Below are 53,371 nucleotides of genomic sequence, written 5' to 3' on the forward strand. Positions count from 1 at the left end.
ATGACCACTTCCATAGGCGCCGTGCTGCGTAGCACCGGCCTCGCCACGATCGACCGCGCCTTGCTTGCGCGTGCCGAAAAACCGCGCGTCAAAGTCTGGGCCGGCAGCATCGCCGTAGGCCACGAAAAGCGGGCCAAGGCTTACACACCGATCCGCAATGCTCGCCAGATGCGCGAGATGATCGAAGCCGCAAAGCTCTACGAGCGGCAAACGCTCGCGCAGCGGCGGACAACCACACCGCGCATTCGCAACGGAGCTATCGGACAGGCCGGCATCCAGATCATCGAGTTCCTGGCCCGCGTCATCGACTATAGCACTGGCGCGCTGTTCCCCAGTCTTCACACGATCATGGATGGAACCGGCCTCAGCAAGAATTGCGTCGTTCAGGCGCTTTCGCGTCTCAAAGACGCGCGAATTATCGACTGGTTCAGGCGCTACGAGCCGGTTCCCGACCACGAAGCGCAAGGCGCTGGCCCGCGCATCAAGCAGGCCACGAACGCCTATCGCTTCCTCTTCCCCGCCTTCCTCTCGAAAATCTTCGCTGCTCGCCGCCGTCGCGGCGTCGCGGCCGATCCAGCCCCCGCTTGCGAACAATATCGCCAGATCGAGGCGGCGCGCGACATGGAGCGCATGAGGGATCAGCTGCCCCTATGGGAGCTAACCCGCGAAGAGCGGGACAAGCGCGAGCTGGCGGACATTCTCGCCAGCCTGGGCCAAGCGATTGAGGCGAAAGAACGTGAGTCATCCGCAAGTGAAGATAACCAGCGGAGATATTTATATTGAATGGCCCTGGTCGGGCCATACGCGATATTGACATATATCCCGACCGTTTGCCCGCCTCCGTGAAATGTGTATAAATCCCAATGTCGGGATACCGTTGACGAAAGAAGTTCGATGCAGATGGACGTCGAAGCACGCGCACGTCAGATCGTAGCGGATATGGGCGGCCACTGGCGCGGCTCATATGGCATGGTTTGCTGCCCAGCCCACAACGACCGCAATCCGTCGCTCCAAGTCACCCCCGGCAAGAAGGCCGTCCTGTTCAAATGTTGGGCCGGTTGCAGCCAGGAAGCCGTATGGTCCGCGCTCAACAGCCGCAAAATCAATCGCCACACCAGCGGCGAGACGGTCGATCGCGCGCCCGAACCCTCGCGCCGGAAGCTTGCCCTGCAACTTTGGGATTCCGCCGTGCCGATCGCGAACACCCCAGCTGAACGCTATCTCCGTTCGCGCGCGATCGACCCCACCGGCCTCAAGGTTCGCTTCGCTCCGCGCTGCATCGTTGGTCCGCCCGATGCCCGCGAAGAGCATCCTGCCCTTCTCGTGCCGTTCGAGGCCGACGAAGGCATCATTGCCGTGCAGCGGATCTTGCTCGATCCAGCAACCGGCGAGAAACGCTACCATGCCGCGCTGCGCGAGGCGAAATTGACGCTCGGCCTGGTCCGACACGCCGCCATGCGGATCGGCGGCCAGCCAACCGGCGATGTTCTGCGCCTCGCGGAAGGCTTCGAGGAAGCCGTTTCCGTCACCCAGCTTAGTGACGGGAAATTCAAGGTGTGGGGCGCGGGCGGCATTCGCCGCTATGGCCTGATCGCGATCCCCGAACGCATCCGCAAAATCGTCATCTACTCGCAACACGGCCAGGAAGCGGCACAGGCCATAGAGGACGCGCGCGACCACCTCACCGCCAACGACCGCGAACTGAAAATCATCCTCCCGCCAGCCCCGGCGCCGATGGACTGGAACGACATTCTTCAGGAGAGAGCCAGGTGCTGATCCGAGGTTTCAAAAAATGGCCGCGAAATCAGCAAATCGCGTTGCCAATTCTCTCTGTTTTCGCCTTCGGTGCGCTGTTCAATCAGATGCACGCAAGGAATAGCGAGCCAGTTTCGATCCACGTCGAGAACCCGCGCATAATCGACGGCGATACGCTCGAAACGCTCGAAAAAAAGCGCGTGCGGTTGTCGGGAATTGATGCGCCGGATGAGGACGGCAAGGGCAATGTGCCCAAGATCGCAGCGCAGCTCTATCTGGAGGAGCTGGTGAAGCAAAATGGCGGCATGGATTGCACGAGCGATTTTCAGGACGAAAAGCTGACGGTCGAGCCGATATGCAACACGCGGCGGACAAGCTGGGGCCGGTCTAACCTGTCGTGCCGGTTTCGGTCGAATGGGGCATCTGTTTCGGCAACAATGGTGCGCCATGGATATGCCGTTGATTACAGGCAACATTCAGGGCTGGCCTACGCCCGTTTCATGAAAGACGCAGCCGATGAGCGGCGAGGGCTTTGGGGTGTCGATTACGAGGCGATGCGGAATCTGGCGATCGAGAGGGGCCAGCTGCCGAACAAGTGCAAGTGATCGGAGCCGGGAACCTGCCCTACTCCACCACACGGCTACGCCGCGCGGCTCCACGGAGCCAGCAAAGCCGTCTCCGCCCATTCGGGTGACGGTCAGGGCTGGAAGGGAAGATCAGCATGACTGATGCGACGCGAACGACGATGCAGGCCGCGCCCAGGCAAAGGGCATCGCCGCGCGCCGAGGCAATCGCGGCGTGGCTGATCGCCGCGCTCATTCTCGCAGGCGGCGGTATCGTCGCGCGCCTGATCGTCGATTATCCGCAGTTCCTACCGAACAGCTATATCGGCTTCCTGATCTACCGGGCCGGTCCCACCGCCACCTTGCTATGGGCCTGTGCCGGCGCGACCATCACCCTCAGTGCAGCGCCGAGACGTGTCGTTCTCCTGATCGCCCTGGTTGGCTCGATAGCCGCGGGATTCGCGCTCTCCGGGTTTTGATCTCGCACCCTCATGCTTTGCGTTGACAATTCAGTCATTAACCTTGGAACACCACCATCCATTATCCATTCAAGCGCACAGCGATTTCATGAGCAGGTCCCCTCACGATTATCATAGACGCTTGCGGGCGATTGATGAACGAGCCGCAGCTCTCCGCGCCGAATCGGAACGCTGGCAAGCCTTATGGAATGAAGCTGGCGCAGATAATGTCGATCCCCCCATTGTCGCAAAGCCCCTACGCCGCCGCTGGTTCTCCTTCTTAAAGCGAACGCGATAGTTTGAGCGGCCCAGGGCCGCGCGTTGCCAGAGTGGTGGCAGCTGCCACCGGGGGGAACACCAAGGGCACCCGCCCTTTCGTTCCCGAAGCATAATCGACAGGACCGGGTTGCACGCCAAGTTCGGCCAGTCCCGGCGCGCTCGCGCGCCGGGGCCTCCCTAGCCGTGCCGCCCGCACCACTCCCATCGATTTTGCTTCCCCCTCCCCATCCCGCGCTTCGCCAGCGGGTCAGAGCCGCAGGCCGCAGGCAGCGGCTTCGCCTAAAGGAGTGAAAAATGACCATCCAGACCATCCAACTGAACAAGCTGGCGCTTTCCGATCTCAACGTGCGGAAGGTGAAGCCCAAGGAAATCGAAGCCCTCGCAGCCGACATTCAGGCGCGGGGCGTGCTGCAAAACCTGATCGGCTATGACGAAGACGGCAAGATCAGGATTTGCGCCGGAGGGCGGCGCTACCGGGCCTTGAAGCTGTTGCAGAAGGCAAAGGCCATCCCCGGCACTTTCGAGGTTCCCGTTGAAATCCGCAGCAAGGACGAGGCGCTGGAAATCTCGCTTGCCGAGAACGCGCAGCGCGAGGACATGCACCCCGCAGATGCCATCGCAGCCTATCGGGCGATTATCGACAGCGGCAAGGACGTTGACGATGTTGCAGCATCGTTCGGCGTTTCCCCCGCCTATGTCCGCCGCGTGTTGAAGCTGGCGGCGCTGCACCCGACCATTCTCAAAGCCTTCCAGAAAGACGAAATCGGCATGGGCGCGGCGCAGGCTTTCGCGCTGACCGACGATCAGGACCGCCAACTTGAGGTTTTCAAGCGCACCGGCGACAACGCCCACCAAATCCGCGCCATGCTCACCCAGGAGAAGGTTGCCGATACCGACAAGCATTTTCGCATTGTAGGCGAGGAAGCCTATTGCGCCGCAGGCGGCACCTTCACGACCGATCTTTTCGGAGAACGTCGCTACTGCGATGATGCGGGCCTTGTCATGGACCTTGTGCAAGATCGGCTCGACGCCATCGCCAAGGCGGCGCGCGAAGATGGCTGGCGCGATGCGGAAGGGCAGCTCTACCGGCCTGATTCCTACTGGATGCGCGGCCATCTGGAACCCGCTGGCGAGCGCGATCCGACCGAGGAAGAAACCGCGCAGCTGGTCGAGATCGAGGCGGCAATCGCCAAGCGGGAAAGCGAGGTGGACGAGGACGAGCACGACTATGACGACGAGTTGCGCGCCCTGACCCGCAAGCAGGACGCTATCATATCGGCTTGCCGCGTTTTCACTGCCGAGCAGAAGGCCGAGCACTCCCTAATCGTCTTCATCGGCCATGACGGTATCGAACAGGTTGCGTTCACCCGCAACGCCAAGGGCACCGCCGATGGCCCCAAGCCTCCCCGCCCCGACTACTCGCAGAAAGTCATGGATCAGCTGGGCGGCATCCGCACGATGGCGGTTCGGGAAGCCCTTGCCAGCGACCCGGAACTGGCGCTGGACGTGCTCTTGACGGGCCTTTTGGGACAGGTTCGCGGCAACGCTTATTCGTGGCAACAGGCCGCCGAAATCACTGCCGAGAAGAACCGCTTCCATGTTGACGATGCGGTCATGGGCCATTCCACGATTGCCGACATTGACGAGATCGCAAGGGCCGATCTTGACCGCTTGGCCGAAACACCCACGCTGGACGACATGCGCCAGATGGACAGCGAAGCGAAATTGCGGCTGCTGGCCTACTGCGTTGCCTCGCAGATCACGAGCCTTTCGTTCCACAGCGACCGCGACCGCCAGCTGGCGCAGATCGTCGGAGCCGCGCAGATCAACATGGCCGACAAGTGGGAACCTAATCAGGTATTCTATGACCAGCTTAGCAAGGCCACGCTCTTGAAGCTGCTGGCCGAAGGTTGCGGCAACGACGCTGTAGAGAATTGCCAGACCATGAAGCGCTCTGACCTTGCCGTGACGGTCAACGAGCGCCTTGCGGGGCGGCGCATCCTGCCCCCCGCCCTTCGACCCTCTGCCTTGCCCGATGCCGCCGATAGCGAAAGCCAAGCGGCATGACGGCACGGGGAGCGCGCTTCACTCCCGCGCTCCCCGCAAACTTGGGGGCGGTGGCAGCTGCCACCGCCCCGCCTTTGCGATTAGCGAATGCGCCTGTTGAGGAAGAAAATTCCGATGGGTGCGACGAACAGCGCAAAGCACCACAGCATCATGTTGATGAACAGCTTGAGCACGATCAGGATCAGCGCTGGCATGACGAATATCGTGTTGCCGCGCATCGTATCCATTGCCGTGTCCCAAACCATCTTGGCAAACGGGAATAGTGCCGTGCAGATCAGAAAATAGATAATCAGGAACGGGGTTTTCGGGCCTAGCGCCATCATGAAGGCGAAGAACAGAGCGCCAAAAATATAGGCCCGGATGAGGTAGCGTGGCTCTACGGCCCCAAATATTCTGCGAACGAACTCCATTTCTGATCCACCTGCTGTTTCATCTGACAACTGGTTTAGATTCCACACAAAATCATGCAACCCGCCGCCATAATGAGCGGCCAGGGCCGCGCGCCTAGTAGTCTGTCAGCTGCCACATAGGATCGAGCGGCCCAGGGCCGCGCGTTGCCGGTGGTGGCAGCTGCCACCGGGGAACACCAAGGGCACCCGCCCTTTCGTTCCCGAAGCATAATCGACAGGACCGGGTTGCCCGACAAGTTCGGCCAGTTCCGGCGCGCTCGCGCGCGCCGGGGCCTCCCTAGCCGTGCCGCCCGCACCACTCCCATCGATTCTGCTTCCCCCTCCCCATCCCGCGCTTCGCCAGCGGGTCAGAGCCGCAGGCCGCAGGCAGCGGCTTCGCCTAAAGGAGTGAGGAAAATGGCTAAGGAAACGAACCGGATCGACATTTATCAGGCTGTCACCGACGATATTCTTGCGATGCTGGAAGCGGGGACCAAGCCTTGGGTGAAGCCGTGGAGCGGTGGGCCGACGATTCCGCTCCGGCACAATGGGGTCGCCTATCGTGGGATCAACGTCCTCAGCCTTTGGGCCAGCGCCATGCGTCAGGGCTTCGCCTCGCCCTATTGGCTGACCTTCAAACAGGCGTTGGAGCTGGGCGGCAATGTCAGGAAGGGCAGCAAGGGAACCACCGTTGTCTATGCCAACAAGCTTGTCGTGAAGGACTCCGAGACGGACGACGAGCGCGCCATTCCGTTCCTGAAACGATACACGGTTTTCAATGCCGATCAGGTCGAGGGACTGGACGGCAAATACCCCGCGCCCGCTCCGATCATTACCAATCCCGAAACCCGCGACGTAGAACTTGAAGTGATGTTCTCTCGCATCGACGCAACCGTTCGCATCGGCGGATCGCAAGCCTATTACCACACCCGCGATGACTATATCCAAATGCCCGCTTTCGAAGCGTTCCATTCCGCCGACGACTACTATGCCACGCTTGCACACGAAGCCGTGCATCATGCAGGGCATGAAAGCCGCCTCAACCGGAAAACCCTGATTTCAACGAGCCGCGCCGACTATGCGAGGGACGAACTTGTGGCCGAGCTGGGCGCATCGTTCATCGGTGCGATTGTCGGTTTCAAGGTCGAGGAACGCGAAGATCATGCCGCGTATATCGAGCACTGGTTGACCGCGCTCCGCAATGACAAGCGCGCCATTTTCGAGGCTGCCCGTGAGGCACAGAACGCCGCCGACTACCTGTTGGCGATGATGACCGACCAAGCGGATTGATATGCCCGCCCCGCAAAATGCACGAGACGCCGCGCAAGCGCGGCGTCCCATTTCAGGAAGGTGAAATATGGGGGCTACTCAATGTGGTTTATATACAAATCCCGACATGTTAACTATGGCTGGGAGCAGGTCGTTTTTAGGTGCAAAATGGAAAATATCATCGACACCTACAGGAATCGCATCAAGGCGATGGGATATGAGCCGCGTCGGCAGGAAGACATTCCTGGCGTGATGACAGCTTATTGCGAGGCAATCGCAAATTGCAAGATTGAAGGACTTGAATTGGTTTCGGATGACCACTCTTTTTGTTTGCTGTTGGTCGAAACCCAAATTCCCGTCGATGTGGCGATTGGTCTGGCGCAGGACTACAACCGTGATGTTATGTCCCGCCAGAAACTCGCTGCATGACAGGTGAGCGACCCTTACACCTGGCGTAACAGCGACGTTCTTCGGAACAAGCTGGGAATCCGCGACGATAATATCCTCAAGGAGCGAGAAGCTTTCTTCTCGGTTGTCCGACATGGCGAGCTGGTCGTGCAGCGCGCCGCGCCGGCGACGAACGCGCGCGAGTATCGCGAACTGCACAATCATCTGTTTCAGGACGTATATGATTGGGCGGGGCGCTTTCGGACTGTGGACATAAGCAAACCCGGCAGCACCTTTGCCCGAGCGCACTTCATTGCCCGCAGCATGGAGCACGAATTTAAGCAGCTGCCCGACCTCCAAACCCTCAAGTCGATGGATCGTGATCGCTTTGCCGATACCATGGGGCGGCATATTTCCGAATTAAATGCCGTTCATCCGTTCCGTGAGGGCAATGGTCGCACCATGCGGCTGCACTTGCAGCTGCATTCCCTTGCGGCCGAAAAATTCGTCTCGATCCAGGCAATGGGGCCGAAGGACTGGATGGAGGCGAGCCGCGACAGCTTCCATACCGGAAATCACGCCTCCCTCGCCAAAGTCATCCGTGATGCAATGCCGCTCGAACAGAACCGCGTCGAGCCAGCGCGTGGGCCAGCGGGCATCGCGTTTCCGCCCTCGATGGAATCTCTCATGCCAGTTGGCGAACGACGCGCAATGAGTATCGAGCAGGCCAAGGATCAAATCAGCCGTTACCTACCTACTGCGCAAACCGTGGCGTCGCGGCAGCATGAGCAGCTTAACCGGATCGCGGAAACGTCCGCCGACATGCGCCAGCTGGCCGCGCGTTCAGCGCAGGAGCTTGCCTTTTTCCGCGACCCCAAAGGGCCGATGCACCACCTTCAGCTGATTGAGCAACGCCGCTATCATCAGATCGAAGTCAATTGGTCCGAGGGCATGGACCCGCTGCAAAGAGTCCGCGCCATCAGCGCGGGCGCCGCAGATTTCCTTTCGAAAATGACCGATCGCGACATTCAGGCCGCCGATCGCGCGCTACGTCTGCAAGTCATGCCTCCCGGCGTCAGTCAGGTTGATCTACGCCTTGCTGCACAATTCGAGAAAAACTCGCCTGAGCAGAACCGCGCCGATGCCAGGTTCGCGCAATTCCAGCTCGCCATTGATAAGCGCGTCGCGACAGCTACCGAGCGGGGTGCATCGAAGGAACAGCTGGCGCAGATCGTCGAAAGCGCAAAGGCCCATGTCGCCGCTACATTGCGCGAAGGCAAATCACCGACGCCGACCGCCGAGAAACCAAAGGACCGCGAGCGCTGAAAATGAGCGGCCAGGGCCGCGCGCCTAGTAGTCTGTCAGCTGCCACATAGGATCGAGCGGCCCAGGGCCGCGCCCCGTCAGTGGTGGCAGCTGCCACCGGGGGAACACCAAGGGCACCCGCCCTTTCGTTCCCGAAGCATAATCGACAGGACCGGGTTGCCCGACAAGTTCGGCCAGTTCCGGCGCGCTCGCGCGCCGGGGCCTCCCTAGTCGCGCCGCCCGCACCACTCCCATCGATTTTGCTTCCCCCTCCCCATCCCGCGCTTCGCCAGCGGGTCAGAGCCGCAGGCCGCAGGCAGCGGCTTCGCCTAAAGGAGTGAGGAAAATGGAAGCGACAACTGACCAGATCGCCACCGTTGCGGCGCTGAACGACATTGCGCGGCGAACGATGGGCGTGACTTGTCGCACCGTGATTACGCAAGGCATCGCGGCGCTGGACGAGAATACGCAGAACGACATTCTCAAGATGATTGAGGGTTTTGAGGATTTCACACCCGACAACGACCCTCACGGCGAGCATGACGCCGGTTTCCTTTATCGCGACGTGATCGGCCAATGGCATACCCGCTGGACCGACGACAGCGCACGCCCAGCCCTCTCGGTCATGTGGAAGTTCGACTATTACGACCGCGATCTTGAATTTGGCAGCGCTGAACCGTGGAATCCCGATGCCACAACCCGCGTGCTCACCATTCTCCTAACCAGCGAATATTGAGGGAGGCCATCATGACTAAATCGCCCCCGATTATCGAGCTTAGCTGGCGTGATGAGAATTATGGTTCCGTCTGCGCCGTCGCCGCATTCCGCAACTATGCGGGGACACTGGATTGGAGCGACCGCACCCACCAGCGGTTTCGCGGATGCTTGAAACGCGCAGGCTTTGCGTTCCATTGGGGCCGATGCAGCTATATCGCCACCAGCGGCACCCGCGAGGATCGGCAGCGCGCCCTTTGTGACGAGCTGGCCCGCGCAGGATTCCAGATCGACAGCGGCGACGTGAGGACAGAGGCATGAACCGCGAACGCCGCAAGCAGATCGCCGCCGCCCGCGTGCTGATCGACAAGGGCAAAGCCCTGTTGGATGAGGCGCGCGACATGCTCGAAACCGTCAAAGATGACGAGCAGGCCGCCCGCGAAAATCTGCCACCCAGCCTTGAAGACAGCGAACGCGCGCAGGCGATGGACGCCGCAGTTTCCGAACTGGAAAGCGCGATTTCAGCCCTTGAAGACTTCGACGCCGACGAGATCGGCACGCAACTCGACACCGCCAGCGAATAGGAAGGATTGACCATGCAACCCATGCGCCACCTAGATCGAGACACGCGCCGCGCCCGCCTTCTGGCGGCGCGCACGCGCCCCGTCGGCGGCATCAACCGGCGCGGCATCTTCACCGGCCATTGGGACGGTGGCGATGTTGTGCGCCAGTTTCGCGGCGACAACGGATCATGGATCGGCCTTGCCGCCTACAAGGCGAAGGAAGAGCCGGAGCCGCAGCCATGAAAATCAGCAACACGGCGAGCGCCGTTCGCGTCACCCTCTCCCCCACTGAGATCAGCGATTTGCAATTTGTCATCGAGGCGGCCGAGCGCGCGGGGCATTACATGCCCGCGCGCGTCCCTAACATCATGGCGGCGCTGACGCGCAGCGCCGATGATGTTAGGATGAAACAGGCCATGAAGCGGGCGGAAAATGATCGCGTCACGCGGATCGAGCAGGACCGGCGCGCGCGCGAACGTCAATTCATGCTGGGCGACCGATACAGCGTCATGGCGAGCCGCGCCGACTACGCCGATGCGTCTTCTGATCCGGACGCGCGCCAATGGGTTGACCTGGTGTTTCATGAAATCATGCAGAGGCCGCTTCCCGATCAATACGAACTCCGGCGCGACGTGTGGCGTGTCCACGTTGTCCAACTGGACGGCGGCACGCTCGGCGCTGTTGTAGGCGGCGATTGCACTCAAACCGCCGACCCCGCCGAAATTACTTCCGTAGCGGAACAGCTGATCGCCCGCTTCGAGGGCAGAGCTTGACGCGCGTGGAGCGGTGGCAGCTGCCACCACTCCAGAAAGATCTAGAATCCGGCGATTAGAGGCAGCAGCGCCGCCGCTTGACTTCCCAGGACCGGCACCCAATAATTCGCGGCGCGGTAATCAGGGCCGTGATCGACCGCCATCACCCCGAAGACATATCCGATCATCGGCAGCGTCCACAGCAGACGCCCGCTCAGGTCCACGCCCATCAGCACCAGCGCCACGCCAAGCACGGCCCAAAGCGGAATCAGTCGTTCCATGATCTCGCGATGACGGACTATTCGCCATGCGTTTTCCCGGTCATCGGCGCTAACCTGCGATACGAGGCCCATAGCTTCCCCTTTTCATCAACGGTCGCCGGCGATCATCCAACGGCTTCACGAAAATGTGAAGCGCTTCGCGCGCATTCTCGCCGATCCGTTGTATAGCCCTCATCGAGCGAGGGCGAGGGACTGTGACAGCGGCCCTTCGCAAATCCTCTCGCTCAAAGGAGGTGATGTGATTTGACAGCATATGAAGCAGCTCAATTGACGATCGCAGCCGTCGCGCTCGTGATCGCAATTGTGAAGCTGGGAAAGTCCGATAAGGGCTGATCCAGCGGGGCGGGTGGTCTGACAGGGCTGCCCGCCCTAAATGTTTGAACCCGCCGTGTGACAGCACGGCGGGTTCAGGTAGGTGTGTGAAATGAATCAGCACACGAAGCATTGCCTATATAGCCCTTTTCCCTTGCCAATCCAATAACCGGCGTGCGCGCGGCGCGTTCCCCTCCTGTTCCGCATGGCGCATAAGCGCCCAATGGCTGCGAACTACAACCGCCCCAAGCCCATCGATCCTATCTGGTATCGGCAAGGCTGCTATCTGCGCATCCAGTGCGCTTGCGGTCGCCGCATCGTCGCCCCGCTGGGTGACTTCGCCCGCTCGCGCCGCATTCCTTTCGATATCCGCATATACGAGCTGATCGCGCGACTTCGGTGCAGCCAGTGCAGCCGCAAACCTTATGCGGACGTGTCGCGAAGCCGCTCGGGCAATTAAAATGACGGAGGATCTGATTGTTCGGACGCTTTCGGCGCTATCTGTTAGGCCTGTCGCCGGCGACAGGCCGCAACGCCCGCTAGGCCGCCGCTATGTACAAGAGCTAAATCGGCCGCACGTCGCTGGGTCGGCGCGGCCCGCATGGGTGATCCCGTTAGCCGCTGGCCGACTTCCTTGGGCGGCCGCCCTTGCGGCCGTTGGCCCGCGCAGCCGCGACCTTGGCCGCAGTGCGCGATCGGCCACCTTGCGCGCCTAGCTGCTGCGCCATCCATTGCTTCGAGCCGAAAACGCCCTGCAACAGTGCAGGTACGTAGAGATCGGCGTCGAGCTTAGGCCAATGCAGGCCCAACCCGGCAGCGCTGACCTCGATGTCGGTCAGCGCATCAGGCGGCGCGTCGGCCAAGCCTTCGGCGAGCCGCGCCGGGAATGTCAGCTCGACACCCGTATTCAGCGCCACCACCACACGCGCGCGGCGGCGATCGTAGCGCGCCGAGACGGCATGGCCAGCGGCGCGCAGTTCCGCCATGCGCTTTTCGGCGTGATCGAACTCCTGTTTAGTAACTGCCATGAATAGCACTCCATTCCGCGCAGAGGGCTGCCAGCGCCGCCTGTAGGGCATCCTTGATGCCGCCCAGCGCCGGCAGTTTGAAACCGTAGCTTTCCCGCAACTCCGGTGGACCACCGGGGCAATGCAGGATGAAAACCGCCTCGCCGTCCGCCCCTTTAACATGGACGTGAGCGGGACGATGATCGTTCGGATAGATCACGACCCGCAGGCCATCTATGCGCAGGACAGTTGGCATTGCCGAACCTATATCAAAAACCCAAGCGCTAGGGAATAGTTCCGGCGCTGTTGCTGCCCTCTGGCGCAAGGGCCTGTCGCTCGTTGGTCAAGACCGATGATCTTGGTGCTATCTACGGCGTGCGGCTTAAAAGGGGGCGGTACATAGAACGGACCCAGATATACGCTTAGCGCCAGCAGGCCGCTCAGGCTTCGCAAATCACCTGTTTTTCGGTTAATCGCCACCGCAATGCATCAGGTTCCCGATGCTGATGCGTCCACATCCGGCTTTGTGGTTCCTACTGAAGGCTGTGCGCCGAGGATGAGGCATGGGCCTTCATCGTCGGAGGCGAGGACGGTTGATTTAAGAAAGCCACGGTATTCAGGCTGGTTTTTTGCCCGCGTATCGCGAATATCGACGTATGTTTTGCTTTAAAATTCGTCCGAGCCCCCTCGATAAGTCCGTTCGCCAGCCATTCGCGCAATCCCCATGAGGTCGAAGGCGGTCTCCATTCACCGTCTTCGCGCGTGTCGCCCTAAGCGCGTCGCGCTGGTTCTTCCCAGATGCACGAGGTTGAGATGACCTCCGGTCGGACTTCTGAGCGCGTTTACGACGCCCTTCGCCGCAGAATCACGCAGCGTGCCTATCGCCCTGGAACACGCCTCGATCCTTCGGAACTTTCCGAGGAGTTTGGGAGCAGTGTCACGCCCGTGCGCGATGCCCTCCATATCCTGATCGGCGAAGGCCTCGTCGCGACCGGACCTGGCGAAGGCTTCTACATCCCCCATCTCGACGAACCCGCCCTGCAGGATCTCTATGATTGGACGTCGGACCTGTTGTCCGCCGCGTTGCGACGTCAGCGGCGGCGGCAACCGCCGACCGAACAAAGCCTCGACAATGCGGATGACGACGCTGCAACGCCGACTGCCGCACTATTCTCCGCGATTGCGCGCCGATCCGATAATCGGGAACACGCGCTGGCCATGCGTTGGGCGAACGCCCGGTTGCACCCGCTCCGCCTCGTCGAAGCACAGATTCTGTCCGACCTTGATCTGGAGCTAACGGAGATGATGAGCGCCTTTGCTATCGACGATATTACGAAACTGCGCAAGCTACTCACCAACTATCATGCGCGACGCAAGCGTTCCGCAGGCAGGATCCTGCGCGCCTTCTACACCGAGGATGACAAAATATCTCCGATATAGATGCCATATATTTGGCATATAAGCTTCGATATAGTCTCCATATTGCATAGCATCTGCTCCGATGGCCAATTGCGACCTGTTGGAGCAAATGCGTGCGTATCCTGTTGACCAACGATGACGGATTCGACGCGCAAGGTCTCCGTCTCCTCGAGCGTCTCGCCGCCCGCCTGACCGACGACGTGTGGACGATAGCGCCTGAATATGAACAGTCCGGCGCGAGTCGCGCCTTGACCTTGACGGTCCCCGTCCGCGTCCGTCAGCGCGGCGAGCGCAGCTATTCGGTCGCGGGAACACCGACGGATAGTGTGCGGATCGCGCTGCTTGACCTCATGCGCTCAGCACCACCCGATCTCCTGATCTCTGGCATTAACCGCGGCCAGAATATAGGAGAAGACATAGCGCTCTCGGGCACGGTCGCCGCGGCGATTCAAGCCGCCATGCTTGGAGTGCGCTCGATCGCCTTGAGTCAGGCGCTCCCGGGTTTTGGCACCGATCATGTCGCGGACTGGTCACCAAGCACCACTTACGGCGCTGACCTAGTTCGGTCTCTCTTGGACAGCCCCAGCAAGCTCTTCAACGTCAATTTCCCCGACTGCCGTCACGATCAGGTCGCAGGCATCATGGTGACCCGCCAGGGATTCAACCGAACGTCATGTGCGAATATCGACCGCCGCACCGATCCGCGGGGCAACAGCTATTACTGGATGTGCTTCCATGAAGACCTTCCCTGTTCAGAACAGGGAACAGACATCGCCGCCCTTCAGGAGCGCTATATATCCGTTACACCGCTCCTCACCGATCTCACTGATCACGGCACCGCGGCGACGATGCGCTCCATCACGCTCTGTACGGTCGAGCCAAGAGAGATGGAGGTCTAGGCGCAACCAACAAGGAACGGGCCGCGAGGTAGGACGCCGGCACCCTGTCGGCGGATGAGTTCGTGTGCCCTTTTGGAATGGAGAGGTCCATGTTCTTCTCGACGTACGCACGACGCGATTCTGATTATCTCTTCCATGATGGCGCGCGACCCACCGGCGTGCTGCTCGTCTCGACCTTTTCCAACAAGCATGGCGGCGCAATCAGCGAGTCCTTGGGTCCAGAGGCAATTGCCGGGCATTTAATTGGCACCTTCGGGACCACGATCGCCATCGACCACATCGATCTTCAGCTCGATCAGAGCGCGCGCGCAATCGCAGCGAAGGTGGCCAGGGACCGGCCGAGTCTTGTCGGTATCTCGGTCAAGATCGGGGCGCTCGACCAACTTCGTAACCTGATGCGCTTGTTGCTCCCGCTGCGTTATGACGAAGGTACGGGCCCCCTTCTCGTGTTAGGCGGTGTCGTTCCGACCTTCGCGACCGCGGCCCTGCTTGAGGAATTTCCGCAAGTGATCATGGTAGTCCGCGAGGGCGAGAATGCAACCGCCGCCCTGGTGGACTATGTGCGTGGCGAGCGCTCCCTCGCCAGTGTCCCCGGCATTGCCTTCCGGAATGAAAGCGGAGAACTAGTTGCGACGCCGGCACAACGTCTCAAGCTCGCGCAGCGCTTCCTCCCCGCGCGCCTTACCTCCGAGCGGGTCCACAAGGAACTCGGTGGAATGGTTTGGGCGGAAGCATCGCGCGGCTGTGATTTCAACTGCACCTTCTGCTCGATCCGAGACCTGCATGGCGGCGGCTTCGACGGTGGCATTTCCCCGGAAAGCGTGATCGCCGATCTGATCGAACTGGATCGCCGCGGAATCCGAGCGGTCAGCTTCACAGACGATGATTTCGGCGGCGACCCGGAGCGGACGGCGAAAATCGCGCGGCTGATTAAGGAGGCTCGGCTAAATATTCGCTTCTCTATCTCGACCCGGGCCGACCATATCTGGCGGGAACGCTTAAGCATCAAAGGCGAGCGACTGGACGATGCCGAACTTGTCGATCGCAACCGTCGCCTGCGCCAAATCATGGTCGAGTTGGCCGAGGCCGGGTTGGAGCGCGTGTTCATCGGAATGGAGTCTGGCTCGCCCACGCAGTTGCGCAGATACGGCAAGCAGGTCAGTGTCGAAGGGAATTACAAAGCTCTCGAAATCCTCCATGAACTGGGGATCGACGCTGTCGCCGGCTACATCCCAATTGACCCGGCAATGTCACTGACCGAGTTGCAGGAGAACATCGCTTTCCTGCGTCGCACCGGCATGTACCGCAAGATCACTAACCCCTTGAGTGTCCTGCGCGTACAGGCCGGATCTCCTTATCTAAAGCTCGCCCGCCAACGGGGTCTCCTAGAAGAAGCAACCGACGACCTCGTCTTTTTCAAGGCGCGCTTCGAGGATGAGAATGTGCAGCGCGTCGCTGAACTAGCCGATCGTTGGGTGGAAGACATGTATGTCTTCATGTTCGGCCTGAAGGGCGAGGTCGCGTCCCAGACCCTCCTCCTAGGACCGGGCGGCGTCGCAACGTCAGCCTCTCGCCAGGTCGAGAATTGCCTATTTGGCTTTCGCGAGCTGGAAATGGAATTCATCGAGGCCGTTACCAGTCGACTCGCACACAACGGTGGCGCAAACCTACGCGACATTACCGAAACTTTCGTCGGCAAGCGTTCGAAGCTGGTACAGCAAGTCATCGCTTTGGTAGAAGATGGCGTGATTGGAAAGAATCCACGACTACAGGAAGCAATCGTTTCGATGAACAAGGAAACCGCCCATGCCGCATGAGTTGCTGCGTAGCCGGACTGTCTACGATGGCCAGTTTGTCAGGGTACGCATCGACGAGGTGGATCTTGGCACCGGTATCGTCGAACGCGAGATCGTCGAAGAAACCGGTGAGGGTGTGCTTGTCGTGGCGATCACCGGAGACGGCGAAATTGTTTTGGTTGAGCAGAGCCGCCATTTGTTCGGAACGACCTATGAAGTGCCCTCGGGCGCGATCAACCCCGGTGAAACACCTACAGAGGCCGCCCGTCGGGAACTTCGCGAGGAAGCCGGCTTGGATGCCGGCTCCTTCCAAATGATCAGTGCCCACGTCAACAGCGTCCATATGACCGGGCGGAACTATTACTTCCTCGCAACCGACCTTTCGGAATGTGAGCCGCTCAGTTGCGACAGCGACGAGGAGTTTATTGGCCGCGCTGCGTTTAGCTTTGACGAGGTGAACCGGCTGATTGCAGAGGATCGAATTCCGGACGTGCGCAATCGCGGCTGCATCTGGCTGGCACAGCTCAAACTGCTCACCGAAACAGCCATCTCCGATGCCTCTGCCCTTTGCAGCGAATGAGATGTGCGATAGCTTGAAGGGATGGACCGCCCGCCGCCTTCCAATGACGACGATGGACGCCTTGAGGGCAATGTGTCAACGTCGTTCTTTTTCAATTCGGTGAATTTCGGGTCTAGCTGCAACTACAATGCTAACCTCAACACCGGGGCCGCGCTGACCGTAACTCCGTAGCTGTAGGCGCTTGCAATCGTAGCGGCGTCTGCTCGCAAACGGAGCGATTTTCTGCTCACCCTTTCTGCCACTGGCGCATGGCCTCGTGCTCGAATTATCTGCCAGTGTGCTCGCCATCATCCGGCGCTGCTTGCAAACGGGGCGTCGTGCTCACACTCCCTGCCAGTGGGTTCTCCAAACCCGTCGCCGGCAGACGCTTTTGCGAAGCGGGTTTCCAGAACAGTTTTGACACGCGGCGGGCCGCAGAAATGCGTTGCGGTCATGGCCCGCCGGCAGGATCGTCAGAAAGGAAGGTTTTTGCGAACAGCGGGTGGCGCATAAAACGGGCACAGATATACGTTTACGACTGAACCAGTCGAAGCGCGCTGGCCGCGACCGTCCCGAATGGGATGGTATTATGGGAATGCAGGCTGCTGATGTTCGCAGTTGCAATATGGTCCGATCAGTGACTATCTAGAGGCCTTCGACGGACCCGGATTGATTCGGGTGGCTCGGCCCGGCGCCTATCCCCGGGATAACCTTAGCGAATTTGGGCCTCGCTTCCGAGTATCGTTGATTGAACGCGTCTGACGGCGTGCGCCCCTCGCTATTGCGATCAGGTTTCTACATGACATTTGCTACTTCGCTTCGACGCGAATGGCTCTCGAACCCGCGCGCCGACGTGCTTGCGGGTATCGTCGTCGCGCTCGCGCTGATCCCGGAGGCCATCGGCTTCTCGATCATTGCCGGCGTCGATCCAAGCGTCGGGCTGTTTGCCTCCTTCTCCATCGCCGTCATCATCTCGCTCGTGGGCGGACGCCCCGGCATGATTTCGGCCGCAACCGCCGCCATTGCGGTTCTTGTCCTGCCGCTGATCCGCGATCACGGCGTCCAGTACCTCTTTGCCGCCACCATCCTCATGGGACTGATCCAGGGCGTCGCCGGCTTCCTGAAGCTCGACCTGCTGATGCAGTATGTGTCACGCTCGGTCATCACCGGCTTCGTCAACGCGCTCGCGATCCTAATCTTCATCGCGCAGCTTCCCCAGCTAACGAACGTCCGGTGGGAAACCTACGCGATGGTCGCGGCGGGCCTGGCGATCATCTACCTGTTCCCGCGTCTGACCAAGGCGATCCCGTCGCCGCTGGTCGCGATCGTGATCCTGACGATCGTCTCGATCTATGCCGGCATCAAGGTCAACACGGTGGGCGATATGGGCAAGCTGCCCTCGTCGCTGCCAGCGTTCGGCATCCCACAGGTGCCGTTCACGCTGGAAACGCTGCGCATCATTTTCCCCTATTCGCTGACGATGGCGGCGGTTGGCCTGCTGGAATCGATGATGACCGCGCAGATCGTCGATGATCTGACCGACACGCCATCGAACAAGCGCCGCGAGATGAAGGGGCAGGGTATCGCCAATTTTCTGACCGGCTTCCTCGGCGGGATGGGCGGCTGCGCCATGATCGGGCAGTCGGTCATCAACGTGAAGTCGGGCGGCTCCACCCGCCTTTCCACCTTTGTGTCGGGCGCGTTCCTGCTGTTCCTGATCGTCGTACTGGGGCCGCTGGTCGCCCGCATTCCGATGCCGGCGCTGGTCGCGGTGATGATTATGGTGTCGATCGGCACCTTCTCCTGGGGATCGATCAGGAACCTCAAGAGCCATCCGTGGCAGTCGTCGGTTGTCATGCTGGTGACGGTGCTGGTTGTCGTCTCGACGCACGATCTGGCGCAAGGCGTGGTCGCAGGCGTGATCCTGTCCGGTCTGTTCTTCGCCAGCAAGGTCAAGCGCCTGTTCGACGTGGCATCCGAGCTGAGCGCGGATGGCAGGACGCGGACCTACCGCGTCTCGGGTCAGGTGTTCTTCGCCTCGTCCGAGCGGTTCGCCGACGCCTTCGACTTCAAGGAGGTGCTGGACAATGTGGTCATCGACCTGACCGCCGCGCACTTCTGGGACATTTCGGCGGTGGGGAGCCTCGACAAGGCGATCCTCAAGTTCCGCCGCGAAGGCACCCATGTCGAGGTCATCGGCCTCAATCAGGCGAGCGCGACGATGGTCGATCGCTTCGCCGTCCATGACAAGCCCGGCGCCGAAGCAGCGCTCGGCGCCCACTGAGGAGAGGGCTTATGAACCGCATATTGGCCTGTATCGACGCATCCACCTACGCGACCAGCGTCGTCGATCTGGCGGCCTGGGCCGCTACCCGGCTCGGGGCCGATGTCGAGCTGCTGCACGTCGTCCAGCGCAAGGATGCCGTGGCATCGCGCAACGATCATAGCGGCGCGATCGGCCTCGGTGTCAAAAGCGAGCTGCTGGAAGAGCTGACCCGCATCGAGGAAGCGGCGGGGCGTCTTGCCATCGAGGAAGGGCGCATCCTGCTGGACGCAGGCGGCACTCGCTTGAAGGAGCAGGGCATCACGGTCGCGTCGATGCACCTGCATGGAGGGATCGTGGAGACGATCGTCGAGCGTGAAGCCGATGCTGCATTGGTCATCATCGGCAAGCGCGGCGCGTCGGGCGAGTTCGCGACCGACCATATCGGCTCCAAGGTCGAACGGGTCGTGCGTGCCAGCGACAAGCCGGTGCTGATCGCCTCACGCGAAGCCAAGGCACCTGACGCGGTGGTGATCGCCTTCGACAACAGCCCCGCCGCCTGCCGCGCTGTCCGTCATGTCGCTACCTCGCCGCTGTTCGGTGGTTTGCCAGTACACCTCGTCATGGCGGGGCCGGATGATGGCAAACACCGCGACCAGCTCGGCGCAGCGGCAGCAACGCTGCCCGCCTGTTCCGAAACCGTCCTGCGTGACGGCAAGGTCGATGCGGTGATCGGCGATCATATGGCGGCGCATCCCGGCGCGATGCTGGTGATGGGTGCCTATGGACACTCGCCGCTTCGCACCCTGATCGTCGGCAGCACGACGACAACGATGATCCGCACCGTTCGCGCCCCGGTACTGTTGGTACGCTGACATAGCCGGGGACGCGCCGGACCTTGATGCGCGGCGTCGGCAACTGCTGGCGCTTCGCGATCAGCTCGTCGCCGATGATGCGGCGGCCGAGGAAACGCGCGCCCCGGTCACGCTCGATCAGGAAAGCGTCGGCCGCCTGTCGCGGATCGACGCCATGCAGGTGCAGGCAATGGCACTGGCGGCGCAGCGGCACCGGCAAGCCGAATGTAGCCGCATCGACGCCGCACTGATGCGGATCGACAGCGGCGATTATGGCTGGTGCGTCCGCTGTGGTGAGGAAATCGAGGCCAAGCGCCTCGATCGTGCGCCCGCGACGACGATGTGCCTCGCCTGCGCCAAGGAGGGCTAGGCCCGAAAGGAAGGCATCATGCCGACCGGAACGATCAAATACCTCGACCGTGGTGGGGCCTGGGGCTTCATCTCTCGTGACGACAAGCAGCCCAAGGTCTTTGTCCACGTCCGAGCGGCGGAGCGCGCCGGGTTCACTGAGCTACGGCGCGGGCAGCGATGGCGCTTCACGCTCGTCGAGCGCCCCAAGGGCGGGTTTGAGGCCGATGATCTGGAAATGCTGTTCGACGAACCGCCCCCGCCCGGACGATAAGCAGTTTCCCAAAAACGAAGGTCGAGTGGGACGGCTGACGGCGGCAAGGCGCGCTCGATGGCAACGAGGTGCCATTTTCCCGAAATGTGTTCCCGATTGGCTTTTCCCGAAACTGCCCGGTGCAGATGGAGAAACGGGACAGCCTATGGCCGTCTGATCGACCTCCCGCTGGCGGTCGAAGTTGTTGGCAGACAGCGTGAGTGCGACGCCTCGTTTGCGAGCAGCGCCGGATGAGGGCGAGCACATTGGCAGCTAATTTGAGCACGGCGCCACGCGCCAGTGGCAGATAGCGTGAGCAGGAAATCGCGCTGTTGGCGAGCAGACGCCGCTACGATTGCGAGCCCCTACAGCTAGGCGCGATGAAGGCAGGCGCGCGCCGCCTTTGGGGCGCGCGCGTGATCGAAGCAATGGCCGAGCAGATCGACGCCGCCGCGCCGCTGATCGTTCTCGCAGGCCGCAACTATCGCGATCCCCTTTGGCCGCAGATCGAACGGCGCGCATCGGTTCCGATGGAGGGGCTTGGAATCGGTCAGCAGCTCGCTTGGTTAAGCGACAACTGAAAGCGAGAATTGTCGCGGTCCATGCGCAACGTCGCGCGATGCGCTTCGAGGGGGCATCTGTTTGTCGCGCCGCCCTTTCAATCTATCCAACGCCATTTGGCGTTGTGAGTTTGAGGATTATAGGCCCATCAACGGCCCAAGCCCCCCGGTAGGGCCGCCCACTCCCGGCAAGCGCAAATGGCGTAGTTTGCGCTTGCCGGGAGACCAGTTGCCCTCTCTATATGGCAAGGTGACTGCCCCCACACCGACAGCGCCCTTGTGGACCCAAGATCAGGCCATCGCCTATGAGGCAGCCCTTGAGGCCATCAACGATGTTATCGCCGGTTACAGCGAGCAGATCGCGCTTGAGCATGGTCGCGTTGTGCCGAACACGGCGCGGATCGCTTGGCTCGAAATGCGGACGGATCAGGCATCGGCCACCGGCCATGCGCTCAATGTGATGGATGATGAGAATGTCCGACAAACGCTGCTGGAATACAGCGCGATCGTTCGGGCGCGAGACGGCGCAGGGTGAAGGTCCGCCCGATGGACGGGCGTTAGTTCGTTAAATCCCCCCGTCAGTGTCTTCCTAGCATGAGGGCTGCACCAGGCCGCATCAAGGATCGGCGGTTCCCCCAATTTGCTGCGCAAATCGGCTCCCCCACCGCCCGCTACCGCGGCCGCTTCGCGGTCCCTGACAGCCGGCGCCGGTGCCCATGCCGGGTGTCTCCCGTCACCAACGAGAAGGAGAACCGGATGCACATCAAATTGTTTAGAGCACTGAAAGCGGCTAATCTGTCCGACGACGCCGCAGCGGAAGTTGTAGAGGCTATTGAGGAGTATATCGCCGTGAAGGTTCAGGAGGCGAACAAGGGAATCGAAAGCAAGCTGACGGCACAGACTTGGGTCATCGGCAGCGTCGGTTTCGTCCTCGCAGTCATCGGCCTCGCGCCCGCTTTCATCAAACTGTTCCAGTAAGACAAAGGGAGGCTTCGGCCTCCCTTATGGGATGGCCCGCCCCTTTTCACCAGCATCAGGTATGATGCTGGTGCTTGAAAGGGAAAGGAGCGGACCGATGTCTATTGTGATCCTTGGCGTTGATTTGGGCAAGAATGCCTGCAGTGTCGTAGGCGTTGATGCAGCAGGCGCTGTCATCGTGCGTAAGTCGATGCGCCGACAGACACTTATCGATTACGTGACCAAGCTTCCGGCTTGCGTGATTGCAATGGAGGCGTGCTGTGGTGCCCACCACCTTGGTCGACTTTTCGCCGCGCAGGGGCACGAAATCAGATTGATGTCGCCGGAGTACGTGCGCCCGTATGTTAAAGCGCAGAAGAATGATGATCGTGATGCGGAGGGGATTGCCGAGGCCGCCTCGCGCCCGACGATGCGCTTCGTCGAACTCAAGACTCAGGAGCAGTTGGACATCCAGACCCTCCACCGCGTCAGGTCCCGCCTGGTAGCCGAGCGCACAAACCTCATCAACCAACTGCGGGCGATCCTGCTGGAGCGGGGGACCATTTGCCCGGCCGGACGGCGCAAGCTGGAGCTGGGCATTGATGCCATGCTGGCCGCCGAAGATACGACCCTATCACCACGCTTGAAGCAACTGGTGGGTGAACTGCGTGCCGAATGGCACGAACTTGATACCAAGGTCGAGGCACTGAACGGCGAGTTTGTCGAACTGGCTCGCAATGATGCAGCTGCCCGGCGGCTCACGTCCATCCCCGGCATCGGTACATTGAACGCAACCGCTTTGATTGCAGCCGTGGGCGATGCCAGCAGCTTTGCCAAAGCGCGAGACTTGGGTGCCTGGCTCGGCCTGGTACCCAGGCAACATACTACCGGCGGCAAGCCCCGGCTGCTCGGCATCTCCAAGCGTGGCAACACCTATTTGCGCACTTTGCTCATCCATGGCGCCCGGGCAGCATTACCGTCACTGGCGCGCAGCGAAACCCCGCTGGGACGTTGGTTAACAGGAATGATCGAGCGAGGAGTTCATCGCAACGCAATCGTCGTCGCATTGGCGAATAAACTGGCGCGGATCGCTTGGGCAGCCCTCCGCAAAGAAGTGAGCTTCGAACGCGGCTATCCAGCAGCGGCATAACGGATCGGCTGCGTGCTTCTGCACGCGTAGCCCAACGATGTTTGCAGGAAGGATCGTGAAGATGGCCTGACAGTCGATCGGCGTCTGGAAAGCCCGGGCAAAAAAATGGCACCTGTTGCCGGTTCCCTTATTGTGGCTCCAGACGTGCGGATGTCCATCTTGGCCACGGGATGCTCCCGTGAGACCGCATACGTTGACGCAGACTGATCAGAACACCGTAAAATCCTACTTGCAAACGGGGCGGGCCATACGTTTTTTGCCGAACCGCCTGATTGTCAGGAGACGCAAATTGACCGACTTCGCACAAGCACGGCTCGATATGTTCGAGAGCGGTTTATTCGGCCAGGGCAATGCTTTCTGGCGCTGGATCGCAACGGACGAGGCGCGGCCCTATCTGGCCGCTTTCGCCGCCGATCGCGCGCCACCCAGCGGAAGCGAGTTTTTCGCGGCCGATCTTACCGCCGAGGATCTACTTGCTTCCGATCACCTGGCTGAGCTGGCCCAGAAGATCGAAGCGGCTCACGGCTAGCGCCGTGCGCGCCGGGGCTATTTGCGAGCAGATGTGCGCTGTTGCTCCGCCACGTCGCGGATCATAGCTGCCCAGCATCCCAAGATCATGCCCTCTTCATTATCGACTTCGCTTGTGGCGACCGCATAGATACCCAGCAAGTTTGCAACCTCGCTCGCCTCGACAATGCCTTGACGCGCAAGCAGCGTGGCAAACATCGAGAGTGCTCCCCCCATTGCCCGCACCAGCGGCGCATCTTGTAGCAGTCGGTCAAATTCGCGGGGCGGGTTACTGGACATAGATTGTTCCGATCAAATAAAGCGACTGCCTTTCAGGACTTGTCGCGGGAAGTGCTATCCGCTGCCAATAATTCGACAGCCGATAATCCGAAAGCATCGGCAAGGCTCTCCAAGGTGGCAAGCGTTGGATTACCATGTCCGCGCACCATGTATGAAATATGTGACGCCGCAACGCCCGAGCGTTCGGACAACTCCCCTTGAGTTATGCCTAGTTTCTTTAGTTCGCGAGCGATGTTGGCCCCGAGCTTGGTCATCAACGGCGATGTTCGTTTCAGGTATATGGTTGGCATCGTGTTTGCGTCCTTCTCGCTAGGTGTAGCGGACTGCAATGATGATTGGCCGGACGCGCAATAAAGGGCGGTTTCCAGCTCACATTACGTGAGACGGACCGGCGCGGCAGGCGCACGATCATTGAGATGCAGCGCATGATCGGTGAGACGGAGGCACATTGTTGATCCGCCCGCGCGCGATACCGGAAACTGACAATCCGACCGATCGGTCGGGCCTCAATCGTAGCATGCCAAGTCCCTGATTGTCCGTCGAAGACAACGCAGATGATGCTTCATGAGTTTGATGTCATGAGCATAGTCCGGCTCGTGGCGGAACTCGAAATCGGGGTCAATATGGAGGGTGTTGCGGGCAATGCACTCGAACAGGTTGATGCCGTCATATGCGGCGACGACATGGGCGATGCTGTCCGCCAAATGGTGGATCGGCGATCCCGGCGCGTCTTGGTTCTGCATCCGATGAATATGCCGGTGGATACCGAGCAGCAAGTCGGTTCGCATGTAGCTGTTCAAGAGCAGCAGCGAATGGCCAGGTGAAACCGGAACCGCGAAGCCCATCCTGTCCTTGGGAGGATAGAGGCCGTTATCAGGGGGAGCCGTCTTCGGCATTGCTGGATCAGGCAATGGCGAAGAAGACGGCCAGCGCTCGCGTAACCGCCAGCATGGCTTCGGCATCGAGATGGCCGATCGTCGCCCCAATCTTGTCGCGCTTCACCGACATCGCCTTATCCACCATGACCTGCGACCGCTTCCTCAAGCCATTGGTCGGTGTCGGATCGATCGTCGTACGGATCAGGGGAGCGTCAACCAGCGTTCCCGATACCAGCAGTACAGTGATGGTGCCGGTCTGGTCGAACTGGTCCGACTGGATGATGAGGGCGGGGCGCGGTTTGCCAAAGTCGCCGGGCAACGCGATCGTCACCAGGTCGCCCCGGTTCACGCCTCGCCTTCGGGGTCGAGATCGATCAGGGCCGCATCCATGAAGGCGTCCAAGTCATGGTCCGCCGCGTCGGCTGCTGCGACCACGAGCGCCTGTCGCCGACATTCCTCCGCGAACCCCGGTCGTCGGGTATCAGGAACCCATATCTGGATCGGCCGCAGACCGGCCGCACGCAGGGCGTCACGACGCTTCTGGACTCGCTCTGTGACTGGTGACGGCACCGGGATTACTCCAATCAAACTTGTTACATGTAACGTAATCGGTATTATTGCCCGTCGCAAGGAAAACGTCCGGTTTTCTTGCGGCCGGTGGAAGCCCTTGCCCCGGCCGGTTTTGACGCCAAGAAACCCGATCCCGAAATCAACGCCTGCTTGGTCCGTGGCAACCAGCTTTTCTGGCGGTTTCGGACATCGGGCGCGAGCGGATCAACAATGTGCCTCCGTCTCAGCCAATCTGCGTCCGCTGAGGCCCATTATTGCGCGTCCGGCCAATCATCATTGCAGTCCACTACAGCTAGGCGCAGAATGTCGGCACGGGCAGCATGGCGCAATAGGGTTGCTCAAGCAGCTATTTGCGCCATGGCTTTCGCGCCTAGCGCAGATGGTATAGATTGTGCGCCATATTTGGACGAGCGAGGTTCAAACCCTGCATGGACGGTCAGGACGACGCGATGAAATCGGCCATGGAGCTGTTCGCAGCTCGGCTTGCAAAGCGCGATGTAGAGAGGCCGATCACCGACCATCGAACCGTCGAGCGGTTGATCGCGATGCTGGAACCGCATGAGCAACAGGTTGTCCGCTTGCGGATCGGGCTTGGCCCCTCTCCCGCGCTCACTCTTGCCGCGACTGCAAAGATCGTCGGTGTGTCGCCAAGCCGCATCGGCCAAATCGAGGACAAGGCATTCCGAAGGATCAGATGGGTCTGCAACAACATAGACATTCACGATCGTTCGGCGCTGGATGCTTTGATCGCGCGCAGGCGTGATGAAGCGGCTGAGGCCGAGCGGATCAGGAAACGCGATGCCTTGCAAAAGGCGCTAGATCAGGAGCGGAAGCGCAAAGCCAAGCAAGACCGGGACGAGGTCAGGCGAGCGAAGGCGCGCGATTCCGCTTGGAACCGCAAACTACGCGTGGCGCAGGCTGAGCTTGATCGGATGAGATCCGACGCTCAGTTTTTTGCCGAACAGATCGCTCAAATCGAGCAGCGCGCTAATTGGCTGAGGGCAATTTTGCCGCGCGACCGCCAATTGGCGGCGCTGCGCGAACAGGCCGATGAAATCCGCGATGCGATCGCGAGCGCAGAAGCCAGCATATCCAACATGCTGGCCTCGCCCCCGGATGGTCCCCAGCTAGGCAAGGAAGCTTCAACAAACGATGGCCACTGATATTGAGCCGTCCCCCGCCTTCGCGCCGCAGATCGGCCGCGTTTATTTGCGCGTCAGCACCGATGCACAGGACTTACGCCGACAGGATGCCATCGTAGCCGAGGCGAAGGCAGCGGGCTATTATGTCGCGGCAGTCTATCGGGAGAAGGCATCGGGTGCCCGTGCCGACCGCCCCGAGTTGCTGCGTATGATTGCCGATCTTCAACCCGGTGAAGTGGTGATTGCCGAGAAGATTGACCGGATTAGTCGTCTTCCCTTGGCCGAGGCCGAGCAGCTGGTTGAGACAATTCGTGCGCGAGGCGCGCGACTTGCCATTCCCGGCGTCGTGGACCTGTCCGACCTCGCGGCCGACGCCGAGGGCATCGCCCGCATCGTGCTCGAATCTGTTCAGGCGATGCTCTTGAAGATCGCCCTGCAGATGGCTCACGACGATTACACCGATCGCCGCGAGCGACAGCGCCAAGGTATCGCCTTGGCAAAGGCCGCAGGGCGCAGCGGAGGGCGCAAAGGCGATCGGGCAACGCACGCCCGCATTGTGGCATTGCGCGAAGCGGGCAAGAGCATTGCCAAAACGGCAGAGCTGGCCGATTGCGACCGCAGCACCGTCAAGCGGGTGTGGGCGGCCCATCGTGCCGCCCAGGTGCAAGAACCCAGCCCTCAGCGAAATCATCGTGAGCGGAACCGCTGATTGCCCTTTCTGTTCGGCTTCAAGCCGGTGGCAGCTGCCACCGGCAGTCCCCTGCTCGCGTCAACGGACTGCCAGCTACGGAAAGAGCGGCGGAGCCGCGACAGGGTTTTCCAATCCCCGCCGTGCCGATCGAGCGCAGCGACCTATGGGTGCCAATGGCCAGTGGCAGCTGCCACCGCCGCCAGTCCAAATTGCTGCATCTACTCGGGCCGTTTCCTTTGGGCGTTGCTGTCTGACGGATACGAACTCCACATCGCCACTAATGCGGGCAAGCAGAAAACCGGCCTTCGGCCTTGGGTTTCCGCAAGCGGACCCTCCCATTTTCAGCTTGCCCGCGTAGCTCAGCTCCGCCGCAAAAAATCCGTCAGCAACGCTTATCCAAAGGAGACTACCATGCAGAACATCGCTGAATTTCGGATCATCGGCCGCGTTGGCAGTGTCGATACGACCGATAAAGTCACCCATGTTTCCGTCGCCGCGAACTACAACCGCAAGGATGGCGATGAATGGAAGACCGATACGCACTGGAACCGCGTGACGTTCTTCCGCCAGCTGGCAGAGCGCGCCGCTGACTTGGGCAAGGGCGACCTGGTTCACATCACCGGACGGGTCCGCCAGAACAGCTACGAGAGCAATGGCGAAACCCGCTACTCGGTGGACCTGATCGCTGAGGGGCTGGGTATCTTGGTTCGGGGCGGGGCTGACTAAGCCCCCCCCCTTTCACCTAAAACGGGCGGCCTGGTGGCCGCCCTTTTTTGTGGACAATGCTTTTCACAGACCCTAACAAGAATAGGGTTTAACTACGTGAGGCATGTGTGGCAGCCAAACTGTTCAATCGTGTAGCGAGCTTGCGCGTCGCTTCCGGACTTACGCAATCCGAGCTGGCAGCGAGGATTCAAGTCTCCCCTGAAACAGTCGCGGCCATCGAGAACGGCAGACAGGACGCCACTTTGCTGACGGCGCTACGTATGTCGCGTGCCCTGCGAACCGAGGTGCCGAACATCTTCAGGGAGCAGCCTTTCCCTAAGCTGATCGGCTCCGAGCGAGGCGAGAGCCGAACAGCTTAGGAGGCCGCTATGCGCCGTGAGATTGCCAGCAAACTTCGGCGCGCAGCCAGCGTGCTACGGACTGTCATGCTTTGGGCATCGCTTGCCCTGTGGCTTGCGATCGCGGCAACCGCGCTGATCGTCGTCCTTGCAGTCGGACTCGCGGCCTATTTCGCTTTTGGCTGGCTAGGAGTGGGAGCCGTCGCCGTCTTCGTGCTGATCGTTTTCTTCGGCAAAGACCCACCAACCGAACAGACCGGCCCGCGCCGCAAGGGCAAGGGCCTCAACCTGAACGACGATCCGAACCCATGGTATATGCAGTCGCAGTATCGCTTCGGATCGGGAAACAGCGCCGCTCATAACCGCTGGCACAAGTAGCCCGTGGCGCAGCCATTGAAGGGATTCTCAATGCGAACAATCGTAGTGACCAATGAGCGCGGCGGCATCGGCAAGACCACGCTTACCTGTCATATTGCGTGGCATCTGGCCGAGCAGGGCAAGCGTGTCGTGGTCCTGGACCTGGACAAGCAATGCCACAGTGCCGGGATGCTGAAAGCCGAGTTCGAGCAGATCGGCCCGGTTCAGTCGATTCTTGACTTCGACCCGAACGAAGAACCTCCGGCGCTGGCCTGTTTCAAGAACACACGGCAGATCGTCGAGTTGACGACTGACAGCCCGCAGCAAGGCCAGCACATCGGCGCTTATGTCCGCGCCATTCGTGCCGGCCTTGCCAAGCACTACGACTACTGCGTGATCGACACTGCGCCCGCGTGGGATGGCCGGAACCTCATGGCGCTGATTGCGTCCGATTATGTCGCGGTCCCACTGGACCCCGACAAAACCGCGCGTCAGTCGCTCAACGAAATCTCGCAAAGCATCAGCCTTGCAAACAAGGTGCGCGGGGAGGGTAACGCGACCCGGTTCGGGATCGTGTTCAACCGCGTTCAGACAACGAGCGAAGTTTCAAAAATGCTGATGGACCGCATTGGGCAGGCGCTTCCTGCCAATGTGGTGCCGCACACCATTCCGCACCGCGAGCACATGCGCGAGGCGGCTTTACTCGAAATTCCCGTTTGGCGCTTGGCAAAGGACACGCGGCGTAGCGCGCCGATCGTGCGCGAAGTCGTCTCCTACATTGTCGATCAAGCTGAGAGGGAAGCCGCATGAGCAAGGCAGCTGTCAAACCGGCGAAGAAGAGCTTTGCCGACTTCGATATGGACGCGATGGACTTTTCGGCCGTCCCCGCGAATACCGAGTTCAAGGCAGCTGGACGGTTTCAGCGCCTTCCGCTCGATGACATTGATCCAGACCCCACGCAGGTTCGCCGGGAGTTCGACCAGGCCGAGATTGATGCACTGGCCGCAACCATCAAGGACCGCGGCTTGCTGCAACCCATCGTTGTCGCGCCAACATCGAACGGTCGCTACATCATCCGCTACGGAGAGCGGCGCTATCGCGCGTGCCGCCAGCTTGGTTTCGACCAGATCGACACCGTTCTGGATCAGGCGGACGCCGAGCGCGATATTGGCCTCGACCAGTTTCTTGAGAACGAGCAACGCCAAGCCCTAAGTCTGGCTGAGCGCGTCAGTTTCATCGCGAGCCGCGTCAGTGACACGCTCTCGACAAAGGATCTAGCCGCGCGCATCGCCAAGCCGCATTCGGAAGTGAAGCGGCTCTACTCGCTGCGCACCTTGCCCGAGGACATTCTTGCCGCGTTGAAGAATTGTTCTCCGCGTGCCGCCGTCGCGATCAAACACGCGATCGAGCTGGACGAGCAGGCCACGCGCAATTTCGTGGCAGCAAACGAAAATCCGACAGCCGCCGCCTGTGAGCAGTTTCTTGCTACGCTCCAAGGCAGCCCCGAGGAAGAGACCGCGCAGGCCGGTGCCGCTAAAGCGATCGACGATCCAGCGTCGCCCCAAGAATCGCGCGCCTTGGTGGCAGCTGCTACCAGTGCGACGGACGATCGTCGGGAGCGGCCTGAACTGGACGCTCACGACGACGAGCGGGAAGGGGAGGGGGCCGTGCTTGCCGATCCTTCCGATCACAAGCCGCGCGCCCCCCGTCAGCCGAAAGAGGCTACCGACGCACCGGCTATCATCATTCAGGGCCGTCGCGGGATTGTTCTAAGTGGCCAGGTCACGGTTCGGTTCGACGGCGAGGCCGCGCCCCAAACCTTCGACTTCTGATAGCTTTTACCGTCCACGTTCTCTCAGCATCGAGGCGACGTGGAATTTAGAGCGGTGGCAGTTGCCACCGCTTTTTGTTTGTGGGGTAGGTATCTACTTTATGGCAGGATAAGCCTTGCGGCGGCTAATGTTAACCGATACGCTCAATCCTATCGGATCGCGCTTCACGGTTGGGAGATACCTACCCCACATGGAAAAGACGCTGGGCTTCAAGATCGAGGCAACCAAGCTCGCAAAGATTGACGCGCTTGCGCAGACGAGGGGAGGGCGCGGCCCCTTCATGCGTCAACTGGTTGACGCCGTGCTCCGGCAGTCCGGGGCGGCCAGCGAGGCCGCACCTCTTGTTGACCGCGAGGCCGCTGGCGAGCATCGCCTTTATCTTCGGCCGACCGAAACCGAACTGGCCGTGATCCGCCATCGCGCAAAAGAGCGCCGCATGACCCCGGCGACCTGGGCCATGGCTCTTGTGCGGCGACACATCGGCATTGCCGCGCCTGTCGATCGCGAATTGCGCGAAGAGCTGTTGAATTGCCGTCAGGCGTTGCAGCGCATTGGGCGCAACGTGAATCAGATCGCCCGAGCCGCTAACAAGATGGCGCTGGCGGACAATGCAGCGGAGATCGCCGGCGAGCTGCAAAAGGTCAACGACCTGCGCGCGGCGATCGGCGCGGCCGTCGAAGGTATCGGCGCCGCTACGAAAGCTGACCTGTCCTATTGGGAGGTTTCCAGTGAGCGACTTTGATAGCAGCTTTGAGGCGGGACAGCTTGCCGCGCTGTTCAAACCAAAGCTGACCAGCGACCCGAACAGGCGCGGGGCCGATATGTTGCTGCGCTCGCTGAGTTCGAGGCGGGCAGGCCAGGGCGGGAGCACGCGGGCGCGGCTTGCTCGCGTTGTCAGCCGTGCCCCGGAGGTCATGGTCAAGGTTACGGGCAGGCCGAAGGGCAAGAACCACGCGGCTGCGCATTTCGACTATATCGGCCGGAAAGGCGATGTGCCGCTTGAAACGCGTGATGGCGACATACTGACTGACAAGGAAGCTCGGGCGGAGCTGGCGCGCGATTGGGGCGATCCTGTCTATTGGCGTGACAATTCTACCGTAGCCGCCGTGAGCATGGTTTTTTCGATGCCGGCAGGGACAGACCCCGACAAGGTTCTTTCAGCGGTGCGCGAGGTCGCGCGCAGCGAGATCGGGCATGAGTGGGATTACGTCCTGGCGCTGCATACGGACACACCGCGGCCCCACGTGCATGTGACGGTTGCCGCGCGCGGCGACACAGGGCAACGCTTCAACCCGCGACCTCAAACGCTGCATCATTACCGGGAGCGCTTTGCAGAGGAATTGCGGGCGAGGGGGGTTACTGCCGAGGCAACGCCTCGCGCAGCGCGTGGTGTCGGCCGAGCCGGTCAGAGCATGGCCCTGAATCGGATGAGGCAGCGCTACATGGCCGGCACCGCACCTGCGCCGTTTGCCAATCAGAAGATCACTGCGGCCGCGCGAGACCAGCTGGCGGGGCGGTCAACCGCTCCGGATTTCGTGGTGCGCGGGCGGCAGGCATGGAATGAGACGCAACACCGCTATCTAGCTGCCGCCAAGCGGCTTGAGACAAGCAGCGATCCAGCTGACCGCCAGCTTGCCGACCAGGTGCGGCAATTTGTGGGGGCAGGGCGAACGCCTACAATTCATGAGCGATCGGTAGCCGCGATGGAGCGGAAGCGGCAGAGCGAACGATCTAGGAACCGCGATCGTTCGCGGGAAGGGCCAGGACGATAGTTATTGGCCGTGCTTGGTCCAACCAACGCTGTTTGCACGTTCCAAAGCGACCAATGCGTCTGATACCGCCTTCTGTGCGACTAGAAGATAACCTTCGGCAATGCTGGGCCATGTTAGCTCATCGAACGGATTTGTGACGTTGCCGTTGAAATAGTCGAGAGCTTCATGAGCGCGTGCAGCCATTCGAGGCCGTGTCGTCGCGCGAACAGGATCAGCGCGAGCGAGACGCCAGCTGCACCCCCGTGGAACGACATGCCGCCGTCCCACAGCTTGAGGATTTGCAGGGGGTCGAAGATCATCTCAGGACCGTAAAAGATCACATAGCCGAGACGGCCACCGAGGATAACGCCCAACGTCGCGTAGAACACGAGATCGTCGGCTTGTGCGCGGTTCATCGGGGCCGCTGGTTGGGCCAGCAGCCGCAGCAGATACCACCACCCGGCAATGATGCCGGCGATATAGGCCAGCGAGTACCAGCGGATGTCGAGCGGGCCTATGGAGATGGCTATCGGGCTCAATCCGAGGCTGGCGAATGCGATATGGCTATCCAAGGATTGTATCCTGCCTGCGAGAAGCGGCGCTCGAGCGCGCCATGGGTTATTCCGGTGCGATTGAAGCGCCGGCATCCTTGAGCGCCGCAAACCCGCCGGGGACGTGGGCGACATTCTCCACGCCCATCTCCTTGAGTGATTTTGCGGCCAGCGCCGAGCGGGCGCCGGACCCACAATAGAGCACCAACCGCGATCCACTGGCGAGTTTGGCATTGTGGGTGGGGCTTTCAGGATCGACCTGGAATTCCAGAAGGCCACGCGGGACATGCACCGCACCAGCCACCAGCCCCGATTTTGCGACTTCCCCTGGCTCGCGGATGTCAACGAACTGGACCTTGGGATTGCCGACAAGTTTGGCTGCATCGTCAGGCGCGATAGTTTCGACAATCGCATTCGCTTCGGAAACCAGTTGTTTCGAGGTGCGTGTTGGCATCGACTTTCTCCTGTAAATGAACCTGTATCGGATGGCTCAGCCCTGCTCGGACTTGCCGCCTATCTGGCGCAGCATTTCCGGCAAATCTGTCGGGCAATCACCGCAAAGCTTGTTTGCCGGAACGGCAACGTCGATCTTCTTTGGGTAGGGAAGATCGAGAGCGGCCATGATCGCGACGAATTCCTGAACGGTCTTGCCCGCAAGGCGCGGGTTCCGTTCACGCTCCTGCGCCACTGTCGTGATGTGGCGATGATTGTAGTCGTGAGCCGGGTAGATCAGACCATCGCCCGGCAGCGTGAAAATCTTCTGCGTGACGGAGTGATAAAGGGTGGCGGCGTCACCGTTTTGGAAGTCGGTGCGGCCACAGCCGTCGATTAGCAGGGCGTCGCCGGTGAAGGCGCGAAGACCATCGGGCTGCTCAACCAGGTAGGTATGGTGGGCGTCGGTGTGCCCCGGCGTAAACAGCGGCTGAAGCTTGAGCGCGCCGACAGTCAAAGGCTGGTCCTCGGCGACCCCCACGTCAGCACAGGGAAGGCCGTCCATGGCGGGGTGCGCGATCTTGGAGCCGGTAAGGCTGCGCAGATAGCAGGCCGATGTGACGTGGTCCGCATGCACATGCGTCTCCAACGTATAAGCCAGTTCGAGATCCAGTTCCTGAAGCGCGGCAAGGTCGCGTTCGATCGTTTCGAGGACAGGATCGATCAGGACGGCTTTGCGCGTCTCCGGGCAACCGAGGAGGTAGGTGTAGGTCGAGGACTCCGGCTCGAACAACTGACGAAAGATCATGATCGGTCTCCAATGGTGTCTAGCCGCCGATCCCGCCCAGGCTGCGGAACAGCATGTAGGCGGCCACGGCCAGCAGGACGAAAGCGAAGATGCGGGTGAGCAAGCCCTTATGATCGGCGAGCCGGATGGCGGTTTGCATGCCGGCGACGCCGCCAGCGACCCCGCCAGCGATGAAGAAGCCGGCCACGCGCCAATCCACGAGTCCTGACAGGGCATAGTTGAGGGCTGTCGCCGATCCGAACGTTCCCACCGAAAACAGCGACGATCCGACCGCGTTGAGGATGGGCATGCCGCTGCCGAGCATGATGCCGGGCACAATCAGGAAGCCGCCGCCGATGCCGAAGAACCCTGACAGGAGGCCGGCGAGAAGGCCGATCGCCACGAGCCGCACAGCGATGGGGCGCGTGATCCGCACGCCCGGGTCGCCGCCGCCGGATTTGCCGCGCAGCATGGAAACCCCCACCACGATCATCACGCCTGCGAACAGCACCAGGAGATGCTGACCCGCCACCATCTTGCCCAGGGTGGAGCCGATCAGGGCGCCTATGACGCCCGATGCCCCGAAGACGAGGGCGCAGGGCCACTTCACGGTTCCGGCCCGGGCGTGCTGGATCAGGTTGGCGAAGGCATTGGCGGCCACCGCCAGCGCGCTCGTGCCGATCGCGACGTGCGGGTCCTTCATGCCCACGACATACAGCAGCAACGGCAGGGCAAGGATCGAGCCGCCGCCGCCGATCACCCCGAGGGTAAAGCCGACGACGACACCGGATATGAGCGTGAGGATGTCGACCGGCGTCATGGGTTTGCCCCGGGCCTGGCTGCGCGATAACGTTCCTGAAGGGCGAAGACGCCCATGCCCGCCAGCATCGCCACGACGAACACCAGCGCCGCCGGCGCTCCGAGGCTCAGGGCGACCAGGGCCGGACCAGGGCAGTAGCCGACGAGGCCCCATCCGACGCCGAACAAAGCCGCGCCCGAGAGAAGCTTCTTGTCCAGGGACCGGGACGATGGCCCATTGAACGCCGGTGCGAAAAGCGGAGCATCGCGCCTTCGGCCGAGTGCAAATCCCAACGCTGAAACCATGACGGCCGAGGCCAGCACCAAGGCAAGGCTCGGGTCCCACGACGGCGCGGCGACATCAAGAAACGCCAGAACCTTGCTGGGGGCTATCATGGCGGAGACGATCAGGCCGAAGCCGAAAATGAGCCCCGAGGCGAGCGCGATGAGCAGCTTCCTCATTGCTCAGAGTCCGATGACGTGTCGGGCGACGTACACAGTCGCGGCCGCTGTGATGAGGAAGACGCCTGTCGCGGCGAGCGAGCGGGGCGAGAGCCTCGCTATTCCGCAGACGCCATGCCCGCTGGTGCAACCACTCCCGAGCCGAGTCCCAAATCCCACCAGAAGGCCGGCTGCGATCACGACGGCGACTGGGGCCGGCGACGTGAGGTCCGGTAGCAGGCCGCCCGCCGCCCGGTAGAGCAAGGGCGCGGCGAGCAGGCCGACCAGGAATGTTGCGCGCCAGGCCATCTCGCCGCGGACAGGCGCAAGCACCCCGCCGACGATGCCGCTGATTCCAGCGATGCGCCCATTGGCGATCCACAGGAAGGAAGCCGAGAGGCCGATTAGCGCGCCGCCCACGATGGCCGAGAATGGGGTGAAACCCTCCATCGTCAGGATTCTCTGCTCTCAGCTTCGTCACCGGCGCAAAAGAGTGCGTAGAGTTCCGTCAGGATCGGCAGCACGCGCTCGGACGTGATGCGGTAGAATATCGTCGTTTTCTCCCGCCGTGTTCCGACCAGGCCTTCGTCGCGCAGCGTGGCCAGATGGCGGGACAAATTCGACTGTGTCAGTCCGAGGCGTTCGCCCAGATCGGTTACCGACAACTCCCCGCCGAGCAGGCTGCACAGGATCATCAGACGGTGCCGGCTCGCAAGCGAACGGAGGAACGCTTCCGCTTCGCCGGCCTTTTCCTCCAGAAGCTCCGGAGACATTTTAACGAGGGAAGGTGGCACAGTTGCTCCAAACATCTTATATGTAGCATATATGATGGAGTGGTGTTCGATCAAGCGCCAGCTAGGAGGTTCCCCCCGTGAGCTACTATTTCGCCAAGCCATCGAGGCTCCTTCGAAGCGCCGGAGTGCGAGGTAACCCCATGCTGATCGACCAGGCTGTCCGTATCGCTTCCGAGCTGCGCTGCACGCTGGGACAGATTTAGATGCTCGATCGACGTTCGCTGTTGGCTGGCGGAGCGGCATTGTTCGCAACCACCGCTTGCTCGCGCTCCACGCCGGGCCTCGGCGGGGGAGGTGCAAACCCGCTTCCGATGCCGCCGCTGTTGGACGCACGGCCTGGCCGCTCATTCGCGCTACGGGTCCAGTCCGGAACGACTTCATTTTATCCAGGCCGGCCGAGTGACACGCTCGGGTATAATGGCAGCTATCTCGGACCGACGATCAGGGTGCGCCGTGGCGACGACGTGGCGGCTGTCGTGACCAACGGGCTCAACGCGGACACGACTGTGCATTGGCACGGGCTTCTGATCCCCGGAGAGCTGGATGGCGGCCCCCATCAGATCATCGCGCCGGGCGCGACCTGGCGGCCCACGCTCCCGATCCGGCAGCCCGCAGCGACCCTCCTTTATCACTCACACGTCCATGGGTTGACGGCCGAGCAAGTCTATTCGGGCCTGGCTGGGGCGTTGCTGGTAACCGACGACGAAGAGCAGGGCCTGGGGCTCCCGTCAGAATATGGCGTGGACGATCTGCCCCTGCTCATCCAGGATCGCCAGTTCGAAAATGGTCGCCTTGTCATGCCAGGCGGCATGATGGTCGCCATGCAGGGCCGGCGCGGCGACACGATCCTTGTGAACGGCGCGGTGAATCCGCTGGCGGCGGTGCCAAATCGGTTGGTTCGCCTGCGGCTCGTCAACGCATCGAACGCGCGGATTTATGAGCTGTCGTTTTCCGATCGGCGGAGCTTTCACTGGATCGGAACCGAAGGGGGGCTGCTCGAACACGCAGTGGCATTGGAAGCCATAACCTTGGCGCCGGGCCAACGTGCCGAGCTTCTCGTGGACTTCACGGACGGTAGGTCCGCCTCGCTGGTGACGGCGGCTGATACCAACAGCTCGATGATGGGCGGCATGGGTATGATGGGGCGTGGCGCCCGAAGGACCGATGCCGCGGCACCAGCGACCGTGCTGCGGTTTGAACCACGGCCGTTGGGACAGGCTCGTGCCAGCGGCGTCGTGCCGACCCTTCTGGCATCACGAACTGGGCCCGACGCCAGCAAGGCGGTGCGCCGTCGCCGTCTGAGCCTCAACATGGGCATGGGCGGCATGATGGGCTCAGGAAGCGGCGGTGGCGGCCTTACGATCAATGGCAAGCCATTCGACATGAATCGCATCGATGAGACGGTGAAGCTAGGCTCCACCGAAATATGGGAGGTGTCTGGCGAAATGATGCGCCACCCGATCCATATTCACGGCGTCCACTTTGATGTTCTCACCCGCGGTGGCGGGCAGCCCGATGTTCTCGACCAGGGGCCGCGCGACACGGTCCTCGTCAAGGAACCGGTGGAGCTTCTCATCCGATTTGATCAGCCGGCCAAGAGCGCTCCCTTCATGTATCACTGCCATATCCTTGAACATGAGGATAATGGAATGATGGGCCAGTTCAGTGTTGCGTAGGCGTAGGCTCCCACTTCTGGAGAGTTTATGCAGCGCCTACCGTCCAACAGGAGAGCAAGGTTGCCAAAAAGAGCTTTCGCCACATTTCTGCTCGCGGCAACGATGCTGACCGGCGGCACCTCGCTAGCTGCACAGGATAATCTGGTTTATCCCGTAATACCGGGATTTGGCGGGATCGTGGCCGTGCCCAGTGCTGCCGAGCGGCCCGATCCCAAGCTTCGCTACCGCGTCTTGTTCAATGTCACCAAGGCCGCAAGCTCTCCCGACAAAGTGAATCCCAGCCTTGAGAAGGTCGCGCGCTTCGTGAACCTGCTAGGCGCGGACAAGGTCCATCCGGCTGGTGACATCGCCGTCATCATTCATGGTCCCGCGACCCCGCTCGTCCTGCAGAACGCGCCATATGCGGCGCGTATGAAGGTAGCGGCCAACCCGAACGCTGCGCTGATTGCCGCTCTCCAGAAAGCCGGTGTTTCAATCCGCGTTTGCAGTCAGGCCATGGTCGGAAATGAGATCATGCCGAACCAAGTGGCTTCGGGCGTTGAGATCGATGATTCGGCGCTTACAACCTTGGCGAATCTACAAATCCGGGGTTACGCGCTCATCCCGGATTGAAAGGTGCGATACCCCCTCACCCGCAGCAGCCCGCCACGGTCCCGTTCGCCTTCGCCTCCTGAATCGGAGGGCATGGGACATCGCCGAACGAGCAGAACACGCAGCAGTCGCCGGCCAGGGGCCGCAGCACCGCCGCGCAATGTCGGCAATCATAGAAGAACTGGCAGGCGTTGGTGGGCATCGTCTCGGTCGCGACACCGCCGCACTCGGGACAGGTCAGCGTGGAGGTGAGCTGCATCAGGAAAGCGCCTTTATAAGCGGCGCTTCAATGCGATCCCATATCAGCGCGGTCAGCGTCAGGGTCGTGCCGATCGTGAGCATGATCGGAGTTGCGCGGGACGGTAGGGTCACGGTGCAGGACCGATCCGCAGCGCAGGTCCTCCGACGCCGCACATACGCCCACCACCCGGCAGCCAGGCCGACGAGGGAAAGCGCCGTCAGGGCCCAGCGCAGAGGCATCAGCGCGGCGAAGGTGCTCGACAGGCCCGCCCCCACGCCCAGCGCCGCCAGCGCGAGCGGCAAGACGCAGCAGGATGCGGCGGCTAGGACCGCGCCGAAGCTCGCCAGCGCACCCAGGGCGGATAGCCCCGCGTCGGCGCGGCGTGGCGATGCGGAAGCGGCCAGGGTTTCGTGCGGCAAAATCCTTTTATTCATCAGTCGTCTCCGGCGGAATAACCCCCTAATGCCTCCTGTAGCGGCTACAGGAGCAAGCGAATTATGAGGGATGAGAAAGGCCTAGCTATCGGCGAGTTGTCGCGCCGAACCGGCGTGAACATCGAGACGATCCGCTATTTCGAGCGCGTCGGCATTGTGGCGACCCCACCCCGCACGAGCGGGGGCCGGCGAGTAGGCGTCACCTCAAGCTTTGTACGCTGAACAACGATTTTCCGGACATAATGTGAACATTGGTGTCAGGCAGCGGCGCGAAGGTACTGGTAGAGGGTTTCGCGGCTGATGCCCATGTCGCGCGCGATGGTCGCCTTGCGTTCACCGGCGGCAACGCGGCGGTGCAGATCGGCAATCATCTCATCCGAGAGCGACCGTTTCCGCCCCCGATAGGCGCCGCGCTGCCGAGCGATCGCAATGCCTTCGCGTTGCCGTTCGCGGATCAGGGCGCGCTCGAACTCAGCAAACGCACCCATGACCGAGAGCATCAGATTGGCCATCGGGGAGTCCTCCCCCGAGAAGGACAGGCTTTCCTTCTCAAACTCGATCCGGATACCTCGCTTGGTGAGGCCCTGGACCAGCTTGCGCAGGTCATCCAGATTGCGGGCCAACCGATCCATGCTGTGGACGACGACGGTATCGCCTTCGCGGGCGAAAGTGAGCAGAGCCTCAAGCTGGGGGCGGTTGACGTCCTTGCCCGATGCCTTGTCGGTGAAGGTCCGATCGAGCGACTGACCTTCCAATTGGCGATCCACATTCTGATCGAACGTGCTGACCCGGACATAGCCGATCCGTTGCCCCTTCACTGCGCACTCTCTCCATCAAAATGTCAGGTTGAAATCTATGATACGCAACGACATTCGTCAACAAATTCCGTTTATCACCCTAATCTGACAGAAACCGCGGTAGCGCCCTGACGTCCGGTTAGGCTATACTCCAAGCTGACATCACAAAATCAAATCCCTCAAAGATGGCGTCAATTGCCTTGATGGGGTAAAAACTGGAGTGCTTCCAGGATGGGACATTCGGCAACGTCATCTCCAGTGCATCTGGCTAACGTGGTCGCCAGCGTCACCTCTATCTTCTGCAAATCTGCAATGCGGCGGTGGAGTTCGGTTCTCGCCATAACCTCCGCGCAGGTTTGTGCACCGGTATCGGTGAGCGACAACAATGACCGTATCTCATCCATTGCATAGCCAAGGTCGCGCGCGCGCAGGATGAACTGCAACCTTTGCACCAGTTCCGGCGAATAGACGCGGTAGCCGTTGGAACTGCGAGGCGGCCCCGGCAGCAATCCCACCTTCTCGTAATAGCGGATGGTTTCGAGATTGCAGCCTGTTTTCCGGGCAAGCTGGGCACGCAAGATGCCGACCTGTTGCTCCATGAAAATACCTCTTGAGTCTGTAGTGGCTACAGAGCCTACACTGCGAATCACTCAGTTGGAACAAGGGATTCAAGCCATGGTCTCAACGCCGGAAGCGGGACAGCCAGCCCTCACCGAAAACCACGAGCCGAAGCAGGCAAACTGGGTTGCGGCGGGCGCATTGATCGGCGCGGGGCTCGCCTCGGCTTGCTGCGTCGTCCCGCTACTGTTGGTTATGCTCGGAATTTCCGGCGCGTGGATCGCCAACCTGACGGCGCTCGAACCTTACAAGCCCTATGTCGCAGGCGTAACGCTCGCGCTGCTCGGCTACGGCTTCTGGCATGTCTATTTCAAGCCGAAACCGCCCTGTGAAGACGGTTCCTACTGCGCTCGTCCACAATCGGCTTGGACCACCAAGGCGGTGCTGTGGCTGGGCCTTGCCGTCGCCATCCTGGCGCTCACCATCGGCTGGTGGGCACCCTGGTTCTATTGAAAGGAAATACCCATGAAAAAGACAGTATGTATCGCTATGGCCGTGCTGGCTATGGCTGGCGGCGGGGTCGCCTATGCAGTTAGTGGCACGGCGCAAGATCGCCCCGCGGCTACCGCAACCGCTCAGAAGCAAACCACCTTTGCGATAGAGAACATGACCTGCGCCACCTGCCCGATCACCGTGAAGAAGGCGATGGAAGGCGTCGCCGGGGTAACGGCGGTCACGGTCGATTTCGCAGCCAAGACCGCGCGCGCAACCTATAACCCGCGCCGCACCAATGCTGCTGCGATTGCCGCTGCATCAACCAACGCGGGTTATCCGGCGCGCGCTATTCAAAACTGAGCGGGGCGCCGCCAGCGCCTCAAGAAAGCGATAAGCAATGAACGACTGTTGCAACCGCCCCGGGCAGGAAGGATTTGACGTGGCCGTCATCGGCGCGGGTTCTGCCGGGTTCTCCGCCGCGATCGCCGCTGCCGATCTGGGCGCGAAAGTGGCGCTCGTCGGTCACGGCACGATTGGCGGCACCTGTGTCAATGTTGGCTGCGTTCCTTCCAAGACGCTGATCCGCGCCGCCGAAGCGGTGCATGGTGGGCTTGCCGCCGCGCGCTTTCCCGGCCTTGGGGGCGCTGTCCAGATGGATGACTGGTCCGTATTGGCGGCGTCGAAGGACGATCTTGTCACGACGCTGCGCCAAAAAAAATATGTCGATCTGCTGCCCGCCTATGACGGTGTGAGCTATATCGAGGGCAAGGCACGCTTTGCCGATGGTGCGCTGATTGTCGGCGATGCGCCCATGAAGGTCGGCAAGGTCATATTGGCGATGGGTGCGCACGCCGCCGTGCCGCCGATTCCGGGGATGGACAGCGTGCCCTACCTAACCAGCACATCGGCGCTGGCGCTGGATCGCTTGCCCAAATCGCTGCTGGTGATCGGTGGCGGGGTGATCGGGGTAGAACTGGGACAGATGTTTTCGCGTCTGGGCGTTGATGTCACCATCTGCTGCCGAAGCCGCCTGCTCCCCGAAATGGACCCGGAAGTGAGTGCCGCGCTGAAAAACTATTTGGAAGCCGAGGGCGTGCGGGTTTGCGCAGGTGTCGGCTATCAGCGTATCGCCCAAACACAGAGCGGGGTCGAATTGACCTGCGAGGGGCATTGTGACACCGTCGCGGCGGAACAGGTGCTCATCGCCACCGGACGCCGACCCAATAGCGACGGGCTTGGGCTGGAGGAGCGCGGCATAGTGCTTGCCCGTAATGGTGGAATCGTCGTCGATGACCACCTCGAAACGTCGGTTCCAGGCATTTACGCGGCGGGCGATGTAACGGGACGGGACCAGTTCGTCTACATGGCCGCCTATGGCGCAAAACTGGCCGCGCGCAACGCGGTGACGGGCAACCAATACCGCTACGACAATTCCTCCATGCCATCCGTCGTCTTCACCGACCCGCAAGTCGCCAGCGCCGGCCTCACTGAAACGACAGCACGGGCGCAAGGCCTGGACATCAAGGTTTCGCTGCTCCCGCTCGATGCTGTGCCAAGGGCACTGGCAGCACGCGATACGCGGGGTCTCATCAAACTGATTGCCGACAAGGCGAACGACCGTTTGCTGGGCGGCCAGATCATGGCACCCGAAGGCGCGGATTCGATCCAGACACTGGTGCTGGCGATCAAACACGGCATGACCACCCTGGAATTGGGTGCAACGATATTTCCTTACCTGACCACTGTGGAAGGCCTCAAACTGGCGGCCCAAACGTTTGATAAGGATGTCGCCAAACTGTCTTGCTGCGCCGGGTGATTGCTCGGGGATCAACCGGCAACGAATGGCCTCCCTCCAGTGCAAGCCGCTTTGGTGTCAATTTTGTTATTCGCCTCAGCGGGAGAGCAAAATGGCACGACGCCGACTTCTGACCGGAGACGAGCGCCGGCGCCTGTTCGATCCTCCTGTCCAAGAAACCGCGATCATTGGGCATTATACCCTTTCTGCGGAAGATGTTGAATTGGTTGGGCGCCGCTATGGTCCAGCAAATCGCCTCGGTCTGGCTGCACAAATCGCTTTGATGCGACATCCCGGCTTTGGTCTGCAACCCGAGATCGGGCTTCCCGACGTCATTCTTCAGTACCTCGCGGCACAGTTATTCGTCGATCCTTCCTCCTTCTCTGCATATGGTCAGCGCGCGCAAACCCGTACCGATCATGCCGATCTCGTGGCGCGTTATCTTGGCATACGCCCGTTTCGACGCGGCGACCTGGCACTTGCCCTGAATCTTGCCGCGCAAGCCGCCGAGTATACAGACAGAGGTGAACCGATTGTTCGCGCCCTCATGGTTGGCCTGAAGGGTGAGCGGTTCATTCTTCCGTCAGGCGACACACTGGAACGCGCCGGTCTTGCTGGCCGGGCACGCGCACGCAAAGCTGCCGCAGCCGCAATCGTCGAAGGCCTCAGCTCTGCTGAACTGACACGGCTAGACGAACTCGTAATCAACAACCCGGATTTCGGCATGACACCGCTGGCGTGGTTGCGTAATTTCGAAGAAGCCCCGACTGCGGCCAATATCAATGGCTTGCTTGAGCGCCTGCGCTATGTTCGCGGCATAGGTATCCACCCGGTAGTTGGGGGCGCCATTCCGGAATTCCGCTTTGCCCAATTTGTCCGCGAGGGCGGCGTGGCACCGGCATTCCTGCTTTCGGATTACAGCGTCAATCGCAGGCGGGCGACGTTGACGGCCGCAGTGATCGACCTTGAGGCCAGACTTGCCGATGCCGCGATCCAAATGTTTGACCGACTTATCGGCGGCATGTTCACGCGCGCGCGGCGTGGGCGCGAGCGTCGCTACCAAGATAGTATTCAGTCGGTGGGGCAACTCATGCGGCTGTTTGGCGCCACGATTACAGCACTTGATGAGGCTGTCCAGAATGGCGGCGATCCGCTCGAATTGATTGACGAAGCGGTGGGCTGGCACCGGCTTGTTGCGGCAAAGGCCCAAGTAGATGCCCTTGCTGATCTTGCCGGCGAGGACGCACTGGTAACGGCAACCGAGCGTTACGCCACGCTACGGCGTTTCAGCCCGGCATTTCTGGACGCCTTCACCTTCAAGGCGTCTGGAACAGGGACGGCACTGATCAAAGCCATCGATGTCATTCGCGATGCGAACACACGAAAGTCGCGCGACCTTCCCGATGGCGTTCCACTGCCATTCCCCAATCGGCAGTGGAAGCGTCTCATCACCGAAAGCGGCCGTATCGACCGCCGACGTTATGAAATTGCGATCATGGCAACCTTGCGTGATCGTTTGCGCGCCGGTGATGTATGGATCGAGGGAACCCGCAACTATCAGCGCTTCGATGCCTATTTGCTGGGTCGGCGCGACGCCGCCAAAGTGGCGGATGTGCTTCCGTTCGATTCAAATGCTGCATCCTACCTCGCTGACCGGGCACGAAATCTTGACTGGCGGCTGCGCCGATTTGCCAAGCAGTTGAAAACAAACAAGCTTGAGGGAGTGTCGCTCGAACGAGACCGGCTCAAGCTTCAGCAAATGCCGCCTGTCACCCCACCGGAAGCTGAAGCCCTCGATCGCAAGCTCGATACCCTGCTTCCCCGCGTGCGCATCACCGAGCTGCTGCTTGAAGTCGCCGAACGCACTGGTTTTTTGAACGCATTCCGTGACCTGCGCTCAGGCAAGGAGCACGACAACCCCAGCACGGTACTCGCCGCAATTCTGGCTGATGGCACCAACCTCGGGCTGGAGCGGATGGCCAATGCCAGCGAAGGCGTCAGCTATGCCCAACTCGCATGGACCCACAACTGGTATCTTTCACCCGAGAACTATCAGGCCGCGCTGGCCATGATCATCTCAGCCCATCACGAATTACCCTTCGCGCGGCATTGGGGCGCTGGCACCAGTTCGTCGTCCGATGGCCAGTTCTTCCGGTCGGGGCGGAACCGTTCAGGGGCGGCGGACGTCAATGCCAAATATGGCGCCGAACCTGGCGTGAAAATCTATTCTCACCTTTCCGATCACTTCGCATCATTCGGATCACGGATCATGTCCGCGACGGCAGGTGAAGCGCCTTACGTGCTCGACGGGCTTGTCCTGGGCGCCGGCAACCTTCCGTTGCATGAGCACTATACCGATACCGGCGGCGCCACCGATCATGTTTTCGCACTCTGCCACCTACTCGGGTTCCGCTTCGCGCCCCGGCTGCGCGATATTGGCGACCGCAAGCTGGGTTCGATCGCTGCGCCATCGACATACAAGGGCATCGAAAATCTGATGGGCCGCACCATCAAAACGGCAGCGATCGAGGCCGATTGGGATGACATCGTCAGGATTGTCGCCTCAATCAAGGATGGCACGGTGGCGCCGTCAGTAATCTTGCGAAAACTTGCCGCCTACAAACGCCAGAACAGGCTGGATTTTGCATTGGCTGAACTGGGCCGTATCGAGCGCACTTTGTTCACGCTCGATTGAGGGCGTAGCGTGGAAAGTACGCCAGACAACGCTAAGGACGAACAGTCAGGGAACGCTTAGGCGACGCGGCTATCCGGCGGCAGATTGAGGGCCTTGCGGCCATTGGAAGCAGCGGCTCTATCCCAGAGGAAATCGCCGGAGAAAGCAATATGCTCCCAGCCAACAGGGGAGGTATGGGCAAGCAGATCATCAGGCACCGCGACCGATGTTGACCGGAGATGTTGGGCAGCGGCATCCATGTAGATCGTGTTCCAATAGACGATCGCGGCGATGACCAGGTTGAGGCCGGATGCGCGATATTTCTGTGCCTCATGACTGCGGTCGATGATCCGACCCTGGCGGAATGTGTAGATCGCCTGCGTCAGGGCATGGCGCTGCTCGCTGTTGTTGAGGCCGGCATGGCATCGCCGGCGTAGATCGGGATTTTCCAGCCAATCCAGCATGAACAGCGTCCGCTCGATTTTGCCGATTTCCTGTAGCGCGACGTCGAGCTGGTTCTGCCGCTCATAGGCGGCGAGCTTTCGCAGCATGACCGACGGCGCCACGTGTCCGGCCTTGATCGACCCTACGAGGCGCAGCACGTCGTCCCATTGCTCAGCGATGATGTCGGACCGGATGCGCTTTCCCAATAGCGGGGTGAGGGACGGATAAGCTGCAACCGGCGCGATCGTCGCGAGCCGTCGGTCGGGAAAGTCGCGCAGGCGCGGGCAGAAGCGAAATCCAAGCATGGCGCACAGGGCAAAGACATGATCGGTCGCCCCGCCCGTGTCGGTGTAATGCTCGGCGATTTTCAGATCGGTGCCGTGGCTGGTGAGGCCGTCGAGGACATAGGGCGCCTCATGCGTCGCCGCTGAGATCACGTTGACGTGGTAAGGCGCGCGCTGATCGGAATTATGGGTGTAGAAGCTGAAGCCATGATCGACGCCATAGCGGGCGTTGATGTCGCCCCCCGATGCGCCGCGCTTCGCGCCCCTGAAGAACTGGCCATCGGAACTGGACGTGGTGCCATCGCCCCAGACCCGCGAGAATGGCAGGCGGTGGTGCGCATTGATGAGGACGGCGAGCGCCGCGCGGTAGCTGTCGTCGCGGATATAGGCGTCATGGGTCCACAGGAGCTGATCGCGCGTGACGCCCTGGCTCGCCGCCGCCATGCGCGACAGGCCGAGATTGGTCGCATCGGCGAGGATCGTGGCGAGCAGCGCGTTTTCATTGGGACACGGCTCGCCGGTGCGCAGGTTGGTGAACGCCGCAAGAAAGCCGGTTTCCCGCGCCACCTCATGCAGCAGCTCGGTGATGCGGATACGTGGCATCATGGCATCGAGCCGGTCGGCCAGCGCTTCGGCGTCGGGCGTCGCGATCGCGCGTACCGGCGATATCTGGAGGCGGGCGTCGCGGTATCGCACACCCTCCAGAGCGTCGCGCTTCAGGCGCTGGGCAAATTTCTTCAGCCGCCAGTCCAGTTCGCGGCCCCGCTGTTCGAGCCATTCGCCGGCTGTGGGTGGCAGGCCAAGAGCCGACACGATCGGCTTCGCCTTCGGTACGCTCAGCAGGTAGCTGTCGAACCGGCGGTATCCCGCCGATCGCTCCACCCAGACATCCCCGGAACGCAGCTTGTTGCGAAGATGCGCGATCGTCGCGATTTCCCAGAGCCGCCGGTTGATCTTGCCGTCATCGCCCACAACGATTTTCCGCCATTCCTTGCGGAAAGGCATCGGAGCGTCGGAGGGCAGATCGCGCTTGCCCGACTTGTTGAGGGTGCGCAGTATTTCAATGGCGGCGATCGTTTTCGCGCTGCCCTTTCCGGCCCTGAACTGGAGCGCTTCAAGCAGGTCGGGGGCGAACTTGCGCAACGTCGCATAGCGATCGGCCGCGACCGTCAGTGGGTCGAGGCTGGCGGTTTCCGCGATCGTCGCCACTTCCGGCCTGGCCCTCAGGAGGGTGTTCCACCCGACCGAGGCGTCCAGGGCCTCTATAGGGTCTTCGCCGGTATCGACCGCATCGGTGAGCGTGTCGATCGTCCTGCGAAAGATCAGCATCAGTCGCGCCACGTTCTTCGACGTGGTGGCATAGTTGCGCGTTTGGGCGTTCTTCGCGCGGGTGAAGATGCTGCCGATCAGCTTGTCCGCCATCTCTAGGGCGCTGTCGGTCAGCCGTTCTTCAAGATCGAGCAGGAAGGCAACCAGCGTGGCGCGCCGCCGGGAGGGAATATATCGCTCGGTCATATAGGCAGGCGAAGCGCGGCCTTCCGTGACATATTGCCGAAGTCGGTCCGCATGGATGCGACCAGCCACCTCCCGGGAGATGCCGATCTTTCGCACTTGCCGCAAGCGGTCGAGAATCTGGCGGATATGATCGGGCTTGGCAGCGACAGGGATGGTCTTGAGGAATGCGAGCTGGCTCATGCCGCCGGCGTCGTCAAAGAGCTGGTCAAGGGCTTGGACCTGTTCAGTGCTGAGATCGGCAATCAGGGCGTAGGCAGCCTGCTTGCGGGCACGCGCACGCCCCGCGCTGCTGGCGCGCTCGATGGTGGAGATGGACGGTAGCAGAATCCGGGCCTCGCGAAGGGCGGTGACGACGCCGCTTGCGATCGTCATCCCCTTGTCGGTTGCCCATGCCGTTTTCGCGGCCGCTTCTATCATAAAGGGGATATCGGCGCGGGTCGGCCCCCGAAGGCCTAGGCGCGCCGCCAGCTCGCGGGCATGGTCCGTCATCGTTTGATCCCGTGCGGCATAGTCGGCCAGATCAGTTACGCGCAGGCCAAGCTGCTCCGCGACGAAAGCGGCGAGATCATGGGGTATCGCTCCCCTGTCGCGTATCAATTGCGCGAGGGCGATGCCCGGATGCCGCAAAAGGGCGAGCTGCAGCGCGACGCCCAACCGGTTCCGTCGCTCCCGCCGCGCGCCGATGATCTCAATGTCCGCAGGCTCGAAGGTATAGAGCCGGGCCAGATGGTCACGATCGGTCGGGATCGCGAGGATCTGGCCGCGCTCGCTTTCGGTCAAGAGTTGATGCTTGCGCTTTGTCATGCCGATTCCTGTCCACAAAAGGTCAATTGCGACTATGGACAGGCATGAGTAAAGAGACATAGTATGTGGACGGATATGGGTGGGGTGAAGCGGTCGCGCTTCAGAGCGTCCACAGAACGACCGTTTGGGAGACGCCGGCATGAGCGATATTCTGGGCTATGCCCGTGTCAGCACCGGCGATCAGGATGTGGCGGGGCAGACCATACGTCTCGAGAAAGCCGGTGCCATTAAGGTGTTCACCGACGTCATGTCCGGCAAGAGCATGGATCGTCCCGGCCTCGTCGAACTTCTCGCCTACGCCCGCAAGGGCGACACGCTGGCCGTGGTGCGCCTCGATCGGCTCGGACGCTCGCTCGCCGAGCTTCTCGCTACGGTCGAGAAGCTGCGCGCCCAGGGCGTGGCGTTGCTGAGCCTTGAGGAGAAGATCGACACGTCGTCGGCCGCTGGCGAACTGATCTTCCATGTGTTCGGGGCCATCGCCCATTTCGAGCGGCGCCTGATCTCCGAACGGACGAAAGATGGCATCGCTGCTGCCCGCGCCAAGGGAAAGCGGCCTGGCCGTCAGCCCCTCGACATGGCCAGGGTCGATGCCGCCATCAAACTGGTGGAAGCCCGGATATCGCCAACGGAAGCCGCAAGGCAGCTCGGTATCGGCCGATCAACCATCTACCGGGAAATGCGCAGATTGGGTATCGAGCGCCCCGCCTGATCGGCGGGGTAGGGTGGAGAATTGCAGTCGTTCCGCTGTTGCGCAAGAAGGGGTAGTTTGCGGGAGAACACGAAATCCTAACGCTCAGCGGGTCATGAGGCGAGCACCTCGATGATCGGGCAGTCCGGCACCATATCGCCGGAGCATTGCGCGGCGGTCTGGGTCAGCACTTTCTCGATGCGCCTGAGATCGGCGATCTTCGCGCGCACATCGGCCAGATGCCGCTCAGTGCGCTCCTTGACCTCTGCGCAGGTCTGCGCGCCGCCCTCGACGAGGGCAAGCAGGCCGCGTACTTCGTCGAGCGAAAAGCCGAGTTCGCGGCCGCGCAAGATGAAGCGCAGGCGGGATACGTGGTCCTCGCCATAAATGCGGTAGCCGGAGGCCGTGCGCGGCGGGTCCGGCATCATACCGATTTTCTCGTAATAGCGGATGGTTTCCAGATTGCAGCCCGTAAGCTTGGCCAAGTCAGCGCGCTGCATTCCCTTCCCGAAAACGTGATCGCTCATCGGTCCAAAAAACCTCTTGAGTCTGTAGTACCTACAGAGCGTAGCATGAAGTGGAATAGCAATCGAGAGGCGAGTCGCATGGATCGCGCTAATATGCAAATGCAGGTTCTTGAGCAGCCAAAGGCAACGGCGAGCCGCCGGCCAGGATGGTTCGCGGCGGGCGGTGTGGTCGGAGCGATCCTCGCCTCGACGTGCTGCATCGCGCCGCTTCTCTTGTTGATGCTCGGCGTTTCCGGCGCCTGGATGGGCAACCTCACGGCCCTTGAACCCTACAAGCCCTACGCCGCCGCCGTAGCGCTCGTCTTTATCGGGCTCGGATTCCGGCAGGTCTATTTCAAGCCGAAGGGGGCCTGCGCGGAAGATTCCTACTGCGCTCGGCCGCAAGCCTCGCGCATCACCAAGTCGGCGCTGTGGCTGGCCACGGTTCTGGTCCTCCTTGCCCTGACAATCAGCTGGTGGGCGCCGCTGTTCTACTGATCACGCTACCCCATAGGAGAAACCCATATGAAACGCCCCCTTCTCATCGCGCTCGGCGCGGCGGCCCTGGGCGCCGCCGGCCTTCTCTCGGCGCCGACGATTTCACCGCTCGCCGCGCAAGCTGCCCCCGCGCAAGCCGCCGCGGTCCAGAAGACAACGTTCAGCATCGAAAACATGACGTGCGCCATGTGCCCGGTGACAGTGACAAAGGCGATGAAAGGCGTCGCCGGAGTGAAGTCCGTCACTGTCGACTTCGCCGCCAAGACGGCGACGGTCATTTATGACCCGGCGACCGCCACCGTCGCAGCCATTGCCGCCGCGTCCACCAATGCCGGCTATCCGGCCCGCCCGGCGGGATGAGGACCGCAGCATGAAGGACGCAACGCTTCTGAAGACCGGCATCGCCGGCTCGCTCATTGCTGTGATCTGCTGCGCCACGCCTTTGCTGGTTGTCCTGCTCGGCGCGATCGGGTTGTCGGCCTGGCTGGGCTGGATCGATTATGTCCTCATGCCGGCGCTCGCCTTCTTTGTCGCGCTCACCGGCTATGGCCTCTGGCGCCGACAACGCGCCGCAGATTGCTGTGCGACTGAAACACAAACGAACAAGGAAAATAGCTGAACATGTCAGACTGCTGCACCACCGAAGGAAGCCGTAAGGGCGGCTACGACCTTGCCGTCATCGGCGCCGGATCGGCCGGATTCTCGGCCGCGATCACCGCCGCCGATCAGGGCGCCAATGTCGCGCTGATCGGCCACGGCACCATCGGCGGCACCTGCGTCAATGTCGGCTGCGTGCCGTCGAAGACGATGATCCGCGCGGCCGAGGCGCTGCATGGTGTGCGGGCCGCGCAACGCTTTCCCGGCCTGGTCGGGGAAGCAAGCGTGGCCAACTGGCCCGCGCTCGTCGCGGCCAAGGACGAGCTGGTCACCAGCTTGCGGCAGAAGAAATATATTGACCTGCTGCCCGAGTACAACGGCGTTGCCTATCTGGAAGGCGCGGCGCGTCTGAACGGGCAGGGCGTGATGGTGAATGGCGCCGCGATTTCAGCGGGCAAGATCATCATCGCGACCGGCACCTCGCCGGCCCTGCCGGACATTCCCGGCATTGAGGAGGTGCCTTATCTCACCAGCACGACTGCCCTGGAACTTGGCGCGCTACCGCGCTCATTGCTCGTCATCGGCGGCGGCTATATCGGCTGCGAACTGGCGCAGATGTTCGCGCGCGTCGGCGTGGCGGTGACGCTCATCACCCGCCGCCGCTTGCTGCCGGAGGCCGAGCCGGAAATCTCCGAGGCGCTGACCGGCTATCTCCGCGACGAGGGCATTACCGTCCGGACCGGACTAACTTATCGCGGAATCGCGCGCACGGCTGCCGGCGTCGAGCTGAGTATCACCACCGACGGCGCACAGCAGGTGATCGCCGCCGAGCAGGTGCTCGTAGCCACCGGACGGGCGCCGAATACCGATGGCCTCGGCCTTGTCGAAGCGGGCATCGCCCAAGCCGACAACGGCAGTGTGGTCGTGGACGACCGGATGCGCACCTCGAGACCGGATGTCTATGCGGCCGGCGACGTCACCGGTCGCGATCAGTTTGTCTATATGGCGGCCTATGGCGCGAAGCTCGCCGCGCACAACGCGCTGAACGGCGACGACCTCGTCTACGACAATACGGTCATGCCCTGGGTCACGTTTACCGACCCACAGGTGGCGGGCGTGGGACTGAGCGAAAGGGCAGCGCAGGCAGCGGGCTTCGAGACCAAGACCTCGATCGTCGCCCTCGACCAGGTGCCGCGGGCACTGGCCGCTCGCGACACACGGGGGTTGATCAAGCTGGTCGCTGACAAAACGTCCGATCGCCTGCTGGGCGGTCAAATCGTCGCGCCCGAGGGAGCCGACAGCATCCAGACCATGGTGCTCGCGATCAAACACGGCATGACGACGAAGGCGCTGGGCGAGACGATCTTTCCCTATCTCACCACGGTCGAGGGCCTGAAACTCGCCGCACAGGGCTTCGGCAAGGATGTGGCAAAACTGTCCTGCTGCGCAGGATGAAAGAGAGCGTCATGAGCCCCACTACATATATCGAGCATTTCCCGTCGATCAGTCGGTCTCAAGATTCCGCGGAACTCCTCGTCGCGCTGTTGCGGGAACTCGCCAAGGGGCGCCCGGTATCGCGAACCACGCTTGCCGGGATTCTCAACTGGCCTGATGAGCGCATCGCCGCCGTGCTCGCGCAAACCGCCAGTACCGAATATGATGATGACGGAAACATCATCGGCCACGGCCTCACCCTACGCGAAACGGCGCATTCCTTCGAGATCGACGGCCGCCGCCTCTACGCCTGGTGCGCTTTGGATACATTGATGTTTCCGGCGCTGCTCGGCTGTACAGCCCGCGTCTCATCGCGTTGCGCTGCCACCGGAGCGCCCGTTTCGCTTACCGTGTCACCAAACGAGATACGGGCTGTTGAACCCGCCGACGTGGCGGTGTCGTTGGTGCCGCCGCAGGAAACGAACGACGTTCGTCGGTCCTTCTGCTGCCACGTCCATTTCTTTGCTTCTACCCATGTGGCGCAAGACTGGGCCTCCAAGCGTCCGGGGTTGACCATCATCGGCGTTCGGGAGGCTTTTTGTGTGGGCCAGGAGCTGAATCGACAGCTGTTGCACCCGCCACACCGGGCAACGCCATGATCGCATACAACCCAGTTGACATCGGATTTGCAGCGCGCGGATCGAACTCCGGGGAGCGCATGCCCTGCCGACAGAGGAGGGAGGTGTCCGATGCCCCCTACACAGCGTCCCGTCTGGCCCATGATGCCGGAGTGAGCGTACATATTGTGCGCGACTATGTGCTGCGCGGGCTGCTGCGCCCGGCGCGCCGCACGCAGAGCGGTCACCGTCTCTATGACGATCATGCGCTGGAGCGGATGCGCTTCGTGCGCACCTTGTTCGAGGCGGGCGTCGGCCTCGATGAACTGACCAGGCTGTGTCACGCTCTGGACGGCGGCGGCGGCGATGCCATCGAATTTCTGCTATGCCTGCGGGCACGACTTGCCGCGCGGCGCGCGGCCCTGGACGTGCTGGACGGGCATCTGGAGCAAATGATTTCCGCCATCGGTGCCGACACCGCCAAAGAATCCGCCCGTGCCTGACAACCCTGCTTCCGAATCATCCTTCCACTGCCGCCTTTGGCCGGGCGGGTCGCCGCAATTGCGCCCGGCCAGCGCCGCATCGCTGACCATAGGCGATCATACCCGTGCCCCCGCCCGGGCGATCGCCTGTTCGCGGCGGCGATGCGGCGCATCATCTCTCGTCGCG

The 53,371-nt window shown here is 61.5% G+C and carries 67 protein-coding genes, 4 pseudogenes and 1 other annotated feature; of the genes and pseudogenes, 49 read left to right on the forward strand and 22 right to left on the reverse strand.

Annotation, left to right across the window (positions count from 1 at the left end; all coding sequences use genetic code 11):
* The 5 genes from U0025_RS25215 (at nt 1) to U0025_RS25235 (ending at nt 5,122) form a co-directional block, all read left to right on the forward strand.
* On the forward strand, nt 1-783 hold the full coding sequence (locus U0025_RS25215) for a hypothetical protein (protein ID WP_004213193.1): 783 nt from the start codon (nt 1-3) through the stop codon (nt 781-783).
* A gap of 111 nt (nt 784-894) precedes the next feature.
* Nucleotides 895-1,776 carry a DUF7146 domain-containing protein gene (locus U0025_RS25220; RefSeq protein WP_037492481.1) on the forward strand — a complete coding sequence of 294 codons (882 nt, stop codon included), beginning with the start codon at nt 895-897 and terminating at the stop codon, nt 1,774-1,776.
* The gene (locus U0025_RS25225; RefSeq protein ID WP_004213189.1) at nt 1,770-2,360 is read left to right on the forward strand and encodes a thermonuclease family protein; all 591 of its coding nucleotides are present in this window, start codon (nt 1,770-1,772) and stop codon (nt 2,358-2,360) included. The genes U0025_RS25220 and U0025_RS25225 overlap by 7 nt, the downstream gene beginning before the upstream one ends.
* A 116-nt stretch (nt 2,361-2,476) precedes the next feature.
* On the forward strand, nt 2,477-2,797 hold the full coding sequence (locus U0025_RS25230) for a hypothetical protein (RefSeq protein ID WP_004213187.1): 321 nt from the start codon (nt 2,477-2,479) through the stop codon (nt 2,795-2,797).
* 552 nt (nt 2,798-3,349) lie between these two features.
* Entirely contained in the window at nt 3,350-5,122 is a 1,773-nt protein-coding gene (locus U0025_RS25235; RefSeq protein ID WP_004213402.1) for a ParB/RepB/Spo0J family partition protein, read from the forward strand.
* Nucleotides 5,123-5,202: 80 nt separating this feature from the next.
* Here the strand turns inward: U0025_RS25235 and U0025_RS25240 are convergent, their stop codons facing one another.
* Nucleotides 5,203-5,532, reverse strand: coding sequence for a hypothetical protein (locus tag U0025_RS25240; protein WP_004213404.1), 330 nt, complete (start codon nt 5,530-5,532; stop codon nt 5,203-5,205).
* A gap of 396 nt (nt 5,533-5,928) precedes the next feature.
* Between U0025_RS25240 and U0025_RS25245 the strand changes: the two genes are divergently transcribed.
* From U0025_RS25245 to U0025_RS25280, 8 genes are all read left to right on the forward strand, one after another.
* Entirely contained in the window at nt 5,929-6,801 is an 873-nt protein-coding gene (locus U0025_RS25245) for an ArdC family protein (protein WP_004213405.1), read from the forward strand.
* A gap of 147 nt (nt 6,802-6,948) precedes the next feature.
* Nucleotides 6,949-7,209: a hypothetical protein gene (locus tag U0025_RS25250; protein ID WP_004213406.1), complete on the forward strand. Its 261-nt coding sequence runs from the start codon at nt 6,949-6,951 to the stop codon at nt 7,207-7,209.
* A gap of 3 nt (nt 7,210-7,212) precedes the next feature.
* A complete protein-coding gene (locus U0025_RS25255; protein ID WP_004213407.1) occupies nt 7,213-8,493 on the forward strand; it encodes a Fic/DOC family protein in 1,281 nt (426 codons plus the stop codon).
* Between the two features lie 325 nt (nt 8,494-8,818).
* Nucleotides 8,819-9,208 (forward strand): DUF3768 domain-containing protein, encoded by a 390-nt coding sequence (locus U0025_RS25260; RefSeq protein ID WP_004213313.1) that lies wholly within the window; start codon nt 8,819-8,821, stop codon nt 9,206-9,208.
* A gap of 11 nt (nt 9,209-9,219) precedes the next feature.
* The gene (locus tag U0025_RS25265; protein ID WP_004213312.1) at nt 9,220-9,507 is read left to right on the forward strand and encodes a hypothetical protein; all 288 of its coding nucleotides are present in this window, start codon (nt 9,220-9,222) and stop codon (nt 9,505-9,507) included.
* Complete coding sequence (locus tag U0025_RS25270) at nt 9,504-9,770, forward strand: hypothetical protein (protein ID WP_004213311.1); 267 nt, start codon at nt 9,504-9,506, stop codon at nt 9,768-9,770. The genes U0025_RS25265 and U0025_RS25270 overlap by 4 nt, the downstream gene beginning before the upstream one ends.
* Nucleotides 9,771-9,782: 12 nt before the next feature.
* Nucleotides 9,783-9,992, forward strand: coding sequence for a hypothetical protein (locus U0025_RS25275; RefSeq protein WP_004213310.1), 210 nt, complete (start codon nt 9,783-9,785; stop codon nt 9,990-9,992).
* Nucleotides 9,989-10,522 (forward strand): hypothetical protein, encoded by a 534-nt coding sequence (locus U0025_RS25280; RefSeq protein ID WP_004213308.1) that lies wholly within the window; start codon nt 9,989-9,991, stop codon nt 10,520-10,522. Before U0025_RS25275 ends, U0025_RS25280 begins: the two co-directional genes overlap by 4 nt.
* Nucleotides 10,523-10,563: 41 nt before the next feature.
* On the opposite strand, the gene U0025_RS25285 is transcribed toward U0025_RS25280, so the two are convergent.
* From U0025_RS25285 to U0025_RS25295, 3 genes are all read right to left on the reverse strand, one after another.
* Complete coding sequence (locus U0025_RS25285; protein WP_004213307.1) at nt 10,564-10,854, reverse strand: hypothetical protein; 291 nt, start codon at nt 10,852-10,854, stop codon at nt 10,564-10,566.
* 854 nt (nt 10,855-11,708) lie between these two features.
* Complete coding sequence (locus tag U0025_RS25290) at nt 11,709-12,122, reverse strand: DUF2442 domain-containing protein (protein ID WP_004213306.1); 414 nt, start codon at nt 12,120-12,122, stop codon at nt 11,709-11,711.
* Entirely contained in the window at nt 12,109-12,357 is a 249-nt protein-coding gene (locus U0025_RS25295) for a DUF4160 domain-containing protein (protein ID WP_004213304.1), read from the reverse strand. The genes U0025_RS25290 and U0025_RS25295 overlap by 14 nt, the downstream gene beginning before the upstream one ends.
* A 557-nt stretch (nt 12,358-12,914) precedes the next feature.
* On the opposite strand from U0025_RS25295, the gene U0025_RS25300 reads away from it, so the two are divergent.
* The 13 genes and pseudogenes from U0025_RS25300 to U0025_RS25360 all read left to right on the forward strand — a co-directional run bounded on the left by U0025_RS25300 (nt 12,915) and on the right by U0025_RS25360 (nt 23,688).
* Nucleotides 12,915-13,541, forward strand: coding sequence for a GntR family transcriptional regulator (locus tag U0025_RS25300; RefSeq protein WP_004213302.1), 627 nt, complete (start codon nt 12,915-12,917; stop codon nt 13,539-13,541).
* A 92-nt stretch (nt 13,542-13,633) separates the two neighbouring features.
* The gene (gene surE / locus U0025_RS25305; RefSeq protein WP_004213301.1) at nt 13,634-14,419 is read left to right on the forward strand and encodes a 5'/3'-nucleotidase SurE; all 786 of its coding nucleotides are present in this window, start codon (nt 13,634-13,636) and stop codon (nt 14,417-14,419) included.
* A gap of 89 nt (nt 14,420-14,508) precedes the next feature.
* A complete protein-coding gene (locus U0025_RS25310; RefSeq protein WP_004213299.1) occupies nt 14,509-16,236 on the forward strand; it encodes a B12-binding domain-containing radical SAM protein in 1,728 nt (575 codons plus the stop codon).
* Nucleotides 16,226-16,795: an NUDIX domain-containing protein gene (locus U0025_RS25315; RefSeq protein WP_004213298.1), complete on the forward strand. Its 570-nt coding sequence runs from the start codon at nt 16,226-16,228 to the stop codon at nt 16,793-16,795. The genes U0025_RS25310 and U0025_RS25315 overlap by 11 nt, the downstream gene beginning before the upstream one ends.
* A gap of 636 nt (nt 16,796-17,431) precedes the next feature.
* Nucleotides 17,432-17,486 (forward strand) — a sequence feature (sul1 is cis-regulatory element that is thought to sense ions involved in sulfur or methionine metabolism; They are found in Alphaproteobacteria).
* Nucleotides 17,487-17,573: 87 nt separating this feature from the next.
* The gene (locus tag U0025_RS25320; RefSeq protein ID WP_004213297.1) at nt 17,574-19,058 is read left to right on the forward strand and encodes a SulP family inorganic anion transporter; all 1,485 of its coding nucleotides are present in this window, start codon (nt 17,574-17,576) and stop codon (nt 19,056-19,058) included.
* An 11-nt stretch (nt 19,059-19,069) separates the two neighbouring features.
* Entirely contained in the window at nt 19,070-19,912 is an 843-nt protein-coding gene (locus tag U0025_RS25325; protein WP_004213296.1) for a universal stress protein, read from the forward strand.
* A 154-nt stretch (nt 19,913-20,066) separates the two neighbouring features.
* Nucleotides 20,067-20,261, forward strand: a complete 195-nt coding sequence (locus U0025_RS25330; RefSeq protein WP_004213295.1) for a TraR/DksA family transcriptional regulator — start codon at nt 20,067-20,069, stop codon at nt 20,259-20,261.
* An 18-nt stretch (nt 20,262-20,279) separates the two neighbouring features.
* Nucleotides 20,280-20,513 (forward strand): cold-shock protein, encoded by a 234-nt coding sequence (locus U0025_RS25335; RefSeq protein ID WP_004213294.1) that lies wholly within the window; start codon nt 20,280-20,282, stop codon nt 20,511-20,513.
* 350 nt (nt 20,514-20,863) lie between these two features.
* Nucleotides 20,864-21,073, forward strand: a pseudogene (locus U0025_RS25340) (DUF6884 domain-containing protein); the annotation flags it as partial.
* Nucleotides 21,074-21,329: 256 nt separating this feature from the next.
* Nucleotides 21,330-21,587, forward strand: coding sequence for a hypothetical protein (locus tag U0025_RS25345; protein ID WP_006953903.1), 258 nt, complete (start codon nt 21,330-21,332; stop codon nt 21,585-21,587).
* Nucleotides 21,588-21,808: 221 nt separating this feature from the next.
* Nucleotides 21,809-22,030 (forward strand): hypothetical protein, encoded by a 222-nt coding sequence (locus tag U0025_RS25350; RefSeq protein WP_004213291.1) that lies wholly within the window; start codon nt 21,809-21,811, stop codon nt 22,028-22,030.
* Nucleotides 22,031-22,127: 97 nt separating this feature from the next.
* The gene (locus U0025_RS25355; RefSeq protein WP_004209467.1) at nt 22,128-23,159 is read left to right on the forward strand and encodes an IS110 family RNA-guided transposase; all 1,032 of its coding nucleotides are present in this window, start codon (nt 22,128-22,130) and stop codon (nt 23,157-23,159) included.
* A gap of 289 nt (nt 23,160-23,448) precedes the next feature.
* Nucleotides 23,449-23,688: a hypothetical protein gene (locus tag U0025_RS25360; protein ID WP_004213290.1), complete on the forward strand. Its 240-nt coding sequence runs from the start codon at nt 23,449-23,451 to the stop codon at nt 23,686-23,688.
* 17 nt (nt 23,689-23,705) lie between these two features.
* Here the strand turns inward: U0025_RS25360 and U0025_RS25365 are convergent, their stop codons facing one another.
* The 5 genes from U0025_RS25365 to U0025_RS25385 all read right to left on the reverse strand — a co-directional run bounded on the left by U0025_RS25365 (nt 23,706) and on the right by U0025_RS25385 (nt 25,414).
* On the reverse strand, nt 23,706-23,966 hold the full coding sequence (locus tag U0025_RS25365) for a hypothetical protein (protein WP_225870704.1): 261 nt from the start codon (nt 23,964-23,966) through the stop codon (nt 23,706-23,708).
* Between the two features lie 32 nt (nt 23,967-23,998).
* Nucleotides 23,999-24,256 carry a helix-turn-helix domain-containing protein gene (locus U0025_RS25370; protein ID WP_080604562.1) on the reverse strand — a complete coding sequence of 86 codons (258 nt, stop codon included), beginning with the start codon at nt 24,254-24,256 and terminating at the stop codon, nt 23,999-24,001.
* Nucleotides 24,257-24,472: 216 nt separating this feature from the next.
* Complete coding sequence (locus U0025_RS25375; RefSeq protein ID WP_157225255.1) at nt 24,473-24,862, reverse strand: hypothetical protein; 390 nt, start codon at nt 24,860-24,862, stop codon at nt 24,473-24,475.
* Nucleotides 24,863-24,869: 7 nt separating this feature from the next.
* Entirely contained in the window at nt 24,870-25,193 is a 324-nt protein-coding gene (locus U0025_RS25380; protein WP_004213284.1) for a type II toxin-antitoxin system PemK/MazF family toxin, read from the reverse strand.
* Nucleotides 25,190-25,414, reverse strand: coding sequence for an antitoxin MazE family protein (locus tag U0025_RS25385; protein WP_037492488.1), 225 nt, complete (start codon nt 25,412-25,414; stop codon nt 25,190-25,192). Before U0025_RS25385 ends, U0025_RS25380 begins: the two co-directional genes overlap by 4 nt.
* Nucleotides 25,415-25,842: 428 nt before the next feature.
* Here U0025_RS25385 and U0025_RS25390 point away from each other — a divergent pair, with 428 nt between their 5' ends.
* From U0025_RS25390 to U0025_RS25430, 9 genes are all read left to right on the forward strand, one after another.
* Nucleotides 25,843-26,577 (forward strand): sigma factor-like helix-turn-helix DNA-binding protein, encoded by a 735-nt coding sequence (locus tag U0025_RS25390; RefSeq protein WP_006953917.1) that lies wholly within the window; start codon nt 25,843-25,845, stop codon nt 26,575-26,577.
* A complete protein-coding gene (locus U0025_RS25395) occupies nt 26,567-27,265 on the forward strand; it encodes a recombinase family protein (RefSeq protein ID WP_004213279.1) in 699 nt (232 codons plus the stop codon). The genes U0025_RS25390 and U0025_RS25395 overlap by 11 nt, the downstream gene beginning before the upstream one ends.
* Nucleotides 27,266-27,658: 393 nt before the next feature.
* Nucleotides 27,659-27,973 (forward strand): single-stranded DNA-binding protein, encoded by a 315-nt coding sequence (locus U0025_RS25400; protein WP_004213277.1) that lies wholly within the window; start codon nt 27,659-27,661, stop codon nt 27,971-27,973.
* A gap of 107 nt (nt 27,974-28,080) precedes the next feature.
* Nucleotides 28,081-28,332, forward strand: coding sequence for a helix-turn-helix transcriptional regulator (locus U0025_RS25405; RefSeq protein WP_007016081.1), 252 nt, complete (start codon nt 28,081-28,083; stop codon nt 28,330-28,332).
* A gap of 9 nt (nt 28,333-28,341) precedes the next feature.
* The gene (locus tag U0025_RS25410) at nt 28,342-28,689 is read left to right on the forward strand and encodes a hypothetical protein (protein WP_004213276.1); all 348 of its coding nucleotides are present in this window, start codon (nt 28,342-28,344) and stop codon (nt 28,687-28,689) included.
* Nucleotides 28,690-28,719: 30 nt separating this feature from the next.
* A complete protein-coding gene (locus tag U0025_RS25415) occupies nt 28,720-29,478 on the forward strand; it encodes a ParA family protein (RefSeq protein WP_004213275.1) in 759 nt (252 codons plus the stop codon).
* Entirely contained in the window at nt 29,475-30,500 is a 1,026-nt protein-coding gene (locus tag U0025_RS25420) for a ParB/RepB/Spo0J family partition protein (protein ID WP_004213274.1), read from the forward strand. Before U0025_RS25415 ends, U0025_RS25420 begins: the two co-directional genes overlap by 4 nt.
* 190 nt (nt 30,501-30,690) lie before the next feature.
* The gene (gene mobC / locus U0025_RS25425) at nt 30,691-31,242 is read left to right on the forward strand and encodes a plasmid mobilization relaxosome protein MobC (RefSeq protein WP_004213273.1); all 552 of its coding nucleotides are present in this window, start codon (nt 30,691-30,693) and stop codon (nt 31,240-31,242) included.
* A complete protein-coding gene (locus tag U0025_RS25430; RefSeq protein WP_004213271.1) occupies nt 31,229-32,272 on the forward strand; it encodes a relaxase/mobilization nuclease domain-containing protein in 1,044 nt (347 codons plus the stop codon). Before mobC ends, U0025_RS25430 begins: the two co-directional genes overlap by 14 nt.
* A gap of 176 nt (nt 32,273-32,448) precedes the next feature.
* Here U0025_RS25430 and U0025_RS25435 read toward each other — a convergent pair.
* The 7 genes and pseudogenes from U0025_RS25435 to U0025_RS25465 all read right to left on the reverse strand — a co-directional run.
* Nucleotides 32,449-32,823, reverse strand: a pseudogene (locus U0025_RS25435) (prolipoprotein diacylglyceryl transferase); the annotation flags it as partial.
* 46 nt (nt 32,824-32,869) lie between these two features.
* Nucleotides 32,870-33,256, reverse strand: a complete 387-nt coding sequence (locus U0025_RS25440) for a rhodanese-like domain-containing protein (RefSeq protein WP_004213269.1) — start codon at nt 33,254-33,256, stop codon at nt 32,870-32,872.
* Nucleotides 33,257-33,292: 36 nt separating this feature from the next.
* Entirely contained in the window at nt 33,293-34,042 is a 750-nt protein-coding gene (locus tag U0025_RS25445) for an MBL fold metallo-hydrolase (RefSeq protein ID WP_004213268.1), read from the reverse strand.
* Between the two features lie 19 nt (nt 34,043-34,061).
* Entirely contained in the window at nt 34,062-34,841 is a 780-nt protein-coding gene (locus tag U0025_RS25450) for a sulfite exporter TauE/SafE family protein (RefSeq protein WP_004213267.1), read from the reverse strand.
* The gene (locus U0025_RS25455) at nt 34,838-35,281 is read right to left on the reverse strand and encodes a DUF6691 family protein (RefSeq protein ID WP_004213266.1); all 444 of its coding nucleotides are present in this window, start codon (nt 35,279-35,281) and stop codon (nt 34,838-34,840) included. The genes U0025_RS25450 and U0025_RS25455 overlap by 4 nt, the downstream gene beginning before the upstream one ends.
* Nucleotides 35,282-35,284: 3 nt before the next feature.
* The gene (locus U0025_RS25460; RefSeq protein WP_004213265.1) at nt 35,285-35,710 is read right to left on the reverse strand and encodes a YeeE/YedE family protein; all 426 of its coding nucleotides are present in this window, start codon (nt 35,708-35,710) and stop codon (nt 35,285-35,287) included.
* Nucleotides 35,711-35,712: 2 nt separating this feature from the next.
* The gene (locus tag U0025_RS25465; RefSeq protein ID WP_007016076.1) at nt 35,713-36,033 is read right to left on the reverse strand and encodes an ArsR/SmtB family transcription factor; all 321 of its coding nucleotides are present in this window, start codon (nt 36,031-36,033) and stop codon (nt 35,713-35,715) included.
* Nucleotides 36,034-36,257: 224 nt separating this feature from the next.
* On the opposite strand from U0025_RS25465, the gene U0025_RS25470 reads away from it, so the two are divergent.
* On the forward strand, nt 36,258-37,730 hold the full coding sequence (locus U0025_RS25470; protein ID WP_007016074.1) for a multicopper oxidase family protein: 1,473 nt from the start codon (nt 36,258-36,260) through the stop codon (nt 37,728-37,730).
* 27 nt (nt 37,731-37,757) lie between these two features.
* Nucleotides 37,758-38,342, forward strand: coding sequence for a DsrE family protein (locus tag U0025_RS25475; protein ID WP_004213260.1), 585 nt, complete (start codon nt 37,758-37,760; stop codon nt 38,340-38,342).
* Nucleotides 38,343-38,358: 16 nt separating this feature from the next.
* Here the strand turns inward: U0025_RS25475 and U0025_RS25480 are convergent, their stop codons facing one another.
* Both U0025_RS25480 and U0025_RS25485 read right to left on the reverse strand, forming a co-directional pair.
* On the reverse strand, nt 38,359-38,580 hold the full coding sequence (locus U0025_RS25480) for a GDCCVxC domain-containing (seleno)protein (protein ID WP_004213258.1): 222 nt from the start codon (nt 38,578-38,580) through the stop codon (nt 38,359-38,361).
* A complete protein-coding gene (locus tag U0025_RS25485; RefSeq protein ID WP_004213257.1) occupies nt 38,580-38,996 on the reverse strand; it encodes a mercuric transporter MerT family protein in 417 nt (138 codons plus the stop codon). The genes U0025_RS25480 and U0025_RS25485 overlap by 1 nt, the downstream gene beginning before the upstream one ends.
* A gap of 63 nt (nt 38,997-39,059) precedes the next feature.
* Here U0025_RS25485 and U0025_RS25490 point away from each other — a divergent pair.
* Nucleotides 39,060-39,191: pseudogene (locus U0025_RS25490) on the forward strand (MerR family DNA-binding transcriptional regulator); the annotation flags it as partial.
* 62 nt (nt 39,192-39,253) lie between these two features.
* On the opposite strand, the gene U0025_RS25495 reads toward U0025_RS25490, so the two are convergent.
* Together U0025_RS25495 and U0025_RS25500 are read right to left on the reverse strand one after the other, a co-directional pair.
* On the reverse strand, nt 39,254-39,814 hold the full coding sequence (locus U0025_RS25495; protein WP_004213255.1) for a recombinase family protein: 561 nt from the start codon (nt 39,812-39,814) through the stop codon (nt 39,254-39,256).
* Between the two features lie 170 nt (nt 39,815-39,984).
* Nucleotides 39,985-40,392: a MerR family transcriptional regulator gene (locus U0025_RS25500; protein WP_004213253.1), complete on the reverse strand. Its 408-nt coding sequence runs from the start codon at nt 40,390-40,392 to the stop codon at nt 39,985-39,987.
* A 76-nt stretch (nt 40,393-40,468) separates the two neighbouring features.
* On the opposite strand from U0025_RS25500, the gene U0025_RS25505 reads away from it, so the two are divergent.
* The 4 genes and pseudogenes from U0025_RS25505 to U0025_RS25520 form a co-directional block, all read left to right on the forward strand.
* Nucleotides 40,469-40,864: a mercuric transporter MerT family protein gene (locus U0025_RS25505; RefSeq protein WP_004213251.1), complete on the forward strand. Its 396-nt coding sequence runs from the start codon at nt 40,469-40,471 to the stop codon at nt 40,862-40,864.
* A 12-nt stretch (nt 40,865-40,876) separates the two neighbouring features.
* A complete protein-coding gene (locus tag U0025_RS25510) occupies nt 40,877-41,206 on the forward strand; it encodes a heavy-metal-associated domain-containing protein (protein ID WP_004213249.1) in 330 nt (109 codons plus the stop codon).
* A 37-nt stretch (nt 41,207-41,243) separates the two neighbouring features.
* A complete protein-coding gene (gene merA / locus U0025_RS25515; protein ID WP_004213247.1) occupies nt 41,244-42,662 on the forward strand; it encodes a mercury(II) reductase in 1,419 nt (472 codons plus the stop codon).
* 91 nt (nt 42,663-42,753) lie between these two features.
* Nucleotides 42,754-45,333 (forward strand): annotated as a pseudogene (locus U0025_RS25520) (Tn3 family transposase); the annotation flags it as partial.
* 59 nt (nt 45,334-45,392) lie between these two features.
* Here the strand turns inward: U0025_RS25520 and U0025_RS25525 are convergent.
* A complete protein-coding gene (locus U0025_RS25525) occupies nt 45,393-48,362 on the reverse strand; it encodes a Tn3 family transposase (RefSeq protein WP_004213245.1) in 2,970 nt (989 codons plus the stop codon).
* Nucleotides 48,363-48,501: 139 nt separating this feature from the next.
* On the opposite strand from U0025_RS25525, the gene U0025_RS25530 reads away from it, so the two are divergent.
* Nucleotides 48,502-49,071, forward strand: a complete 570-nt coding sequence (locus tag U0025_RS25530) for a recombinase family protein (protein WP_004213243.1) — start codon at nt 48,502-48,504, stop codon at nt 49,069-49,071.
* Nucleotides 49,072-49,163: 92 nt separating this feature from the next.
* Here U0025_RS25530 and U0025_RS25535 read toward each other — a convergent pair whose 3' ends face one another.
* Nucleotides 49,164-49,577 carry a MerR family transcriptional regulator gene (locus U0025_RS25535; protein WP_004213241.1) on the reverse strand — a complete coding sequence of 138 codons (414 nt, stop codon included), beginning with the start codon at nt 49,575-49,577 and terminating at the stop codon, nt 49,164-49,166.
* Nucleotides 49,578-49,655: 78 nt separating this feature from the next.
* Between U0025_RS25535 and U0025_RS25540 the strand changes: the two genes are divergently transcribed.
* From U0025_RS25540 to merD, 6 genes are read left to right on the forward strand one after another with little or no spacing between them, the layout of a single operon-like run.
* On the forward strand, nt 49,656-50,054 hold the full coding sequence (locus U0025_RS25540; RefSeq protein WP_004213240.1) for a mercuric transporter MerT family protein: 399 nt from the start codon (nt 49,656-49,658) through the stop codon (nt 50,052-50,054).
* A gap of 27 nt (nt 50,055-50,081) precedes the next feature.
* Nucleotides 50,082-50,414, forward strand: a complete 333-nt coding sequence (locus U0025_RS25545; RefSeq protein ID WP_004213238.1) for a heavy-metal-associated domain-containing protein — start codon at nt 50,082-50,084, stop codon at nt 50,412-50,414.
* Between the two features lie 10 nt (nt 50,415-50,424).
* Entirely contained in the window at nt 50,425-50,673 is a 249-nt protein-coding gene (gene merF / locus U0025_RS25550) for a mercury resistance system transport protein MerF (protein WP_004213237.1), read from the forward strand.
* Nucleotides 50,674-50,675: 2 nt separating this feature from the next.
* Nucleotides 50,676-52,106 (forward strand): mercury(II) reductase, encoded by a 1,431-nt coding sequence (gene merA / locus U0025_RS25555; RefSeq protein ID WP_004213235.1) that lies wholly within the window; start codon nt 50,676-50,678, stop codon nt 52,104-52,106.
* A gap of 11 nt (nt 52,107-52,117) precedes the next feature.
* The gene (gene merB / locus U0025_RS25560) at nt 52,118-52,744 is read left to right on the forward strand and encodes an organomercurial lyase MerB (protein ID WP_004213233.1); all 627 of its coding nucleotides are present in this window, start codon (nt 52,118-52,120) and stop codon (nt 52,742-52,744) included.
* A 59-nt stretch (nt 52,745-52,803) separates the two neighbouring features.
* Nucleotides 52,804-53,205 (forward strand): mercuric resistance transcriptional repressor MerD, encoded by a 402-nt coding sequence (gene merD, locus U0025_RS25565; RefSeq protein ID WP_037492485.1) that lies wholly within the window; start codon nt 52,804-52,806, stop codon nt 53,203-53,205.
* Nucleotides 53,206-53,371: the final 166 nt, after the last annotated feature.

Origin of the sequence: Sphingobium yanoikuyae (assembly GCF_034424525.1) — a bacterium.
Lineage (GTDB): Bacteria > Pseudomonadota > Alphaproteobacteria > Sphingomonadales > Sphingomonadaceae > Sphingobium > Sphingobium yanoikuyae.

Coding starts and splice junctions, on each gene's coding strand:
- U0025_RS25215 (WP_004213193.1), top strand. CDS start 1: ATGACCACTTCCATAGGCGCCGTGCTGCGTAGCACCGGCCTCGCCACG.
- U0025_RS25220 (WP_037492481.1), top strand. CDS start 895: ATGCAGATGGACGTCGAAGCACGCGCACGTCAGATCGTAGCGGATATG.
- U0025_RS25230 (WP_004213187.1), top strand. CDS start 2,477: ATGACTGATGCGACGCGAACGACGATGCAGGCCGCGCCCAGGCAAAGG.
- U0025_RS25235 (WP_004213402.1), top strand. CDS start 3,350: ATGACCATCCAGACCATCCAACTGAACAAGCTGGCGCTTTCCGATCTC.
- U0025_RS25240 (WP_004213404.1), bottom strand. CDS start 5,532: ATGGAGTTCGTTCGCAGAATATTTGGGGCCGTAGAGCCACGCTACCTC.
- U0025_RS25245 (WP_004213405.1), top strand. CDS start 5,929: ATGGCTAAGGAAACGAACCGGATCGACATTTATCAGGCTGTCACCGAC.
- U0025_RS25250 (WP_004213406.1), top strand. CDS start 6,949: ATGGAAAATATCATCGACACCTACAGGAATCGCATCAAGGCGATGGGA.
- U0025_RS25260 (WP_004213313.1), top strand. CDS start 8,819: ATGGAAGCGACAACTGACCAGATCGCCACCGTTGCGGCGCTGAACGAC.
- U0025_RS25265 (WP_004213312.1), top strand. CDS start 9,220: ATGACTAAATCGCCCCCGATTATCGAGCTTAGCTGGCGTGATGAGAAT.
- U0025_RS25270 (WP_004213311.1), top strand. CDS start 9,504: ATGAACCGCGAACGCCGCAAGCAGATCGCCGCCGCCCGCGTGCTGATC.
- U0025_RS25275 (WP_004213310.1), top strand. CDS start 9,783: ATGCAACCCATGCGCCACCTAGATCGAGACACGCGCCGCGCCCGCCTT.
- U0025_RS25280 (WP_004213308.1), top strand. CDS start 9,989: ATGAAAATCAGCAACACGGCGAGCGCCGTTCGCGTCACCCTCTCCCCC.
- U0025_RS25285 (WP_004213307.1), bottom strand. CDS start 10,854: ATGGGCCTCGTATCGCAGGTTAGCGCCGATGACCGGGAAAACGCATGG.
- U0025_RS25290 (WP_004213306.1), bottom strand. CDS start 12,122: ATGGCAGTTACTAAACAGGAGTTCGATCACGCCGAAAAGCGCATGGCG.
- U0025_RS25295 (WP_004213304.1), bottom strand. CDS start 12,357: ATGCCAACTGTCCTGCGCATAGATGGCCTGCGGGTCGTGATCTATCCG.
- U0025_RS25300 (WP_004213302.1), top strand. CDS start 12,915: ATGACCTCCGGTCGGACTTCTGAGCGCGTTTACGACGCCCTTCGCCGC.
- U0025_RS25310 (WP_004213299.1), top strand. CDS start 14,509: ATGTTCTTCTCGACGTACGCACGACGCGATTCTGATTATCTCTTCCAT.
- U0025_RS25315 (WP_004213298.1), top strand. CDS start 16,226: ATGCCGCATGAGTTGCTGCGTAGCCGGACTGTCTACGATGGCCAGTTT.
- U0025_RS25320 (WP_004213297.1), top strand. CDS start 17,574: ATGACATTTGCTACTTCGCTTCGACGCGAATGGCTCTCGAACCCGCGC.
- U0025_RS25325 (WP_004213296.1), top strand. CDS start 19,070: ATGAACCGCATATTGGCCTGTATCGACGCATCCACCTACGCGACCAGC.
- U0025_RS25330 (WP_004213295.1), top strand. CDS start 20,067: ATGCAGGTGCAGGCAATGGCACTGGCGGCGCAGCGGCACCGGCAAGCC.
- U0025_RS25335 (WP_004213294.1), top strand. CDS start 20,280: ATGCCGACCGGAACGATCAAATACCTCGACCGTGGTGGGGCCTGGGGC.
- U0025_RS25350 (WP_004213291.1), top strand. CDS start 21,809: ATGCACATCAAATTGTTTAGAGCACTGAAAGCGGCTAATCTGTCCGAC.
- U0025_RS25355 (WP_004209467.1), top strand. CDS start 22,128: ATGTCTATTGTGATCCTTGGCGTTGATTTGGGCAAGAATGCCTGCAGT.
- U0025_RS25365 (WP_225870704.1), bottom strand. CDS start 23,966: ATGTCCAGTAACCCGCCCCGCGAATTTGACCGACTGCTACAAGATGCG.
- U0025_RS25370 (WP_080604562.1), bottom strand. CDS start 24,256: ATGCCAACCATATACCTGAAACGAACATCGCCGTTGATGACCAAGCTC.
- U0025_RS25375 (WP_157225255.1), bottom strand. CDS start 24,862: ATGCCGAAGACGGCTCCCCCTGATAACGGCCTCTATCCTCCCAAGGAC.
- U0025_RS25390 (WP_006953917.1), top strand. CDS start 25,843: ATGGACGGTCAGGACGACGCGATGAAATCGGCCATGGAGCTGTTCGCA.
- U0025_RS25395 (WP_004213279.1), top strand. CDS start 26,567: ATGGCCACTGATATTGAGCCGTCCCCCGCCTTCGCGCCGCAGATCGGC.
- U0025_RS25400 (WP_004213277.1), top strand. CDS start 27,659: ATGCAGAACATCGCTGAATTTCGGATCATCGGCCGCGTTGGCAGTGTC.
- U0025_RS25410 (WP_004213276.1), top strand. CDS start 28,342: ATGCGCCGTGAGATTGCCAGCAAACTTCGGCGCGCAGCCAGCGTGCTA.
- U0025_RS25415 (WP_004213275.1), top strand. CDS start 28,720: ATGCGAACAATCGTAGTGACCAATGAGCGCGGCGGCATCGGCAAGACC.
- U0025_RS25420 (WP_004213274.1), top strand. CDS start 29,475: ATGAGCAAGGCAGCTGTCAAACCGGCGAAGAAGAGCTTTGCCGACTTC.
- mobC (WP_004213273.1), top strand. CDS start 30,691: ATGGAAAAGACGCTGGGCTTCAAGATCGAGGCAACCAAGCTCGCAAAG.
- U0025_RS25440 (WP_004213269.1), bottom strand. CDS start 33,256: ATGCCAACACGCACCTCGAAACAACTGGTTTCCGAAGCGAATGCGATT.
- U0025_RS25445 (WP_004213268.1), bottom strand. CDS start 34,042: ATGATCTTTCGTCAGTTGTTCGAGCCGGAGTCCTCGACCTACACCTAC.
- U0025_RS25450 (WP_004213267.1), bottom strand. CDS start 34,841: ATGACGCCGGTCGACATCCTCACGCTCATATCCGGTGTCGTCGTCGGC.
- U0025_RS25455 (WP_004213266.1), bottom strand. CDS start 35,281: ATGAGGAAGCTGCTCATCGCGCTCGCCTCGGGGCTCATTTTCGGCTTC.
- U0025_RS25460 (WP_004213265.1), bottom strand. CDS start 35,710: ATGGAGGGTTTCACCCCATTCTCGGCCATCGTGGGCGGCGCGCTAATC.
- U0025_RS25465 (WP_007016076.1), bottom strand. CDS start 36,033: ATGTCTCCGGAGCTTCTGGAGGAAAAGGCCGGCGAAGCGGAAGCGTTC.
- U0025_RS25470 (WP_007016074.1), top strand. CDS start 36,258: ATGCTCGATCGACGTTCGCTGTTGGCTGGCGGAGCGGCATTGTTCGCA.
- U0025_RS25475 (WP_004213260.1), top strand. CDS start 37,758: ATGCAGCGCCTACCGTCCAACAGGAGAGCAAGGTTGCCAAAAAGAGCT.
- U0025_RS25480 (WP_004213258.1), bottom strand. CDS start 38,580: ATGCAGCTCACCTCCACGCTGACCTGTCCCGAGTGCGGCGGTGTCGCG.
- U0025_RS25485 (WP_004213257.1), bottom strand. CDS start 38,996: ATGAATAAAAGGATTTTGCCGCACGAAACCCTGGCCGCTTCCGCATCG.
- U0025_RS25500 (WP_004213253.1), bottom strand. CDS start 40,392: ATGGAGCAACAGGTCGGCATCTTGCGTGCCCAGCTTGCCCGGAAAACA.
- U0025_RS25505 (WP_004213251.1), top strand. CDS start 40,469: ATGGTCTCAACGCCGGAAGCGGGACAGCCAGCCCTCACCGAAAACCAC.
- U0025_RS25510 (WP_004213249.1), top strand. CDS start 40,877: ATGAAAAAGACAGTATGTATCGCTATGGCCGTGCTGGCTATGGCTGGC.
- merA (WP_004213247.1), top strand. CDS start 41,244: ATGAACGACTGTTGCAACCGCCCCGGGCAGGAAGGATTTGACGTGGCC.
- U0025_RS25525 (WP_004213245.1), bottom strand. CDS start 48,362: ATGACAAAGCGCAAGCATCAACTCTTGACCGAAAGCGAGCGCGGCCAG.
- U0025_RS25530 (WP_004213243.1), top strand. CDS start 48,502: ATGAGCGATATTCTGGGCTATGCCCGTGTCAGCACCGGCGATCAGGAT.
- U0025_RS25535 (WP_004213241.1), bottom strand. CDS start 49,577: ATGAGCGATCACGTTTTCGGGAAGGGAATGCAGCGCGCTGACTTGGCC.
- U0025_RS25540 (WP_004213240.1), top strand. CDS start 49,656: ATGGATCGCGCTAATATGCAAATGCAGGTTCTTGAGCAGCCAAAGGCA.
- U0025_RS25545 (WP_004213238.1), top strand. CDS start 50,082: ATGAAACGCCCCCTTCTCATCGCGCTCGGCGCGGCGGCCCTGGGCGCC.
- merF (WP_004213237.1), top strand. CDS start 50,425: ATGAAGGACGCAACGCTTCTGAAGACCGGCATCGCCGGCTCGCTCATT.
- merA (WP_004213235.1), top strand. CDS start 50,676: ATGTCAGACTGCTGCACCACCGAAGGAAGCCGTAAGGGCGGCTACGAC.
- merB (WP_004213233.1), top strand. CDS start 52,118: ATGAGCCCCACTACATATATCGAGCATTTCCCGTCGATCAGTCGGTCT.
- merD (WP_037492485.1), top strand. CDS start 52,804: ATGCCCTGCCGACAGAGGAGGGAGGTGTCCGATGCCCCCTACACAGCG.